Annotated in this window: 44 protein-coding genes and 3 tRNA genes (1 of these 47 running past the window's edge); 27 read left to right on the top strand and 20 right to left on the bottom strand. The window is 40.3% G+C overall.

Going from position 1 to position 57671, the window contains the following annotated elements; genetic code table 11:
- A protein-coding gene (gene hrpA / locus ABJV04_RS04265; protein WP_348490063.1) for an ATP-dependent RNA helicase HrpA crosses the window boundary here: on the top strand, positions 1-3921 show its 3' portion. It extends 9 nt beyond the left edge of the window; the window shows 3921 of its 3930 coding nt (coding positions 10-3930); its start codon lies off the left edge, out of view; it ends in the stop codon at positions 3919-3921.
- A gap of 74 nt (positions 3922-3995) precedes the next feature.
- On the top strand, positions 3996-4298 hold the full coding sequence (locus tag ABJV04_RS04260; RefSeq protein WP_348490062.1) for a PilZ domain-containing protein: 303 nt from the start codon (positions 3996-3998) through the stop codon (positions 4296-4298).
- Between the two features lie 68 nt (positions 4299-4366).
- On the opposite strand, the gene ABJV04_RS04255 is transcribed toward ABJV04_RS04260, so the two are convergent.
- Positions 4367-5554: a class I SAM-dependent methyltransferase gene (locus tag ABJV04_RS04255; RefSeq protein WP_348490061.1), complete on the bottom strand. Its 1188-nt coding sequence runs from the start codon at positions 5552-5554 to the stop codon at positions 4367-4369.
- 149 nt (positions 5555-5703) lie between these two features.
- Here ABJV04_RS04255 and ABJV04_RS04250 point away from each other — a divergent pair, with 149 nt between their 5' ends.
- Positions 5704-6678: an NAD(P)H-quinone oxidoreductase gene (locus tag ABJV04_RS04250; RefSeq protein WP_348490118.1), complete on the top strand. Its 975-nt coding sequence runs from the start codon at positions 5704-5706 to the stop codon at positions 6676-6678.
- A gap of 38 nt (positions 6679-6716) precedes the next feature.
- On the opposite strand, the gene rnhA is transcribed toward ABJV04_RS04250, so the two are convergent.
- On the bottom strand, positions 6717-7175 hold the full coding sequence (gene rnhA / locus ABJV04_RS04245) for a ribonuclease HI (RefSeq protein WP_348490060.1): 459 nt from the start codon (positions 7173-7175) through the stop codon (positions 6717-6719).
- Positions 7176-7248: 73 nt separating this feature from the next.
- Between rnhA and dnaQ the strand changes: the two genes are divergently transcribed.
- The 5 genes from dnaQ to ABJV04_RS04220 all read left to right on the top strand — a co-directional run bounded on the left by dnaQ (position 7249) and on the right by ABJV04_RS04220 (position 9908).
- Positions 7249-7965 (top strand): DNA polymerase III subunit epsilon, encoded by a 717-nt coding sequence (gene dnaQ / locus ABJV04_RS04240; protein WP_348490059.1) that lies wholly within the window; start codon positions 7249-7251, stop codon positions 7963-7965.
- Between the two features lie 46 nt (positions 7966-8011).
- Positions 8012-9421: a TIGR03503 family protein gene (locus ABJV04_RS04235; protein ID WP_348490117.1), complete on the top strand. Its 1410-nt coding sequence runs from the start codon at positions 8012-8014 to the stop codon at positions 9419-9421.
- Positions 9422-9628: 207 nt separating this feature from the next.
- Positions 9629-9705: transfer RNA gene (locus ABJV04_RS04230), tRNA-Asp, on the top strand.
- A 24-nt stretch (positions 9706-9729) separates the two neighbouring features.
- A tRNA-Asp gene (locus ABJV04_RS04225) sits at positions 9730-9806 on the top strand.
- A gap of 25 nt (positions 9807-9831) precedes the next feature.
- A tRNA-Asp gene (locus ABJV04_RS04220) sits at positions 9832-9908 on the top strand.
- A 165-nt stretch (positions 9909-10073) separates the two neighbouring features.
- Here ABJV04_RS04220 and ABJV04_RS04215 read toward each other — a convergent pair.
- On the bottom strand, positions 10074-10916 hold the full coding sequence (locus tag ABJV04_RS04215) for a D-hexose-6-phosphate mutarotase (protein ID WP_348490058.1): 843 nt from the start codon (positions 10914-10916) through the stop codon (positions 10074-10076).
- A gap of 144 nt (positions 10917-11060) precedes the next feature.
- Positions 11061-12056 (bottom strand): type I glyceraldehyde-3-phosphate dehydrogenase, encoded by a 996-nt coding sequence (gene gap / locus ABJV04_RS04210; RefSeq protein ID WP_348490057.1) that lies wholly within the window; start codon positions 12054-12056, stop codon positions 11061-11063.
- A gap of 451 nt (positions 12057-12507) precedes the next feature.
- On the opposite strand from gap, the gene malQ reads away from it, so the two are divergent.
- From malQ to ABJV04_RS04160, 10 genes are all read left to right on the top strand, one after another.
- Positions 12508-14703: a 4-alpha-glucanotransferase gene (gene malQ / locus ABJV04_RS04205; protein ID WP_348490056.1), complete on the top strand. Its 2196-nt coding sequence runs from the start codon at positions 12508-12510 to the stop codon at positions 14701-14703.
- A 73-nt stretch (positions 14704-14776) separates the two neighbouring features.
- Positions 14777-16960 (top strand): 1,4-alpha-glucan branching protein GlgB, encoded by a 2184-nt coding sequence (glgB, locus tag ABJV04_RS04200; RefSeq protein ID WP_348490055.1) that lies wholly within the window; start codon positions 14777-14779, stop codon positions 16958-16960.
- Positions 16961-16964: 4 nt separating this feature from the next.
- Entirely contained in the window at positions 16965-19049 is a 2085-nt protein-coding gene (gene glgX / locus ABJV04_RS04195; RefSeq protein WP_348490054.1) for a glycogen debranching protein GlgX, read from the top strand.
- Between the two features lie 30 nt (positions 19050-19079).
- Positions 19080-19466: a peptide-methionine (R)-S-oxide reductase MsrB gene (gene msrB, locus ABJV04_RS04190; RefSeq protein WP_348490053.1), complete on the top strand. Its 387-nt coding sequence runs from the start codon at positions 19080-19082 to the stop codon at positions 19464-19466.
- Positions 19467-19720: 254 nt separating this feature from the next.
- Positions 19721-21166 (top strand): glyceraldehyde-3-phosphate dehydrogenase, encoded by a 1446-nt coding sequence (locus tag ABJV04_RS04185; RefSeq protein WP_348490052.1) that lies wholly within the window; start codon positions 19721-19723, stop codon positions 21164-21166.
- 204 nt (positions 21167-21370) lie between these two features.
- On the top strand, positions 21371-22498 hold the full coding sequence (locus ABJV04_RS04180; protein WP_348490116.1) for a M14-type cytosolic carboxypeptidase: 1128 nt from the start codon (positions 21371-21373) through the stop codon (positions 22496-22498).
- Positions 22499-22562: 64 nt separating this feature from the next.
- Positions 22563-24236, top strand: a complete 1674-nt coding sequence (locus tag ABJV04_RS04175) for an AGCS family amino acid carrier protein (protein ID WP_348490051.1) — start codon at positions 22563-22565, stop codon at positions 24234-24236.
- A gap of 84 nt (positions 24237-24320) precedes the next feature.
- Complete coding sequence (locus tag ABJV04_RS04170) at positions 24321-24647, top strand: hypothetical protein (RefSeq protein ID WP_348490050.1); 327 nt, start codon at positions 24321-24323, stop codon at positions 24645-24647.
- Positions 24647-24928 carry a DUF1315 family protein gene (locus ABJV04_RS04165; RefSeq protein ID WP_348490049.1) on the top strand — a complete coding sequence of 94 codons (282 nt, stop codon included), beginning with the start codon at positions 24647-24649 and terminating at the stop codon, positions 24926-24928. Before ABJV04_RS04170 ends, ABJV04_RS04165 begins: the two co-directional genes overlap by 1 nt.
- Positions 24918-27737 (top strand): DUF349 domain-containing protein, encoded by a 2820-nt coding sequence (locus ABJV04_RS04160; protein ID WP_348490048.1) that lies wholly within the window; start codon positions 24918-24920, stop codon positions 27735-27737. The genes ABJV04_RS04165 and ABJV04_RS04160 overlap by 11 nt, the downstream gene beginning before the upstream one ends.
- Positions 27738-27765: 28 nt before the next feature.
- Here the strand turns inward: ABJV04_RS04160 and ansA are convergent, their stop codons facing one another.
- Positions 27766-28779: an asparaginase gene (gene ansA, locus ABJV04_RS04155; protein WP_348490115.1), complete on the bottom strand. Its 1014-nt coding sequence runs from the start codon at positions 28777-28779 to the stop codon at positions 27766-27768.
- A gap of 198 nt (positions 28780-28977) precedes the next feature.
- Here ansA and ABJV04_RS04150 point away from each other — a divergent pair, with 198 nt between their 5' ends.
- The 6 genes from ABJV04_RS04150 (at position 28978) to ABJV04_RS04125 (ending at position 37442) form a co-directional block, all read left to right on the top strand.
- Entirely contained in the window at positions 28978-30276 is a 1299-nt protein-coding gene (locus ABJV04_RS04150) for a M24 family metallopeptidase (protein WP_348490114.1), read from the top strand.
- A gap of 116 nt (positions 30277-30392) precedes the next feature.
- A complete protein-coding gene (locus ABJV04_RS04145; protein ID WP_348490047.1) occupies positions 30393-32237 on the top strand; it encodes a DUF885 domain-containing protein in 1845 nt (614 codons plus the stop codon).
- A 151-nt stretch (positions 32238-32388) separates the two neighbouring features.
- Positions 32389-33516 carry an exonuclease SbcCD subunit D gene (locus ABJV04_RS04140; RefSeq protein ID WP_348490046.1) on the top strand — a complete coding sequence of 376 codons (1128 nt, stop codon included), beginning with the start codon at positions 32389-32391 and terminating at the stop codon, positions 33514-33516.
- A gap of 10 nt (positions 33517-33526) precedes the next feature.
- Positions 33527-36589 (top strand): SMC family ATPase, encoded by a 3063-nt coding sequence (locus ABJV04_RS04135; protein WP_348490045.1) that lies wholly within the window; start codon positions 33527-33529, stop codon positions 36587-36589.
- Between the two features lie 112 nt (positions 36590-36701).
- A complete protein-coding gene (locus ABJV04_RS04130; RefSeq protein ID WP_348490044.1) occupies positions 36702-36986 on the top strand; it encodes a putative quinol monooxygenase in 285 nt (94 codons plus the stop codon).
- Between the two features lie 18 nt (positions 36987-37004).
- On the top strand, positions 37005-37442 hold the full coding sequence (locus ABJV04_RS04125) for a MarR family transcriptional regulator (RefSeq protein ID WP_348490043.1): 438 nt from the start codon (positions 37005-37007) through the stop codon (positions 37440-37442).
- Positions 37443-37451: 9 nt separating this feature from the next.
- On the opposite strand, the gene ABJV04_RS04120 is transcribed toward ABJV04_RS04125, so the two are convergent.
- The 14 genes from ABJV04_RS04120 to leuS form a co-directional block, all read right to left on the bottom strand.
- Complete coding sequence (locus ABJV04_RS04120) at positions 37452-38303, bottom strand: peptidylprolyl isomerase (RefSeq protein WP_348490042.1); 852 nt, start codon at positions 38301-38303, stop codon at positions 37452-37454.
- Positions 38304-38384: 81 nt separating this feature from the next.
- Complete coding sequence (gene lipA / locus ABJV04_RS04115) at positions 38385-39347, bottom strand: lipoyl synthase (RefSeq protein ID WP_348490041.1); 963 nt, start codon at positions 39345-39347, stop codon at positions 38385-38387.
- Positions 39340-39990 carry a lipoyl(octanoyl) transferase LipB gene (gene lipB / locus ABJV04_RS04110; RefSeq protein ID WP_348490040.1) on the bottom strand — a complete coding sequence of 217 codons (651 nt, stop codon included), beginning with the start codon at positions 39988-39990 and terminating at the stop codon, positions 39340-39342. The genes lipA and lipB overlap by 8 nt, the downstream gene beginning before the upstream one ends.
- Before the next feature lie 18 nt (positions 39991-40008).
- The gene (gene ybeD / locus ABJV04_RS04105; RefSeq protein ID WP_348490039.1) at positions 40009-40272 is read right to left on the bottom strand and encodes a DUF493 family protein YbeD; all 264 of its coding nucleotides are present in this window, start codon (positions 40270-40272) and stop codon (positions 40009-40011) included.
- A 45-nt stretch (positions 40273-40317) separates the two neighbouring features.
- On the bottom strand, positions 40318-41490 hold the full coding sequence (locus tag ABJV04_RS04100) for a serine hydrolase (protein WP_348490038.1): 1173 nt from the start codon (positions 41488-41490) through the stop codon (positions 40318-40320).
- 285 nt (positions 41491-41775) lie between these two features.
- On the bottom strand, positions 41776-42597 hold the full coding sequence (locus ABJV04_RS04095) for a septal ring lytic transglycosylase RlpA family protein (protein WP_348490037.1): 822 nt from the start codon (positions 42595-42597) through the stop codon (positions 41776-41778).
- 2 nt (positions 42598-42599) lie between these two features.
- The gene (gene mltB, locus ABJV04_RS04090; RefSeq protein WP_348490036.1) at positions 42600-43601 is read right to left on the bottom strand and encodes a lytic murein transglycosylase B; all 1002 of its coding nucleotides are present in this window, start codon (positions 43599-43601) and stop codon (positions 42600-42602) included.
- Positions 43602-43648: 47 nt separating this feature from the next.
- Positions 43649-44767: a rod shape-determining protein RodA gene (gene rodA, locus ABJV04_RS04085; RefSeq protein ID WP_348490035.1), complete on the bottom strand. Its 1119-nt coding sequence runs from the start codon at positions 44765-44767 to the stop codon at positions 43649-43651.
- A gap of 9 nt (positions 44768-44776) precedes the next feature.
- Positions 44777-46690 carry a penicillin-binding protein 2 gene (mrdA, locus tag ABJV04_RS04080; RefSeq protein WP_348490034.1) on the bottom strand — a complete coding sequence of 638 codons (1914 nt, stop codon included), beginning with the start codon at positions 46688-46690 and terminating at the stop codon, positions 44777-44779.
- Between the two features lie 2 nt (positions 46691-46692).
- Positions 46693-47163, bottom strand: coding sequence for a 23S rRNA (pseudouridine(1915)-N(3))-methyltransferase RlmH (rlmH, locus tag ABJV04_RS04075; RefSeq protein WP_348490033.1), 471 nt, complete (start codon positions 47161-47163; stop codon positions 46693-46695).
- Positions 47164-47195: 32 nt separating this feature from the next.
- Entirely contained in the window at positions 47196-47513 is a 318-nt protein-coding gene (gene rsfS / locus ABJV04_RS04070; protein WP_348490032.1) for a ribosome silencing factor, read from the bottom strand.
- 119 nt (positions 47514-47632) lie between these two features.
- On the bottom strand, positions 47633-48655 hold the full coding sequence (gene holA, locus ABJV04_RS04065; RefSeq protein ID WP_348490031.1) for a DNA polymerase III subunit delta: 1023 nt from the start codon (positions 48653-48655) through the stop codon (positions 47633-47635).
- Positions 48655-49170, bottom strand: a complete 516-nt coding sequence (gene lptE, locus ABJV04_RS04060; protein WP_348490030.1) for an LPS assembly lipoprotein LptE — start codon at positions 49168-49170, stop codon at positions 48655-48657. The genes holA and lptE overlap by 1 nt, the downstream gene beginning before the upstream one ends.
- 4 nt (positions 49171-49174) lie before the next feature.
- Positions 49175-51778, bottom strand: a complete 2604-nt coding sequence (gene leuS / locus ABJV04_RS04055) for a leucine--tRNA ligase (protein ID WP_348490029.1) — start codon at positions 51776-51778, stop codon at positions 49175-49177.
- A 246-nt stretch (positions 51779-52024) separates the two neighbouring features.
- On the opposite strand from leuS, the gene ABJV04_RS04050 reads away from it, so the two are divergent.
- From ABJV04_RS04050 to ABJV04_RS04040, 3 genes are all read left to right on the top strand, one after another.
- Positions 52025-54412, top strand: a complete 2388-nt coding sequence (locus ABJV04_RS04050; protein WP_348490028.1) for an ATP-binding protein — start codon at positions 52025-52027, stop codon at positions 54410-54412.
- 23 nt (positions 54413-54435) lie between these two features.
- Entirely contained in the window at positions 54436-54918 is a 483-nt protein-coding gene (locus ABJV04_RS04045; protein ID WP_348490027.1) for a peptidylprolyl isomerase, read from the top strand.
- Between the two features lie 202 nt (positions 54919-55120).
- A complete protein-coding gene (locus tag ABJV04_RS04040; protein WP_348490026.1) occupies positions 55121-55915 on the top strand; it encodes a peptidoglycan-binding protein in 795 nt (264 codons plus the stop codon).
- A gap of 17 nt (positions 55916-55932) precedes the next feature.
- On the opposite strand, the gene ABJV04_RS04035 is transcribed toward ABJV04_RS04040, so the two are convergent.
- The coding region (locus ABJV04_RS04035; protein WP_348490025.1) for a GGDEF domain-containing protein at positions 55933-57671 on the bottom strand (1739 nt) is incomplete at its 5' end.

Genomic DNA, 57671 nt, shown 5'->3' with positions numbered 1-57671 from the left:
ATTTTTGAGAATACATTGTCCAATAACCAAAATACAGCCATCCCAACTCGTGAAGATCTGCAAAAGCAGCTTTCAGAATGCCTAGGCAGCGATATTTTTAGACTGCAAAAGCGGTTGAATCGTCTAGTCAAAGGTAAATCTACTGATGCTCAGTGGTTATCTGTGGCAACTGCCATTGAAGAATCCATATTGCTTCGTCAGTTTAAACAGGAAAATATTCCGGATATTAAATATCCCGATTTACCTGTTAGTGAGCATAAAGACGCTATAGGCGAGGCAATCGCCAATCATCAAGTAGTGATCATCGCTGGTGAAACGGGATCAGGGAAAACCACCCAAATCCCGAAAATTTGTTTGGAGCTTGGGCGGGGTGTTGATGGGCTCATTGGTCATACTCAGCCTCGTCGATTAGCAGCAAGAACGGTTGCTGGGAGGATTGCCGAGGAGTTAGGTACATCCATTGGTGAAAAAGTTGGCTTTAAAGTTCGATTCTCAGATCATGTGGGTGATGATACTTATATAAAGTTAATGACCGATGGTATTTTGCTTGCAGAAATGCAAGCCGATAGGTTTTTAAGTAAATACGATACATTAATCATTGATGAAGCCCATGAACGTAGTTTAAATATCGACTTTATTTTAGGGTATTTAAAACAATTACTCCCTAAAAGACCTGAACTGAAATTAATCATTACCTCTGCCACCATAGATCCAGAGCGTTTCTCAAAACATTTTAACAATGCTCCTATCATTCAGGTTAGCGGTCGAAGTTATCCGGTGGAAATACGTTATAACCCGCTGCAAGACAATGATGAAGAAAGCGATCAAATTCAGGGGATTATTTCTGCCGTTGATGAGTTAAGTCGTGAAAAGCGTGGGGATATTTTGGTCTTTTTAAGTGGTGAGCGCGAGATTAGAGACACCGCTGATGCCTTAAACAAGCAGAATTATAAAGCCACAGAGGTGTTACCTCTTTATGCGCGTTTATCGGTGGCGGAACAAAACCGTATATTTCAATCTCACGGTAGTCGTCGAATCGTTTTAGCGACCAATGTGGCGGAAACGTCCCTTACGGTGCCAGGTATCAAATACGTAATTGATCCCGGGTTTGCAAGATTGTCTCGTTATAGTTATCGCAGTAAAGTTCAACGTTTACCTATCGAAGCCATATCTCAAGCCTCAGCAAATCAGCGAGCAGGCCGCTGTGGACGGGTTTCTGAAGGAATTTGTATACGTCTTTATTCTGAAGAAGACTTTAGCGGACGCCCAGAGTTTACTGATCCTGAAATTCTGCGTACCAACCTTGCCTCAGTCATTTTACAGATGTTGTCGCTAAAGCTTGGCAACATTCAAGACTTTCCCTTTGTTCAGCCCCCGGATAATCGATTTATTAACGATGGCTTTCGTTTGTTAGAAGAGCTTACCGCTGTGGAGAAGCGTCAGGGTCAATTGAGCTTAACACAGACCGGACGACAAATTGCTAAGTTACCTGTTGATCCTCGTTATGCCAGAATGGTGGTGGAAGCAGGGCACAATAACTGTGTTTCCGAATTAATTATTATTGCTGCCGGCTTGAGCATTCAAGATCCCAGAGAACGTCCTCAAGATAAACGGGCAGCGGCAGATCAGCAACATGAAAAGTACGCAGACAAACAATCCGACTTTGTGTCCTTATTAAACCTCTGGCAAGACTTTAAGTTACAACAACAGGAATTATCCGCGAATCAATTACGTAAATGGTGTCGAACCCACTTTATTAATTATCTGCGAATGCGTGAATGGCAAGATGTGGTTAGCCAACTGAAAAAATCCATTGTTGAGGTTGGATTTCGCTTAAATAAGCAAGAAGCTGATTTTGATACTGTGCATAAAGCCATCTTATCTGGATTGTTATCGCATATTGGTTTTAAAGATAAAGAGCGCGAATTTGAAGGGGCTAGGGGATCTAAATTTATGATATTCCCTGGTTCATACTTATCCAAAAAGCCACCAAAGTGGACCATGGTTGCAGAGCTTGTGGAAACCTCAAGGTTATTTGGGCGCTTGGCCGCCAAAATTGAACCTGAATGGATTGAGCCTCTGGCGAAACATTTAACTAAATATCAATATAGCGAGCCGGTTTGGTCGAAAAAGCGTGGAGCTGTACAAGCGCTGGAAAAAGTCCTGCTGTTTGGTCTGACAGTTGTCAACAACAGGCACGTGAATTTTAGTCAAATTGACCCTGTTGTTAGTCGTGAAATTTTTATTCGAGAAGCCTTAGTAAACGCACAAACTAAATTATCCTACGACTTTATTCACTACAACCAATCACTTATTGAAGATATACAATTGCTCGAAGAAAAGTCACGCCGTCGCGACGTATTAGTCGACGAGGAAGAGTTAGTGGCTTTTTATGAACAGAGCCTGCCTCAGCATGTATGCAGTGAAAGTGGCTTCAAAAAGTGGTGGAATAAAGCAGAGCCGAAAGTTAAGGAAAGTTTAAAGTATGATCCTGAGCAGCTGAAAAAACACCAAGCAGAGCAGGTCAATGAACTCAACTTCCCCGACACTTGGCAACAGAACAACCTGAATCTTCAATTAAGCTATTGTTTTGAGCCTAACCAGATAGATGATGGGGTGAGTTTAATCATTCCTCTACCTATTTTAAATCAACTTGAGGAAATCGGCTTCGACTGGTTGATACCTGGCTTTCGTCATGAATTAATAGTGACGTTAATTAAGTCTTTACCAAAAAGGTTAAGACGTAATTTTGTGCCCGCACCGAATTTTGCTGATGCCTGTATGTTAGATATGAAATCTACCGATAATAAAGGTCATCCTTTGACATTTTTAGCTGCCTTGAGTAAAAAGCTGCTACAAATGACCGGGGTTCAAGTAGCGGAAGAAGAATGGCAGTGGGAAGGGCTTCCCGAGCACTTAAAGTTCAATTTTAAAGTGGTAGATGGCAAAGGAAACTTGTTAAAACAAGGACGTGACTTACATGTACTCAAGTTTGGATTACAAGAAAAAATATCCACCACCCTAAAACAAGCGGCCTCTCCAGAGATAGAAAAAAGCGGACTTACCCAATGGGACTTCTCTGAACTTGAAGAAGAATATATAGACAATTCTCAGGGGTATGAAGTCAAAGCGTACCCTGCGTTGGTGGATGATAATAAGAGTGTCGCCATCAAGTTATTTGAAAGTCCAGAGAAAGCATTAAACATGCATCGACAGGGGCTGCGTCGTTTGATCATGTTAAACATTCCATCACCCTTAAGTTATTTAAAAGAAAAACTACCCAATAAAGCGAAATTAGGTTTGTATTTTAATCCATTTGGTCAAATACAAGCGCTTATCAATGACTGTATTGAAGCGGGTGTTGATCACTTAATAGACCGTTTTGAAAGTGAAAATAATGTTCGCATTCGTTCTCCAGAGCTATTTGAACAAGCACGAGACTTTGTTCGCAAAGACATAAACGAAGTGGTTCTTGATATTGCAAAAAAAGTTGAGGTTGGTTTAACCCAAGCACATCAAATACAAAAGAAATTAAAAGGTAATGTGCCGCTTAATATGATCAGTGCCCATGGTGATATTAAACAACACTTAAATTCTTTGGTTTTCCCAGGTTTTATTACCCAATTTGGTATCGTCAAAATTGACGATTGGAATCGCTATATCAAAGGTATTGCTCGACGGTTGGAAAAGTTACCCATTGATCCTAATAAAGACCGCCTGCATCAACTTAATATTGAAAAAGTGCAAGATCGGTATCAGGCGGCATTAAATAAAATACCTAAAGGTAAAGCCGTGCCAGAAGAGTTAGGATTCGTGCGTTGGATGATAGAAGAGTTGCGTATATCCTTCTTTGCGCAACAACTTGGAACACCTATGCCTATTTCCATGAAGCGAATTGAAAATCAATTGCTATCATTTTAAGCGATGTTCGTTGACTTTATTGCAGATGCACCCTATAAAAGTCATAGATGTTTATTGATAGGATGAGGTAAAAGATGTTGGGATACGATGACAAGCGAAACTTTTTTCGAATGATGTTGAATTCACCGTGTGAGTTGACTGTACACGATGATGAGTCGACTCGTTCCATCCCTGCAGTTTGTAAAGATATAAGTGCTACAGGTATGTCTTTTGAGGTGGAAGAAGAGTCGGTAGAGATAGGAACGCTTGTTGATGTGGCAATTGAATCCACAAGTAGCCAGATCCCCTCGCTAAGTGCCAAAGCCAAAGTAGTGCGCTGTGAACGTAGCTCTGATAGCAGTTGTATTATAGGCGTTGAAATTATTGAAATGAATTAGGGTTTGAATTTATTAAAGACCAAAGGCTGAAGAGCCCTTGGTCTGTTTAGCTGACAAAAATAAAAAGCCTAATTGACTCTACAAACCAGCCCTTTCAAATAAAACCCTTCAGGATAATTACTTGCCACAGGATGGTCAGCGGCTTGTCCTAAGCGCTGTAAAAAATGCACTGTTTTATTCGCATCTAATGCGGCATCGGCAACCACTTTTTGAAATAAATCTGACGATAATAAACCTGAACAGCTAAATGTCAGTAGTATTCCACCTGGATTAAGAATTTTCATCGCCAGCATATTAATATCTTTATATCCTCGACAGGCTCGCGTTAAAGATGCTTTTGAATCTACAAATTTAGGTGGATCCAGGACGATCATATCAAAGGTTGTACCCTTGTCCCGGTATTCTCTCAAAGCTTCGAATACGTCTTGCTTTACAAACTTCGCTTTACTGATATCTAGATTATTTATCTCGATGTTACGTTTTGCGGTTTCTAAAGCATTGTCTGATACATCCATATTGACCACGCTCTTTGCCCCTCCCTTGAGGGCATAACAGGCAAACGTACCTGTATAGCTAAAACAATTTAATACCTGTTTATCTTTGGCATAAGTGGCGGCAATTGCTCGGCTATCTCGCTGGTCAAGGTAGAAGCCTGTTTTATGGCCTTGTTTGAGGTCAACAATGATTTTGATCCCATTTTCCTCAATAATAACCTCATCGGGTACTTCGCCATGTAAGGTTTGCACAATTTCAGGTAACCCTTCTTTTGCTCGAACGGCCACATCACTGCGTTCCAAAATACTGCAATAAGGAAAGCGCTTGTTTAACGCCCAAACAATTTTCTTACGGTGTTTTTCTGCGCCAGCTGAAAGTAATTGACAGACAATAACATTGGCATATTTATCAATAGTGATCCCTGGCAGCCCATCTGACTCTCCAGCAACCAAACGATATCCAGTTAACCCATGTTGTAATATGATGGGCTCCCGTAATGCGATGGCGTTATCTAGTTTGCGTAGAAAGAATCCATTGTCTACGACCTCTTGACGATCAAAGGTCCAAACCCTGACTTGTATTTGAGATTCCGTTGACCAAGCACCTTTAGCTAGAAAATCTCCGTCATCAGAGAAAATATCAACAGTATCGCCATTACGCACAACCCCCTTATGTTCTTTGATAGCGCTTGCAAATATCCATGGATGTTTACGTAATAATGATTTTTCCCGACCGGGATGGAGAATGACAGATGCACTCATAAAAAATTCCAAAGTTGATTAAATTAGTCATAAGTGACTAATTTAACGAAAAGGTGACTAATTTTGAGATTGTACAGCAGTCACTATATGATAGCGAAATGCGATTTAATTTTTAACTTATGGAGTGATTTTTGAACAGTCAACAGAGCATGTCATTTGTGGATTTTGAAAAAGGCGGATCCGCTGAGTCTTTAACAATAAATAGCACTAGTATTCCTAGTATTGATGCAAATGAAGTATTGGTTAAGGTTAACGCATTTGGGGTGAATAGAGCGGATACTTTGCAAAGACAAGGTAAATACCCGCCTCCAAAAGGCGAAAGTGAAATTTTAGGGTTGGAAATTGCTGGTGTTGTAGTAGCTGTGGGAAGCGACGTTACTAATATCAAAGAAGGCGAGCGAGTGTTTGGGTTAGTCGCTGGGGGCGGCTATGCACAATACGCTAAAATTCTAAGTGATCATGTGTTTAAAACACCAGATAGCCTTAGCTGTGAACAAGCGGCTGGAATTGCAGAAGTTTTTTTAACCGCTTACCAAAGTTTATGTGAAATTGGTCAACTGCAACACGGACAGTCAACCTTAATACATGCTGGAGCTAGTGGAGTAGGGCTTGCCGCTATTCAGCTGGCTGATTTGATTGGTACCAAGATCGCAGTAACCGCTTCTTCAAGCAAAAAATTGCAAGTGTGCGCTGATTTGGGCGCCGATACTTTAGTTAATTACAAACAACAAGACTTTGCTGAAGCATTATATTCTGAACGTTTTAAAGCAGATGTGGTAATTGACTTTATTGGTGCTGAATATACCAATCGAAGTTTAAAAGTGCTGAATATGGATGGCTGTATTATTCAGTTAGCCCTGCTAAATGGTCGTTTTGGCGATAAATTAGATATGGCCTTATTGCTAGGTAAACGAGCAAGAATACAAGGTTCTACCCTGAGAAACAGAAGTGATGAGTATAAAACAAACTTAATCAATGGGTTCTGCCAACGCTTTTTGAGTGAGTTTGAAACGGGCAAGTTGAAGCCGATAATTGATACTGTCTACTCAGTTGAAGAGATTGCTAAAGCACACGCTAGAATGGAAGTTAATGACACCATTGGTAAATTAATTTGTAAATGGTAGCAGGGGAGCCCCCTGCAACCTAAACTGTGGGGTCAAGTCTATTGAAAACCGCTGTCTTCCAATAAATCTTTGGATTCGGCGGCGGTTCTTGCTAAATCATCGCACCGTTCATTTTCAGGGTGTCCTGAGTGGCCCTTCACCCATTCCCACTGAATCTTGTGCTTTTGAGCTTGTTCATCAAGTCTTTTCCATAAGTCAGCATTTTTAACCGGCTTTTTATCAGAAGTTCTCCAACCGTTCTTTTTCCAATTTTTAATCCATTGATTAATGCCGTTTTTAACGTATTGGCTATCTGTGGTGAGTGTTACCTGACATGGTTCTGTAAGAGTACTTAAAGCTTCGATTGCTGCTAGTAACTCCATACGATTATTCGTAGTATGTTTAAAACCTTGGCTTATTTCTTTGTTGTGTTGATTAAATTTAAGAACAGCACCATAACCACCTGGGCCAGGATTACCAAGACAAGAGCCATCTGTAAAAATTGTAATATGCTTCATGGAAATATTCGTGATTTAAAGTTGTAGGCAAGTATAATGATTGCTACTACTAATGCCAATTGAGTTGATATAAATGCGTCAAATTGTTTTAGATACGGAAACGACTGGAATTGATCCTAAACAGGGTCACAGAATTATTGAAATAGGTTGTGTGGAGTTGGTTAACCGCAAGCTTACCGGTAATCATTATCATGTTTATATAAATCCAGAACGTATTGTAGAAGCTGAAGCCATAGAAGTTCATGGTATCACCAATGAGTATTTGGCAGACAAACCAAAATTTAGAGACATAAGCCAAGGGTTTGTAGATTTTATTCGTGGGGCGCAGCTGGTGATCCACAATGCACCATTTGATATTGGCTTTATGGATCATGAATTTCAGTTAATGAATCCGGTCAGTCCGGTAAAAAGCCGGGAGATTTGTCGGGTTCTTGATACTCTAACCCTGGCGAGGGAATTACATCCGGGTCAAAAAAATAACTTGGATGCGTTGTGTAAACGTTACGGTATTGATAACTCCCATCGAGAGTTACACGGGGCTTTGCTGGATTCAGAAATTCTAGCAGACGTTTATTTGTTGATGACAGGTGGACAAACCGACTTAAACTTGAGCGGCAACAAAGCAAACGAAAACAGTAATCAAAACGCAAATGCCATTCAACGTTTAGATGCAAACCGAAAACCATTCAAGGTTATCCAAGCTTCTGCCGATGAATTAGAACAACATCAAGCACGATTAAAACTTGTAGAGGACAGCAGTGGTTCTTGTATCTGGCATCAGCCAAATTAGGTTAATGAGTCTATGGACAGCAATAATATTGCTGTCGTTTCTTGGCATGACTCACGTTCATGCCCAAAGCCCTGTTGAAGAAAACCTGCAACCATTGCATGAATTAGGGGATAAATATCACAACAGCATTAAGTTACTGCAAAATCGTTTTCGAATAGATTACCAAGTTGATGAAATTACAATGGTGTTTTTTCGAGAATTTGGCAGTGCCCCCGTTGTTCTGGTAAAACCTGATGGCTCTAAAATTTTCGAATCCGATGCCGATGGTGAAAATATCTTTTGGTATGATTCTGCAACTTATGACCTCGTCAATATTAAAAACCCCACGCCTGGGCCTTGGCAAGCTGTAGGGCAAATATTGCCAGAAAGCCGAGTCATGGTGATAACGGATATCGAACTTCATGCTAAACCTCTCCCTAGTGTTTTATTTTCAGGGGAAATCCTCAAACAGACCGCTCGATTAACTAATGGCGGCGAGCCCATCAGTGCGACAGAGTTTCGCGATGTTGTCTCATTAGAAATAAAGTTTGTGAGTACCAATAACCCGAATTATAACAATTTCGGTGCAGAAATCGCGACCATAGCAACCTTTGAAGATAATGGCCGCGGAATGGACGAAACACCATTAGATGGTGTGTTTACGGGGCAGTTTAACCTTTCTGTGGCCAATGGCGAGTGGACACCGGTATTTATGGTAAGCACCCCTATGCTTACCAGAGAGCAAGTTGATCCGCCGTTAATGCTTTATCCCAACCCGATTAAAATTAATATGATTGAGGACGGTGGAGGGGATGGATATCACAAGTTAATGATTGATGCAGAGCGCGAATATGTGGATATGAATTCGCTGTTAATAGATGGCAAAGTACGCTTTCCAAATGGCGATGTACAAAATTTTTCATTAACCGAACAAACCCCAAATGCACGAGAATATTTAATTGTGAATTATGAGTCTGGTGTCTATCGCATAAAGTTAACCGCATATGGAAATACTAAAAGCGGGCGAGATTTTATTTTGGATGTGCCGGAATATACCTATTTAGTTGAAGAGCCTGAGGTCGTTGTAGAACCACAAATGCAAACTACTAACGGAGATGGTAATAATCTTACTGATTCTAGCGCACTTTCAACCCAATCAATGCCAAATGACTCCATAGAGCCTGAGGATGAAAAAATGTCTCAAGGCCTATTTTGGGGGCTTATTATCGGGATTAACTTGATAATTATCGTTATTGGCAGTGTAACCCTGTGGTGGTATTTAAAACCTTCCCAAAAGCCCATGAAGGCGGAACCAAGTAACACCGTCAATGGGGATAGCCCGAAAATAAGTGTAATGAATAAAATTAAAAACCTTTTTTCTAAAAAAAAGGTTGAGCAACCAGAACCGTCTCCTGTTAAAAAGAATAAAGATGATTCAGGAATTATTGATTTAAGCATTCCTAAGAAAGACCAATAGATAAATAGTCTTTGGTTTCTTCTGTGTTTTCAACGTGTATTTATTGAGCGTTTTTGAGTCTTTTGCACAAAATTAAAACAAATAAACACATTAGCTTCGGATATACGAAAAAACTGGTTGACTCGCCAATAGTGAACCCTTATTATCTGCGCCGCGGTTGACTAGGGGGTTATACAAAACTAGTTAATAGCATTTCAATAGGTCAGCGGAGTGGTAGTTCAGTTGGTTAGAATACCGGCCTGTCACGCCGGGGGTCGCGGGTTCGAGTCCCGTCCACTCCGCCAACATATTGAAAAAAATTTGCGAATGGAGTGGTAGTTCAGTTGGTTAGAATACCGGCCTGTCACGCCGGGGGTCGCGGGTTCGAGTCCCGTCCACTCCGCCAGCAAATTTATTCTGTTTTAAAATGCGGAGTGGTAGTTCAGTTGGTTAGAATACCGGCCTGTCACGCCGGGGGTCGCGGGTTCGAGTCCCGTCCACTCCGCCATTTAAAACGACAGACTTGTCTATAAGTCGACAGCAATGTGTTTTTATACAATGCTGTATTTTCCGAAATTATCCATTCTTTAGTTAATTATATTCCCAGCAATTCTTTGTGTTAAAGCCGTTCATTTTTGTATCTAAAATTATTGTTTGTTGAAACAACAGATAATTAAATTATCTGCTGTTTAACTATTACTTCTTCTTTGCTTTTAATTAGCTTTCCTTGAGTGATTGCTGTTTCTACGCAAATCATGCTTTCAAAGCTATCTGAGTGCATATCTTTCATTCTTAAGCAGTTGTCTTTCCATGGGTTCCAAACAACGATACTGTCGTGTCCTGTTGAGCGTACGCTTATATGGTGACCATTGTTGATTTCGACCAATACCGCAGGATGCAAATGTACGCGGTCGGTTTCTTGCCTAATTCGATAGATTTCTGGGGTTTCAAATTCCTCATAACCTTTGGTTTTGTCCAAATAGGGACCTGACAAACCCACAAGGGAAACGTTATCAATATCGTCAATGCTAAAGTAGCTGTGAAGCGCACAGCCTAGATTTATATCTTCGGCGTCTAAATTGCGCGTTATCAACTCTACAACCAAGGTTTTACCCACAGTGACTCTCAGTTTTAATGTGCTTTTATATGCCCAGCCTGGGCCTTGAGTCGTTTTGGGACTCAATATTAATTGGGTACCTTGATTGCTTTCTTCTGCTGAGTCTAAAGACCAAATTTGAGTGCGGACAAAACCATGAGAGGGCAGGTCATCGCGATTTTGCTTATGCCCATCTCCAAACCAAGGCCAACAAATTGGAATTCCACCACGAATGGCTGTTTTGTTGTCAAATATCGCCGCATCGCTAACCCAAAGTCGGTCAATATTATCTGTTTTTGGTATGAAACTTAAAATATGCCCACCGAATAGAGAAATCGTAGCTTCTGCGAAATCGTTGTTAATTTCTAATATATCGTTCTCACCTCGTTTACCGGTGGAGATACTAGAGGGTGTGTTCATATTTAAATACCTATTTAAATGAGTGTTAATTAAGAATGCTGGAATGGCTAATATATGATCGAAACAAGGGTTTTACTAAACTTGTTCGGAATAATATAAAAAAAGCGACCCTAAGGTCGCTTTATGTATTTTTTAAATCTGTTTTTATTTGCTGATATGGGCAACTAAATCCAGAACCTTGTTAGAATAACCAATCTCGTTATCATACCAAGATACGACTTTTACAAAGGTGTCTGTTAGTGCGATACCCGCTTTGGCATCAAATATAGATGTTCTAACATCGCCAATAAAGTCTTGTGAAACGACAGCGTCTTCTGTGTAGCCTAAAATACCAGCTAAGTCACCTTCTGAAGCTTCTTTCATAGCCGCACAGATTTCATCGTAAGTGGCAGGCTTTTCTAAGTTAACCGTTAAATCAACTACAGATACATCTGCAACTGGCACTCTAAATGCCATTCCGGTTAATTTACCGTTTAATTCAGGGATAACTTTGCCGACCGCTTTTGCTGCGCCCGTAGAAGATGGGATAATATTCTGACTTGCACCGCGTCCTCCTCGCCAATCTTTATGAGAAGGGCCATCTACCGTTTTTTGCGTCGCTGTGGTGGCATGAACAGTAGTCATCAATCCGTCAACAATACCGAACTTATCATTCAGTACTTTAGCTAAAGGTGCTAAACAGTTGGTGGTACAAGACGCGTTTGAAACGATGTCCTGGCCTGCATATGATTCATGGTTAACACCCATAACAAACATAGGCGTAGTGTCTTTTGATGGAGCAGAAAAGACCACTTTTTTCGCGCCAGCTTGAATATGTTTACGTCCTGTTTCGTCAGTAAGAAATAAGCCGGTACATTCAACAACAACATCAACATCTACTTCGTCCCACTTTAGGTCAGCAGGATCACGTTCTGAAGTCACTCGTACTTGCTTGCCATTTACCACTAAATGACCGTCAACCACTTCAACAGTACCGTTAAATTTTCCATGAGTTGAATCATACTGAAGCATATAAGCCATATAATCAGTATCAAGAAGATCATTGATTGCTACAACTTCAACATCAGAGCGTTCGCACGCAGCTCTAAAAACAAATCGTCCAATTCGGCCAAAGCCATTAATTCCAATTTTGATTGCCATGAAGGTTCCTCAATTTTACATTTGGTTGTAAGATAATTACAAAAATTATGGATCATAATTGCCTATAAGGCAAAAAAAACCCGTATATTTGTTGTTTTATTACGATATATTCACTGCAAACGTATTCAATAACGATTTATTAACATTTTGAAGGATAATGTATTTGCCATCATATCAAAGTTTACGGGTAAAATTAGTACCTTATTAATCACTAATTTCAGTTAAACTTGAGAAACGAGGTGCTATTTATTAGCCTTAGTAGGTTTATAGATAATGTTTTGAGCACTCAAGATGGTGAGTCTTTAAATTCGCGACGCAGAGTCGTAGGTAATATCTACACAATATAGTGATAGATATTTTTACTACCTGCTAGGTAAAATTTCAGTTTCATATGAGACGATGTTTCTCTTAAAACTCGTCAAAGTACTATATTAATAGGACACAAAGCGACATGACTTCTCCTCTTATCGATAAGCTTGTAGATATAAAAGGTGTAGAATCAAATTACATTGATGCATGGGGTAAACCCGAAATCGTAAATGAACAAAGTAAATGTAAATTATTAAAGGCAATGGGGTACCAGGTTGATGACGAAGAGTTATTAATCAATCAGGTAGAAAATGAGTTTCAACAAGTCTGGATGTCGCCACTTAACCCTGTACAGGTTAATCGTGATAGCGATGAACTTTTTATTACTGTTCGCTTACCTATTGAATTGGTTAATGATGACTTTGTTATTGCCATTGATTGCGAAGATAAGAGCAGAGTCGAGCAGAAGTTTGTGCCTATAGATGGGGACTTAATTAACGCAACCATCATTGAAGATATCGAATTTCAAGAATACCTGATTAAAATCAACCATTCGTTGCCGCTAGGGTATCACCAGCTTTGTTTGTTAGCAGACGATGGTGATCAAATTGCAGTTATGCGAATGATAATGGCGCCGTCGGCTTGTTATCATCCTCAAACAATTTTAGAGGGGGACAAGGTGTGGGGCTTAAGCGTACAACTTTACTGTCTTCGCAGCGAAAATAATTGGGGAGTAGGTGACTTTTCAGATTTGGCTCAGTTGGTTGAGTCGGCAGCCAAAAATGGAGCTCAATTTATAGGTTTGAACCCTATTCATGCCCTTTATCCTGCCAACCCCGAAGCTTGCAGTCCTTATGGCCCTTCCTCCAGACGTTGGCTTAACTTTATCTATTTAGATGTTACTGCCATTGATGGTTATAACAGTAAAGACGTACAAGCGTTGGTAAACGATGCTGAGTTTAAATCTAGTTTAGAACACCTACGTAGTGTTGAATATGTAGATTATGAAGGTGTTACACGTTTAAAGTTACAAGCTCTTGAGCTAGTTTTCGAAAACCAAAACTCCCAGTTTTTAAGTAAAAATACTAAGCAAAATAAAGCCTTTAAAAAGTTCATAGATGACGGTGGCGAAAGCCTGCAAATGTTAGCGACTTATGATGCTTTACAGGAGCACTTGGCTATTGAAGGTAAACCTTCTTGGGGCTGGCCAGTTTTTCCAAAAGAATATGCAGACTTTCAATCACCAGCCGTTTCCAAGTTTGTTAAAAAGAATAAAAAGAGAATCAAATTTTATTTGTTCTTACAATGGCAGGCAGCATTGCAACTTGAAGCTGCAAATCAGGTTGCCAAACAAAATAGCATGTCCATCGGTATTTATCGTGATTTAGCTGTGGGTGTTAGCGAGGGAAGTGCGGAAATTTGGGGTAATAAAGATCTCTATTGCACCGATGCAAGTGTGGGAGCTCCGCCCGATGTGCTTGGTCCCTTAGGACAAAATTGGGGCTTGCCTCCCATGGATCCTGAAAAACTCTATCACCAACAATATCAACCAATTATCGATTTGTTTGATTCAAATATGAAGTCTGCCGGTGCATTACGAATTGATCATGTGATGGCATTGTTGCGGTTGTGGTGGGTAGCCAAAGGCGATGATGCTAAAGAGGGCGGCTATGTATATTACCCCGTAGACGATTTGTTAGGTATTTTAGCCCTTGAAAGCCAACGCCATAAGAGCTTAGTCATTGGTGAAGATCTGGGTACAGTGCCTGAAGAAATTCGCGATAAACTAGCTGAAAATGGCGTGTATTCCTATCGCGTTTTCTTTTTTGAGCAAGCCAAAGATGGTGGATTTTATTCGCCTTCTGATTATCCCATTCAATCTATGTCAACCTTAACGACTCACGATATGCCGACTCTTTCTGGTTATTGGCATTGCCATGACCTTGAGCTTGGCAAAGAATTAGGATTGTATCCAACTGATGAGATATTATCGGGCTTGTACGCTAGTCGGCATGATAATAAACAGCGAATATTAGATAGCTTACATGGTCACCATTCCATACCAGAATGGATGGATCGTAAAGTTGATCAACTTGGCATGAGCAAAGAATTAAACTATGACATGCAAATACATATGGCAACAGGTTCAAGCGCATTACTCAGTCTGCAACTTGAAGACTGGTTACAAATGAATAAACCTGTCAACATACCTGGTACGTTTAAAGAGTATCCAAACTGGAAGCGCAAATTAAATAAAGATTTAGAGCAAATATTCTCTGATCCGGAAATTGTGCTTTTAGCGAAAAAATTAACTGAGGCAAGAGACAACGCAAAGTAATTCTGTAATTATACTTTACTTAAACGGTTAAGGTTCTATATTTTGAACTGACGTTAACCCAAAAGGCGAATCAATGTTAATAGAAGAAGAATTAAAGCAAGCAAATTGTACGGAACCATTTGAGTTTTTAGGTAAAAAAACCATTGAAGATTTAACCCAATTTAATATTTGGTTACCAGGAGCAAAAAATGTCAGCGTGTTTGATTTAGATTCTGGAAAAAGCATTGGTAAGCTAAAACGAAAGAACAAAACAGACCTATTCTGTGGTCAGTTTAAGAAAGTAAAAGTTAACCTAGTATATGGTTTGAAAGTTGAGACCGAGGATACAACATACGAATTGATTGATCCTTATCAGTTTCAAGAGCAAGCATTTCACGCCGTGCATTATGTTGATCACGCTCCGGAAAATGTGTATCAGCAGTTAGGTGCACAGCTAGTTTCTCTAGATGTTGGTTTAGACAATAAAATAGACGGTACTCGGTTTGCGGTTTTTGCTCCTAATGCGAAGGCTGTATCGGTGATTGGTGACTTCAATTACTGGAATGGTAGTTGTCATCCGATGCAGAAAACGTCAATGGGCTACTGGGTGTTATTTATTCCAGGTTTAACGGCCGGACAGCGTTATAAATATCAAATTAAAGATATCGACGGCAACCAATTACCCCACAAAGCCGACCCAGTTGGTTTTAGTGCAGAACAATATCCATCCCATGCTTCTATCATATTTAATCAAAATGATTATCAATGGAATGATGCTGATTGGTTGGATAAAGCGAAAGCAGATAAATACTTGCAGCCAATGAGTATTTACGAAGTGCATTTAGGATCTTGGAAGCGACCAACTGACCCAAGCAAAACCTATTTGAGCTATCGCGAATTGGTAGATGACCTTATTCCTTATGTAAAAGACATGGGTTACACCCACCTAGAAGTTTTACCTATTTCTGAGTTTCCATTTGATGGATCTTGGGGGTATCAGCCGGTAGGGTTGTTTTCACCAACAAGCCGATTTGGCGATCCTGATGACTTTAAATTCTTCGTCGATCAATGTCATCAAAATGGCATTGGTATCATTATCGATTGGGTGCCTGCTCATTTTCCTGAAGATGGCCATGGCTTAGCACGTTTTGATGGTACCCATGTATATGAATATGAAGATCCCCGTAAAGGGTGGCATCCAGATTGGAACTCTTGTATCTACGACTTTGGTAAAGATACGGTGCGTCAATTTTTAGTAGCTAATGCGTTATTCTGGATTGAGCATTTTCACATTGATGGTTTGCGTGTTGATGCTGTTGCATCCATGTTATACCTAGATTACTCCCGTAAAGACGGTGAATGGATCCCAAATGTTGATGGCGGAAATGAAAATTACGAAGCCATTAGCTTTTTACAATGGATGAACAAAGCAGTTTACGAAAAGTATCCCCGAGCAATGACTATTGCCGAAGAGTCTACTTCGTTTCCAAAGGTGTCTAAACCTGTTTTCGAAGGCGGTTTAGGATTTGGCTTTAAATGGAACATGGGCTGGATGCATGACTCCTTGCATTACATTAGCAAAGATCCTTCTTATCGTCGCTATCACCACGGCGAAATCACTTTTAGTATGGTCTACTCATTTAGTGAGAGTTTCGTTTTACCTATCTCCCATGACGAAGTTGTTCATGGCAAAGGAGCATTATTAAGAAAAATGCCTGGCGATGAATGGCAACAAGCAGCAAACCTTCGTTGTTATGCTGGTTTTATGTATGCGCACCCTGGCAAGAAGCTAAACTTCATGGGCAACGAAATTGGACAAAGTTCTGAGTGGAATCATGATGCTTCCTTGCAATGGGATTTGCTCGATTTCGATAAGCACAAAGGTATTCAATCTTTGTATCGCGACTTAAACAATATATATCGTACTTACCCAGCGCTTTATGAAAGCGATCATGATCCTGACTGTTTCGCATGGATAGACCACGGAAATGCTGAGCAGTCTATGCTTTCCTTAATGCGTAAATCTAAGGATGGTAAGCAAACTGTAATTGCTGTTAGTAATTTTACGCCGGTGCCTAGGGATGAATTTAGAGTAGGAGTTCCTGAAGAAGGTGAGTACCATTTAATAATGAATTCCGATGATAAAAAATATTGGGGTAGTGATTACAAAGTACTTAAAAAAGTACAAACTGAAGCAGTAAAATGGAATAATCAACCTTATTCTATTCGCATTAATATGCCTCCTTTGGCGACATTGATGTTACAAATAACTGAGTGATAATTTGGCTAATTCAACACAAAATGACTTTTCAGTAACGGAAGGTAAGTGCCTTCCCTTAGGTGCAACGTTAACTAAAGCTGGCTGTAACTTTGCCGTTCACAGCCCAAACGCTCAACAAGTATTGCTATGTCTGTTTAAATCAGACACTGAAGAACCAATTGAAACTATTGAATTAAAAGCAAAAACCGGTGAAGTGTGGCACGGTCACATCGAAGGCATTAGCGCTGGCCAGTTATATGGTTACCGTACTCAAGGAGAGAACAAACCTTGTAATGGTAATCTTTTCCATCCGGAAAAATTACTAATTGATCCCTATGCCAAACAATTAAACCGTGCACTGCATTGGAATCGCAAAAAGTACGAGGGTGATAGCGCTCTGATGATGCCCAAGTGCGTTGTAGTGGAGGATAATAATCCACCATTAACCGACGATCATAAACGGCCGAACACACCTTTAAGTGAAACCATCTTATATGAGGCACATGTAAAAGGTTTAACCCAACTTCATCCTGATGTTCCTAAGAATATTAGAGGGACGTATTTGGGGGCTTGTCATCCTTCGATTATTCAACATTTAAAAGATTTGGGCGTTTCAGCCGTACAGTTTTTACCCGTTATGGCCTTTATGCCAGAGCCTTATATAACTGAGAAAGGTCTTACTAATTATTGGGGGTATAACCCCATTAATTATTTTTGCCCAGAGATGCGCTACGCCATTGATGATCCCATTACTGAGTTTAAAACCATGGTAGAAAAATACCATGAGGCAGGCTTAGAAGTTATCTTGGATGTGGTATTCAATCATACCGCTGAAGGGGGCCAGGATGGTCAGATATTATCTTTCAAAGGGTTTGATAATAGCGGTTTTTATCTGTTTGAAAAAGACCAGCATGGGCTAAGAAATTTCGAGAAATATGTCAACAATTCCGGTTGCGGCAATAGCGTAAACACAGCGTCCCCCTATGTTATGAAAATGGTGATGGATGCACTTCGCTACTGGGTAAGTTTTATGGGAGTGGATGGGTTTAGGTTTGATTTAGCTGCAGGCTTAGGTCGAGATCCTTATGAGTTTTCTAGTTCGTCTGGCTTTTTGACAACGCTTCGACAAGACCCCATTTTATCTGGCGTTAAATTAATCGCAGAGCCTTGGGATATCGGCTATGGCGGCTATCAATTAGGTCAATTTCCCGCCAATTGGCAAGAAGTTAATGATAAGTATCGAGATACCGTCAAAGGCTTTTGGCGTGGTGACGTTGGTTTGACTGGGGATTTTGCTACAAGGTTATTAGGTTCAAGAGATATATTCCCCAAAGGACGCCGTTCTATCCAGTCATCTGTTAATAATGTGACTTACCATGACGGTTTTACTTTGCATGATTTGATCTGTTATTCGAGTCGACACAATGAAGCAAATTTGGAAGATAATCGAGATGGCCATGGCCATAACTTATCTGCTAATTATGGTGTGGAAGGCCCAACTAAAGACGAAAGTATTAATATTTTACGTGAAAAACAGAAACGGAATTTATTTGCGAGCCTAATTCTTTCTCAAGGTATTCCTCATATTCTGGGCGGGGATGAGTTGAGCCGAACTCAATTGGGGAATAATAATGCATATTGCCAGGATAACGAAGTTAACTGGTCAAAGTGGACGTTAAACGAGTCACAACAAGACTTTCTAGGGTTTTGTAAGCAAGTTATCGCGTTGCGTAAAAACAGTATTATTTTGTCCGACTTATCACTTAAAGACGATGATTATAACCTTCACCACAATGTTGATGAGGTGAACTGGTATCGTCCCGATGGTGAAAGTAAATTGGACTCAGACTGGCAAGATCCCCATAAGCAGTCTTTCGCTGTTGAACTGAAGGGGTGTCCTAAACATACAGATGAACATTTATTAATGATATTTAATACATATGACCATGATGTTCGCTTTCATTTACCACAACTTCAAACCGGTCGCTGGTCGTTAGAATTAGATACTCGTTACAAAAAAACATCGTTACAACCTAAAACCGAAATAGCGAATGTATTTCTGCAGGCTTACCGAAGTGTTACTGTATTTAAGCGAACTTATGATTAAACATGTTTTTGTTCTATTTTGGAGATTGTTATGAAACTAACTGATGAGCAATGGCGTGAAAAGTTAACCGAAGAAGAGTATCGAGTATGCCGACAAAAGGGCACTGAAAGGCCATTTACGGGTGAGTTACTGCATAATAAAGAAACCGGAAACTACACTTGTACGTGTTGTGGCAGTATTCTTTTTTCATCTGAGGATAAGTATGATTCTGGCTGTGGTTGGCCTTCATTTTCTGCCCACACTAAACACGATAACGTCGCGTTTCATCAAGATAATACTTTGGGAATGCAGCGAATTGAAATCGTATGCAAAAACTGTGATGCACATCTTGGCCATGTTTTTCCAGACGGCCCAGCACCTACGGGTCAACGTTATTGTGTTAATTCCATTTCTGTTAGGTTTTCTCCCGAAAAATAACCTCTATTTGGACTATTTGAAAAATAGTTAAAAATATTTTTTGTAATATATTTACAAGAATTTCTATCAGAATGAGGCGATTAGCCATTGTTCCCCCTCAAAAGCCAAATTTATGAGGTAAAATTACATTCAATATCCGTGTTCATTACTATTATGTCTAAAAGCTGAAATTTTATACCAATTTGGTGATATGGGTAACTACCTTTAGAATAGCCGCGTTTTTTGATGCTATTAACAAATTAGGGTAGTAAAGAATGAATCAGCAGTTTGAACAGGAACTCATGGGCAGTTGGCAGGAGCGTCAAGAATACGCTGAATTGATGCAGCCGGTACTTGGTAAATTATATCGTGACAGCGCTGTTGAAATCTCGATTTTTGGCAGACCTATGTTAGGCGCCAGCGCAATTGATATTATTAAATCTCATCGTAAAGTTAGACGCCACACTGGTGATAAACTTAGATTAAGAGAAAGTTGGCCCATTCTTGAAGAAATGAGCAAACTTCAATTAGCACCCGCGCACATTGACTTAGGTAAGTTAGCTTACGCCTATCATCATGATGATAAATTCAAAGACATGGATATCAAAACTTATCTCGCTGAGCAACTTGCGACTATCGCAGGCAAGCAAGATAATCATCCTGTACAAGATGTGGTGTTATATGGTTTTGGTCGCATAGGAAGACTGTTAGCTCGTTTACTTATCGAGCGCCAAGGTAAAAATAACAAACTACGTCTTAAGGCCATTGTTGTTAGAGGCGGCAAAGACGGTGACTTAGAAAAGCGTGCTAGTTTGTTGCGCAGAGACTCTGTTCACGGGCCATTTAGCGGCAGTATTACCGTTGATCATGAACGTAATGCGATAAAAGCCAACGGATCATTTATTCAAGTTATCTACGCAGACTCCCCAGACAGTGTTGATTACACCCAATTTGGTATTCAAGATGCGATTGTTATTGATAACACTGGTATCTGGCGTGACCGCGATGGCTTGGGTTTGCACTTAAAAGCTAAAGGCACTAAAAAAGCAATTTTGACGGCACCTGGAAAAGGCGACGTTAAAAATATTGTATATGGTGTGAACCATAATGATATTACTAGCGAAGATACGATCCTTTCAGCTGCTAGTTGTACAACTAACGCCATAACACCGGTTCTTAAAGCGTTGGATGAACAGTTTGGTATTGAAAATGGACATGTTGAAACAGTTCATTCATTTACCAATGATCAAAACCTTATCGATAATTTCCACAAAGCTGAGCGACGTGGTCGCAGTGCAGCCTTGAACATGGTTATTACCGAAACAGGTGCAGCTAAAGCGGTATCAAAAGCTTACCCTCAGTTAGAAGGTAAGTTAACTGGTAATGCCATTCGTGTACCTACCCCGAATGTCTCTTTGGCTATTTTGAATCTAAACTTAAATAAGTCATCTGATAAAGAAGAAATGAACAATTTCTTAAGAGACCTATCTTTGTTCTCTTCATTGCAGCATCAGGTAGACTTTACCTCTTCAATTGAAATTGTGTCGACTGACTTAGTGGGTTCTCGTGCGGCTTCAGTGGTTGACTCTCAAGCGACAATTGTTGCTGGCAATCGTGCTACTTTATATGTTTGGTACGACAATGAGTTTGGTTATAGCTGTCAGGTTATGCGAGTTGTACAAGCCATGTCAGGTTTAGTTTATCCAACTATCCCAGCTTAAATAATAAACGAATAGGGTTGCCGTTTTTAGCACATAAAAGCGGCAAACTATTTTTCTTCATTTTGTTTCCATAAATCCTCCCATTAACTAAGTTATATTTATAAGCTAATTTGATTTTTTTATTTAAATTAGTGGTTCAGGCTAACCCATTTTTTATCAGATTATGGTAGATTGATGTCGGTTAAAATATCAGTGAGTCTGAATGTGAAAATAAGCAGCAATTTTGATTCTGGCAATATTGTCGTAATCAACGCAGAAAATCCGCAACAAATCGAATTACAAATACGCAATGACAACCAGTCTGATTTTTATCAATGGTTTCATTTCAAACTAGATTCCACTCCTTTTGTTGAACATAAAATTAATATTGGTGACCTAGCCAATTCGGCGTACCCAGAAGGGTGGGAAGGTTACCAAGCTGTTGCCTCCTATGATCGCCAAGAATGGTTTAGAGTCGAGAGTACTTTTGACGGCGACAACCTCTCTATTTCATTTACCCCAGAGCATAATCATACTTATTTTGCTTATTTTGCACCCTACAGTTACGAAAGACATTTAGATTTATTGGCCAGCGCACAAGTTAATGAGCATTGCCAATTGCACCATTTAGGTGAAACTTTAGATGGGCGTGATATGTCGGTGTTAGAAATAGGGCAGCGTGAAGAGAAAAAGCCTGTCATTTGGATCACCGCAAGGCAACATCCTGGTGAAACTATGGCCGAATGGTTGATTGAAGGCTTATTAATACGTCTTTTGGATGCGGATGACGGTGTGGCCAGAAGATTGCTTGATAAAGCAGTCTTTTATGTGGTTCCTAATATGAACCCAGACGGTTCGGTTCGCGGTCATTTGCGCACTAACGCCGTGGGGTCAAATTTAAATAGAGAATGGGAGTCACCTAGTTTAGACAAAAGCCCTGAAGTATTTTTAGTGATGCAGAAAATGCAAGAAACTGGGGTGGATTTATTTTTAGATATTCATGGAGATGAGTCTTTACCCTATAATTTTGTCGCTGGTTCAGAAGGAAATCCAGGCTACAGTGATAGAATAAAAGGGTTAGAAGATGCATTTAAATCGGCGTTTTTAACGGTTACACCAGAATTCCAAGATGAATTTGGCTACGATAAAGATGCACCAGGCAAGGCTAATATGACGGTGGCGACTAATGCCGTAGGTCAATTATACGATTGTTTAGCCTATACATTAGAAATGCCATTTAAAGATAATGCTCTTTTGCCTGATGAAGATTATGGTTGGTCACCAGAAAGATGCAAACAGTTAGGTGAAGATTTATTGGTAGCCGTTAACGCGGTGGTAAATGATTTACGTTAGTTTAGATAAACACAATTAGAAACTTGTATTAAACACGATATAACAATAAAAAAAGGGGAGTCGTTTGGAAGTTTTTCATGATTTTTTAAAGCTATTAGATAGCTATTTAGGGGGCAATGCGCTGTTTCCATTTATCTTACTGGGAACAGGTCTGTTTTTTACAATTTTTCTAGGTTTTCCACAAATACGCTACTTTAAACATGCGTGGAAAGTGGTAACAGGCAAGTTTGATAGCGATGATTCTCCTGGTGATACTAGTCATTTTAGGGCATTAACTACTGCTTTATCAGGTACGGTAGGAACAGGAAACATCAGTGGTGTGGCTTTCGCTATTTTCCTAGGTGGGCCTGCTGCTTTGTTTTGGATGTGGGCAACTGCGTTTTTCGGTATGACCACTAAATTTGTCGAAGTAACGCTTTCTCACAAATATCGTGAAAAAACAGAAGATGGCACCATGGCCGGTGGCCCCATGTATTACATGGATAAACGTCTAAATATGAAATGGCTAGCTGTGGCTTTTGCCATTGCCACTGTTATCAGTTCTTTTGGTACAGGTAATTTACCGCAAAGTAACGGTATCGCGACCAGTATTGAAGAGACATTTGGCTTCGAACCTTGGATTGTTGGTAGTGTCTTGGGTATTCTACTTGCCTTGGTAATCTTAGGTGGAATACAGCGTATTGCTGCTGTGACATCTAAAATTGTTCCTTTTATGGCCTTAATTTATCTAATTGGTGCTTTAGCGGTAATATTTGCTAATTTAGAGAATATCGGTCCTTCTTTCACTTCAATATTTGCAGATTTGTTTACCGGTTCAGCGGCAACTGGTGGATTCTTAGGGGCGTCTATTGCCTACGCGTTTAACCGTGGTGTGAACCGTGGTTTGTTCTCAAATGAAGCTGGTCAAGGTTCTGCTCCTATTGCCCATGCTGCAGCTAAGACCAAAGAGCCTGTGTCTGAAGGTATGGTGTCAATTTTAGAACCTTTTATCGATACAATTGTGATTTGTACCTTAACGGGCTTAGTGATTTTATCTTCCGGCGTCTGGAAAGATAAACACCTCAATGAATTTGAACGCTCTAGTCTCGAAATCGTGGCTGGTTCTTATTCAGAAGATGACCAACAAGACCGCGAAAACCTTTATCACTATTTAAACCATATCGGTAATTCAAATGTTGAGAAGTACAGTGGGGATATTCAAGTTGTTTCCGGTAAAGCCGTAAGCACTGGTTTTACTATTATCCACGCTCGTTCATTGGCTGAAGACGTGGTGTTTACTGTAGGTGGAAATGAAGATTTGTTCACCGGCACAGTTAACGTTGTTGATGGTAGCATCGAAAAAGAAAACTTAATTCTAACCGGTAAATCTTTGGTTCACTCAGCGCGTTTAACCACAATTGCGTTTACCAAAGGATTCTTCGGTGACTTTGGACAGTACATAGTCTCTATCGGCTTATTATTGTTTGCATTTTCAACGGCTATCGCTTGGTCTTACTATGGTGATAGAGCAATGACCTATCTATTAGGTTCCCGTTCGGTCATGCCATACCGTGTCGTGTATGTTGCTGGTTTTGTATGGGCATCATTTTCCGACACAGAATTAGTTTGGACCCTAGCAAGTGTTGCTATTGTGGTAATGACCTTACCAAACTTGTTTGGTATTTTGATGTTGAGCAAAGAGATGAAAAGCTCGGTGAAAGATTATTGGGAAAGATTTAATAAGGAAAATAAATCTTAATCCAGTACAATATTCTCAATAATTAATTTGTGTAACGTTGACGGTGGGAAACTTCCGTCAACGTTTTGTATTTGGAGTTTGAATATGGCACTAATAGAATGCCCAGCATGTAATAAGAAAATTTCTGATAAAGCAGATTCTTGTTCTCATTGTGGTTTTGCAGTGGGGGATGCTTCGGCTGAAGATCTGTTACGAAAAAAGAACCTTAACAAATTTAAAAAACAACACAGTATACAAAATCATTCCATGTTAGCGATGTTGATGTTTGTCGCTGGCTTTGGTTTTATGTATTGGGGTGGGGCACAGCCAGGTGATCTTCAACACACTATTGCTATTGCCGTCTCTGTTACTGGTTTTGTTTGGTATGTGGTCAATCGAATTCGACTAATCTTTTTAAAGCGAGCAAATTAGTGAGTATTGATGCGTTAGTGTCATCTATGACACAAGAAACCTATGAAAAGTTATTACAAGCCGTAGAGACCGGTAAGTGGCTTGATGGTCTACCCTTGACAGAAAGTCAACGAGAGAGCAGCATGCAAGCGGTCATGATGTACCAAGTGAAAGTTCTAAAGCTTGATCAGCACATGACCTTAAATGCCGATGGCCAGATTAATCATAAAAGTCGTCAACAACTAAAAGAGCAGTTTGCTCCACAAAGCAGTATAGCGCGGTTTAAACAGGATGATTTTTAAACACTTTTTTCGACCCAAATATCAGGATCCTAACCCTCAAGTTAGAATTCAAGCAATTGCAAACCTAGTCCCAGAAGAGTCACAACACAAATCTCAATTGCATGAACTTGCATTCAATGATGAAGATCCTAATGTCAGTCTAGCAGCATTAACCCGCCTTAATAGCTTTGCGTTATGGTGTAAAATGGCAGACACCGCTAAATCAGAACGTGTTAAAAAGCGTGCTCAAGCAATGGTTGAAAGTGCTTTGTTTGAGCAAGGTGATTTAGTCATAAGTGATCAAGAAAGAAAACGCTTTATTGCTGAATGTAAAAGTAATTCATTATTGGAAAAAATGCTGCAACTACCTGCGGTAAAAAACGATGAATCTGGTTTATTGCTCACGGTATTGAATAAGCTGAATAAACCTCATGTTCTTAAGCAGACGTTTATCAATAGCGATAATGAAAAAGTGCAATTGAGTTTATTGCCTTCAATAGATGACGAATCGACTCTTAACAAAGGGCTGAAAAGAACTACATCTTCTGCTGTAGCAGATGCCATCCGTAATAAACTAAATCAACTTGAACAAGCAAAACTCAAACCTAAAGAAATTGAGAAAGATGCTAAGTTAGTGCTGTCCCAATTGTTGGCCCTAAAAGACAAGTCTGATTTTGTACATATCAAACAGCAAAATGACGCTCTGGTTAGCTCTTTTTTGTCACTGCAACAAGAGTTTTCCTACCTTAAAGATGAAACCAAAACTCAATTAAATGCTCGCTTCGAAGAGATAAGTCAGAAGATTACTCACTTAATTCAACAGTTAGCGCCTAGTTTCGAAGCTGCTGAGCAAGCTAATGCCCTTAAAAAGCAACTTGATGAAATTAATGACAAAGTAACTTCAATACTCACTAGCGCTAACCAGGAACTGGCCCAAGACGTAGAAAAGGTAACCTTGGGTGCAGTGGAAGCTTATGAACATGCACTGCAAGCGTGTCAGCAACAATTAGTTAGTTTGTTACCAGAATTAAAACATTACAATGATTTAAAAAAATCTTGGGATTATATCTCTGCGCAAATAACGCAATGTCGCTCAACCTTGGAACGTTTGCCTGAATTTAAAAAAGCAGTGACCTTAGGTAAAGAGTTCCTTGAAAAGTTTTCACATTTAGCGCCGCCGTCAGACGTTAGTCAGATCAGTGCCTCAAAAGAATTTTTGTCTGAGCAAACGTTATATTGGAAAGCATTATCTGAACCTTATGGTTCAGGATGGCCAAAAGAGCTTGAAAAACAATGGCAAGACCGCCGTAAAGAATTTAACGCGGGTTTAGCTAAGCTACTAGCCGATGTAAAACAAAACGAGAATCGATGTAAAGCCAAACTCCGAGCCATAGACAGTTTGATTTCACAGGGTAAGTACAACGCTGCAATAAGTTTATATTCAAAAGTAACGAGTTGGTACGAGCAATTGCCCGAGCGAAATCAGCAATATATTAGTCGCCAGCTTGAAACCATTAAAGAGCAAGTAGAAAACCTTAAAGGTTGGCAACAATATATAGCTCAACCGCGCAAACCTGCAGTGTTAAAAGAAGCCGAAACCATTGCATTACATCCTCTCCCAATCGAGCAGCAAGTTGCAGAAGTAAAGCGTTTGAGAAGTGCATGGAATAGCCTAGGTAACACTGGCAATGAAGCTGATTCCATTCTTAATAAAGCGTTTGATATGGCCATAGAAAAAGCATTTGAACCTTGTAGGTTACATTTTGCAGAAATGGAGTCTCAACGCAAAGAGAATGAACAGCAAAAGTTAGAGTTAATAGAGCAATGCAAACAGTTACAAACTGAAGACAAAGGGATAAGTGACATTGCCGATGAGGTCTCTGTGATCCAACAACGCTGGAAGCAGGTTGGTAAAGTAGACTACAAAATTTTAGATAACATCAATGCCGCTTATGCAAATGCTTTAAAGCCCTTGAAAGAGCGGATTCAGCAATTTTACCAAGAAAATGCAGAGTCTAAGCAATCACTTGTTAAACAGGCTCAAAATTTAATCGAACTTGAAGATATTAATGAGGCAGTTGAACAAGCCAAAAAGTTACAACTTCAATGGAAGAATATTGGCAACGCCGGTCGTAAGCAGGACTCATTATTGTGGAAAGAGTTTAGAAGTATCAACGATCAGTTATTTGCCAAACGTAATGATATGCAAACGAGCTCAAAACAAGCCTTGCAAATAGAAACACAAGAAGCACAGACCAAACTGCAGGAAATTCAGGAATTGGCCAATAAGGCAGATAGTTTTTCTGCCATTGAACAGGTTACTGAGCAATTGGTGGGGTTTAATAGCGCACATGAAGACAACGTTTTAAAGACCCTTAGCCATAAAATAGCGAAAATTGAAAAACAGTTAATTAACAAAAAACAGTCAGTTCACAGTAACAAAAAACGTGGACTGTTAGTGAGTATGTTTGAATTACTGAATGGTACATTGGATGATGGAAATGGGGATGATGGAAATGGGGATGACGTGCTTGAGCAATTTCCACAAGCTTGGAAACAAGCTTATCTAAGCAACAATGCCACTGATTTTAATCGTAATGAGATAGCTGTGTTGCTAGATATTCTGGAGGCCGTTGAAAGCCCACAAGAAGATCTTCAATTGCGTAAAAAGCTGCAGTTACAAATGATGACTGACAAGCTTCAACACGGTGAACAGCTGGATAAAGACAGTTTACTATTACAGTTTATCCAAGCTGGAAAATTACCCATTGACGCTACAGCTAAAGATATTGAGGTCTTTGAACGTGTGAAGACCCACTTTATTAGTTAATTCTTGTTTCCGAAAACGCGCTGGTGAATTAACTTAATTCACCGCGCAAATTGGTGACTAATTGACGTTTAATTTCTTCTACAGAGAGCTCTTTACTGAGTAGATAATGTAGTTTTGCTAAAGCTGCTTCTGGTGTCATATCGTTACCAGAAACTACCCCAACTTCACGCAATACATGGCCATTGGCATAACCACTCATATTTACTTTACCACTAAAACATTGGGTGCAATTTAAAACAATAATATCGTTCTGTTGTGCGGCTTTAAGCTGCGCTAATAAGGCTGCATTTTGTGGTGCATTGCCTACGCCATAACTCAGTAGTACCAATGCTTTAACCGGTTGTTGTAAAGTATTTCTAATTACCTCAGCGCTGATCCCTGGATATAAGGTGACCACACCTATGGGTTGCGCATTAACAGGACTAACCTTCATAACCTTTTGTGTTGGCTGACTGATTGTTCCAGAAACCAGTTCGATATCAATCCCAGCTCTAAGTAGTTCTGGATAATTGGGCGAGCCAAAGGCAGCAAAACCATCAGCGTCAACTTTGCGACTGCGATTGCCACGAAATAGACGGTTATTGAAATACAGAGATACTTCTGAAATAGGGTAGTTAGCAGCGATATACAGAGCATTTAACAGGTTTACTTGCCCGTCTGAACGTAATTCAGCGAGAGGAATTTGTGAGCCTGTGACGATTACCGGTTTGCCCAAATCTTCTAACATAAAAGATAACGCAGAAGCAGTGTAGGCCATGGTATCTGTACCATGTAAAATTATGAAACCATCATAGTCGTCATAGTTATCGCTAATATCATCGGCGATATTTTGCCAATCTTGTGGGCTCATATCCGACGAATCAATTAAACTTTGATACTCATGTATCGTAAACTCGGGCATCTCTGGACGATGAAATTCTGGCATATTGTTCAGGGTTTCGGTTAAAAATCCTGAAACCGGTACATAACCTTGGGTTGAAGGCCGCATACCGATGGTGCCTCCGGTATAGGCTACATAAATGCGTTTCTTAGTGTGAGTCATCTTGTCCATTAACTATTTATTTAAAGTCGCGATTGTAACCCGAAATTTTCGCAAATTAACGATATATTGTTGTAATTAAGCTAAATATTCACAAAAATAGCTAAAACAGACTAGTGATGTATAGTCCCTAGTCGAGACGAAATTTAAGGACTTATTTTGATCAATTTAAAGGCACTGACTCCATTATTATTAATTCTTATGAGTACGTTGTATGTTGGCGCTAGCCACAGTGAAGTGATGAGCATGCGTGACCGTGCAGCGTTAATAGATGAGATATTGCAAGATCGTTTGGAGCACACACTTCCGCAGTTGATGGAGCGCGAAGGCATTGATATGTGGATTTTGATCTCGCGAGAGTATAACGAAGATCCAGTGTTAAAAACCATGTTGCCAGCGACTTGGTTATCAGCCCGGCGCAGGACCATTTTAGTTCTGTTTAATCCAGGAAATGGGCAAGCAATTGAGCGTCTTGCCGTGAGCCGATACGACGTTGATAGTATGTTTAGAAAAGGTTGGAATAAAGAAAAACAACCGAACCAATGGCAGCGACTTGTGGAGCTAATACAGCAAAAGAATCCGCAAAAAATTGCATTAAATAAATCCGCTCATTTTGCGTTGGCTGATGGCGTAAGCGCAACGGAATACGAAGAGCTAATGGACGCCTTGCCTGCTCAGTTGTCGAAAAAAGTGGTTTCATCACAAAATTTAGCCATCGCTTGGTTAGAAACCCGTAGCGACAAAGAAATGCAAGTGTACCCAGAATTAATTAAAATTGGCCATGGCTTAATTGCCGAGGCCTTTTCTAATCAAGTCATTACCCCAGGTAAAACCACCACTGAGGATGTTGTTTGGTGGTTGCGGGAGAAAAGTAGAGAGTTAAAGCTAATAAATTGGTTTCATCCCTCTGTCTCCATTCAACGCTCAAGTAGCGTAAAATTTGATCACCTAAAAGCATTTACTGGCACTAACCCTGAACAAGTGATCCAAGCTGGAGACCTTTTACATGTGGACTTTGGTTTGACCTATCTACGATTAAACTCAGATCAACAACAGCATGCTTACGTGTTAAAACCCGGCGAAACCGATGCGCCTATTTACCTTAAACAAGCATTTGCTAAGGCCAATCGTTTACAGGATATTTTCACGCAAAATTTCAAGGCGGGAAGAACCGGTAATCAAGTATTAAAAATGTCCCGCGAACAAGCTATTGCTGAAGGTATCAAACCCTCTATTTACACTCATCCCATTGGCTACCATGGCCACGCTGCAGGAACCACATTAGGGATGTGGGATTCACAGGGTGGGGTGCCTGTTAGAGGTGATTACCCGTTGCATCTGAACACGGCTTACTCCATCGAATTAAACGCAGCCACCTTTATTCCTGAGTGGAAAAAGGAAATACGCATTATGTTAGAGGAAAATGCGTTTTTTGATAAAAACGGGGTGCAATACCTAGATGGTCGGCAGAAAACTTTTCACTTGATACAGCCGCAATAAAGTCTGCGCCAGATTAAAAAGTGTTACAGAGTTTGTTTTAACAAGCCTAACTGAAAAGGCTTTGTTATTCTTAACCCTTATAAAAATAATAAACACGCACCAACACAGGAAAATATATGAAATTCACCATTAAGCCTATTGCCGTTAAGCAAGCACTTATCGCAATGTCTGTCACTATTGCTTTAGCAGGTTGCGCTAACACCAATGAGAGCGCCAATGCTAGCTCAGTGGCGGCTGAAAACATGTCCCAGTTAAGCGAGTCTCAAAAAATCCAAAGCTTAACCGAAAATTACTTTAATGAAAGTATGGCCTTAAATCCGGTTTACTCGACTTTTGTGGGTGAAACTAAGTATAACGATAAATTTAATGAGCCTTTGAGTGATGAGTTATTGGCTAAAAATTTGGCCTTTGAGAAAAAATATTTGGCCGCAGTGAAGCAAATAGACCCGAGTAAATTGAGCGGTCAAGATTTGCTTAGTTATGAAGTCTTTAAACGTGATCTTGAAGTTGGTATTCGTGGTTTTGAATTACCGGAACACTTAATGCCCATTAGTCAATTTGGCGGCGTTCATAGTTACTTTGCCATGCTAGGTTCAGGTAGCAGCGCACAGCCATTTAATAACGCAGAAGATTATCGCAACTTTATGCAGCGCGCTGCTGGTTTTGCGGTTTATATGGACAGTGTTATCAGCACAATGCGAGAAGGCATCAAACAGGGTGTAGTACACCCCAAACCTATTATCAATAAATTGATTCCACAACTGGAAGCCCACTTTGTTGACGATGTAACCCAAAGCGTATTTTATGGACCTGTTGCTGCGTTAGACCAAAATAACAATATTTCTGAGCAAGAAAAAGCTGATATAAAACGTGAATATATTACGGTTATCGAACAACAGATTATTCCTGCTTATGACAAGGTAGCAAAATTTGTTGCAGGGGAGTACTTAGAAAATGGCCGTGATACTGTGGGCTTATCAGCTCTTCCTGATGGTAAAAAATGGTACGAATATCGTATTGAAACTAACACTACTTTACCGCTAACCGCAGAAGAAATTCATGAGTTTGGTAAACAAGAAGTGGCGCGAATTTTATCAGAAATGATTAAAGTAAAAGAAACCGTGGGCTTCGATGGCGATTTACCGGCATTTTTTGAGTTTTTGCGCACAGATGACCAATTCTATTTTGATTCTAAGCAAGGCATTATTGATGGTTACACTGAAGTAAAAGAAAGAATTAATCAGAAGCTGCCATTATTGTTTGAAGTTTTCCCTAAAGCGGATTATGTGGTGAAACCAGTTGAAGCATACCGCGAAGCGTCAGAAGCGGGAGCGAGCTACATGCCGCCTTCGCCTGATGGTTCCAGACCTGGTGTTTTTTATATTAATACCCGGGATCTAAAGGGCCAACCTAAGTTTTCATTGGAAACCTTGAGTATCCATGAAGCTGCACCAGGACACCATTTTCAAATAGCCATTCAACAAGAAGTTGAGGGGTTACCTAAGTTTCGTAAATTTGGTGGTTACACTGTGTTTGCCGAAGGCTGGGCCTTATACGCCGAAAGTTTAGGTAAAGAGTTAGGGCTCTTCACAGACCCTTACATGTGGTATGGACGTTTAAGTGACGAACAACTTCGTGCAATGCGTTTAGTGGTGGATACTGGGTTACATGCGTTTGGTTGGAGCCGTGAACAAGCTATCGACTTTATGTTAGATAACTCTTCTATGGCTAAAAGCGACGTCGTGGCTGAAGTTGAGCGATATATTTCCATTGGTGGTCAAGCTCTTGCTTACAAAATAGGACAACGTCATATCCGTATGTTGCGCAATAAAGCCTCTGCCGCACTCGGAGATAAGTTCGACGTTCGCAAGTTCCACACTCAAGTGTTGATTGATGGCGCATTACCTATGCCCATTCTTGAAGCTAAAATTGACCGTTGGATCGAGAGTCAAAAAAGTTAAACAACCTGTGTTCAAGAGTAATGAATCAGGTTTACACCCTTAAGTGCGTTTTCAGCTCATGGCTGATGGGGTAGTATCATAGACGAGGCTTAGGTCTCGTCTTTTTTATTGTATTGAATTTATTTCCAGCAGCTTATTTTATAGGACTTTCGTGAAGTTTTTACATACCTCAGACTGGCATATTGGCCGTCAATTCCACAACGTTTCTTTACTTGAAGATCAAGACTTCGTTCTTAATCAGTTAATTGAATACATTAAACAAGAAAAGGTTGATGCACTGATTATTGCTGGCGATATATATGACCGTGCACTACCTCCAGCCAATGGGGTAGAGCTTTTAGATCGGGTGTTAAGTACGATTTGCATGGAGTTGAAAATACCGACTATTTTGATCCCAGGTAACCACGATAGTGCCGAAAGAATCCGATTTGGTGCCAACCAGATGAAACAATCGGGTTTACATATTATGGGTGAATTACAGCAAGTGACCCAACCAACGGTTATTGAAGTTGAAGGACTTGAAGTCGCTTTTTATGGCATTCCGTATTGTGAACCAGCGATGGTAAGAAATACCTTTGATGTGGAGGTTAGCAGTTATGATGAGGCCCATAGTTACCTAGTCGAAGAAATTAAAAAAGTGATGACAGACAAACAAAAAAATGTGTTGATCAGCCATTGTTTTATTGATGGTGCCAGCGAATCTGACTCTGAACGACCATTACAAATAGGCGGCGCAGACCGGGTGAGTTATCAACCTTGTATCGACTTTGATTACGTGGCCTTAGGGCACCTGCATAGTCCCCAATTTAAAGGAAAAGAACACATCCGTTACTCTGGTTCGATCATGAAATATAGTTTTTCAGAGCAGCACCAGAAAAAAGGTGTAACCCTTGTTGAATTCGAACCTGAAATGCCAGTCTCAATGACACACCTTGCGCTTAAGCCACTCAGAGACATGCGTATTATTGAAGGGGAATTAAGTACTATTTTAGAACAAGGTAAAGTCGACCCCAACAATGACGATTATCTTTTAGTTAGGCTAACAGATAAACACGCCATCTTAGATCCCATGGGTAAGTTAAGAGAGGTGTACCCCAATGTGTTGCACCTTGAAAAACCTGGCATGTTAGAAACCAACTCAACGCAATTAAATCAAGAGTCGTTAAAGCAAGGGGAGCTGGATATGTTTCGAGATTTCTATTCGCAAATTGCCGGCCAAGCCATGTCAGAGGATCAAGATAAATTGGTCTGTGAACTAATTAATCAATTAACCAAATAGGGAGATTAACATGAAGCCACTTAAACTGACTGTGCATGCTTTTGGCCCTTTTTCTGGAACTGAATGTATTGATTTTGCGGACTTGGGATCTAACCCCTTATTTTTGATAAATGGCCCCACAGGTGCGGGCAAAAGCTCCATACTCGATGCCATCTGTTTTGCCTTATATGGCCAAACAACAGGGGCTGAACGCTCAGCCTCGCAAATGCGCTGTGATTTCGCCGATATAAATTTACTAACCGAAGTAACCTTAGATTTTAGCTTGGGCAACAAAGCCTATCGCATTTCTCGGATCCCCATGCAAGAGAGGGCTAAGAGTGTTGGTGAAGGCACCACGTCGCAAAATTCCAAAGCCAGCCTTTGGGAACTTGATGGCAGCGAAAATAATCGGCTACTAGTTTCATCTAGCGTGAAAGAAGCTGACAACAAGATTAAAAGTCTTATTGGATTAGATGTTGAACAATTCCGTCAGGTTATGGTGTTACCTCAAGGTAAGTTTAGAGAGTTGTTGTTAGCGGACTCTAAAGATCGCGAAAAGATATTTAGCCAGTTATTTCAAACTTCCATCTATAAGAGGATTGAAGATGGTTTAAAACTCCAAGCTGCAGAGATTAAAAAAGCGGTGGAGCAACATCAGAACCAAATAAAAGGCATATTGCAAAGTGCTGACGTCAACTCAGAAGAGCAGGTTGCAACAAGCATTGAGCAGATAAAACCAGAACTTGCACTGGCATTTACTCAAAAACAAGATGCACATAACCAGGTTAAACAAACGGAAAAAGCCTTAGAAGCGGCCAATCAATTAGTTAAAAAGTTCACCGACTTTGAGTTGAAAAGTCATGAGTTAGAGCAACTAAAAGAATCCATTCCCGCGTTCGACCAACAAAAACAACAGTTGAGGCTTGCCCAAGTTGCACAAAAGTTAGCGCCTCTTTTTAAAGCCAAAAACAGCGCGGCATCAAAACTAGCTCAAGGGCAGGAAAAATTAGCTAACAGCCAAACGGCATTAAACCAATATGACGCCCAGTTAAAACGTGCAGTGGAAAAGTTTAGCGCCGCGCAAGTTGAGCAGCAACAAGTTGAGTCTGTGCAAAAACAACTCAATCAACTGGAACAGTTTTTAAAAGTGGCGCAAAGCTTAAACGCCGCCACAGTGTTAAAAGAAAAGGCCCAATCACAGGCTACGGAGAGTAAAAGTAAACTTGATAAGCAACAAGGTCAGATAGACACTATCAGTTCACAAATAATGGGCTTAGAACAACAATGGCAGCAACTTTCAGAGCAAGTAAGCGCCATCGCAGCACAACAACTATTACTTGAAAAGTTAAGTCAAAACTTGACTAAGGGTAAAAATTTACAGAAGTTACGGGACGAATTAAAGCAACTGCAACAACAAAGTGCTCTGGCCAGACGTGATTATGATTCGGCCCAAAATAGCTTATTAGACAGTTCACGCTTAGTTAAAAAAACCGAGTTTTCTTGGCATGCTAGTCAAGCGGCTATTTTGGCCCAAGAGTTAGAAGACGGAGAGGCATGTCCTGTGTGTGGTAGTGTACAGCACCCTAATATTGCCACGACACAAGGTGATATTGAGTTCACCAGCAAAGAAAAAGTCGATGAGGTTAGAGCTCTAGAACAACAGGCAACTAACACGCGAGATAAGGCAAAAGCACTATTAGATACTGCTGTCAGTAAGGAAACCGTTAAACAGAGCTTAATTGACTCCCTAAACCAAGAGCTAGGTGATATTGCATCTAAAAGCATAGTAGAGATGCAAACTGAGCACGACACTCAGCAGCACAAAGTCAGTGAGTTGTTAAGGGTTCAAAAAAACCTGACAACGGTAACTGAAAACCTAGAAAACAATAAAAACACACTCAAAGAGTACCAAACTAAACTCTCTGGTTTGCAAGACCAAGCAGCGATAGATGAGAAAGGTTTGATCACTGCTGAAGCGAATGTTGCGCAACTTGAAAAACAAGTCCCCCTTCAGCAACGTAATATTTCTGAGCTAGAATCCAGTATTGATGGCTTAAAACTTAAGATTAGCAAACTGGATCAAGCTTTAGTGTCTGCTCGACAAGACAAAGAAGTCGCCCAATCTCAATTCGACCAAGGTCATGCCAACAACCAGGCATTACAGGCAAATTTAACTGAACTGCAAACCGAAAGTCGAGAGGCAGAAAAAACCTGGGAAACCGCTTTAGGGGCAAGTGAGTTTATTAATGAAGACGCTTTTTTAGCCGCGCAACTAAATGATCAACAACAACTTGAGTTACAAACCAATATTGAAGAGTTTAAAACTAGGCTGGACAATTTAACCGGGGCGGTTTCCCAACTTAAATCTGAATTAACCGCCCAAAGCAAACCTAACCTTGTTGAGATCCAAGACGAACTTGCCTTGGCTAATTCAGTGCTTAATGAAAAAGATCGCATATGGCGGGAATTAGAAGAGCGCAAAAATCAGCTTCTTTCGGTGCAAACCAAGTTAATTTCTGCCCATAAAAAGAACCAAGCACTTGAAGCGAAATATCAAACCGTAGGAACCTTATACGAGGTATCCAATGGACTCACCGGTGATAAAGTTAGCTTGCAGCGATTTGTCCTCAGTGTCTTGTTAGATGATGTATTGATACAGGCTTCACAGCGATTGTCGTTAATGAGTAAAGGCCGATATCAACTTATTCGCAAGGAAGAGCGTGCGAAAGGCAACAAAGCATCTGGACTTGAACTTGAAGTAGATGATGCCTACACCGGTAAATCGCGTCCTGTTGCCACTCTGTCAGGGGGAGAGTCCTTTATGGCAGCCTTATCATTAGCCTTGGGTTTGTCTGATGTGGTGCAGTCCTATTCAGGTGGTATTCGACTGGATACATTATTTATAGATGAAGGCTTTGGTAGTTTAGACTCTGAGTCGTTAGATTTAGCCATCCGCACTTTAATCGATTTGCAATCCACTGGCCGCATGATTGGGATCATTTCCCATGTTAGTGAGTTAAAAAGTCAAATGGCCCTGCGAGTTGATGTGAAATCAGGCAGAGCGGGTAGCCAAATTGAGGTGTTAACTGCATAACGAGTCTGAATATAAAAAGCCATGGCATAAATAGACAAAAAACATATCTGCTTGACAATATAGCGCATATAGTTACCATGGTAACTATATTGTTTTGATTAAGGACTGCTCTGTGCATTGTATCTTTGCCACCATTACACCAAAGGCCCAATATTTTAAATCTGCAAAAAAAGCTATTCTTGGAATATTAGGGGCTACTCGAAAAGAAGAAGGTTGCTTGCAATTTGACGTCCACACAAATCAAAGTGAAACACAGCTATTTTTATATGAACAATGGCAGGATGAAAGTGCCCTTGAACAACATTATGAGCAAGATTATACAAAACAGGTGTTTGCTGCTTATCAAGAGTGGTTAGCTGAGCCTGTTGAGATAAAAACCATGGCTTTGCTTAAATAAAGGTAGAAGTTTAAAAATATGTTTTTTCTAAAAGAGCTACCGACTCAAGCAATGATAAACCGCTACAGTGAAGATTACTTTCCTGAGCGAAGTGAAGATGTCGCTAAAAAATTGCAAGGACTGCGAGAATACAGCACTTTGATTCGAAAATTAGAGGACTATTTTGCTAGCCACAACCTTTCTCAATTACGATTTTTAGTCATGATGGTGATTGATCGGGAGCCGGATCGTGATCATCTCTTTGCCCATGAAATAACAGAGAGGTTAGATGTATCGAAGCCGGTATTGAGTCGAGCCATAAAGAAGCTTATTGCAGCCTCGTTATTGTCTTCCAAAAAGGATAAGCAAGATGCAAGGGCTGTTTTGCTATCTTTAACTCCAACAAGTAAAGAATTACTGAGGTCAATATTGCCCGGCTATTTTGACATTCTGAGTGCTCAAAGCCACTCGGTGTAGATAAAACCGTTATCCGTTTATGTAAGTTTTGGGCTTGTAGTAGCACATGTCCAAGTTACCGTTACCCTTAAAGTGAAAGAATTCACTTTCTAAACCACGAGCGCTTTGTAAACGCTTTTGGAAGGCATCAGAGTCCTGTTTTTGTATTTCAATGTTAATGCGTTCTTCAGGGGCAATATTTTCTGCTATTTTAATCCAATGTATTTTACTACGCTGCTCAGCTTGTTCGATAACGCCACTCGCTTCATTGACACTTGCCCGTTTTAAGGATTGCAAGGCAGGCATGCCATAGATAACCTGACCAAAGGAGCTCATGTTTCGATCTAGGTGTCGAGTAGCTTGGCCAATGACTATATAAAAATGGGTAGTGGCTGAGTCTTTATTTACATCCCTGGCCATGGCTACATTGCCTGGGCAGTGAAGAAGCCACTCTTCTTTACTTTGTAAATCTCGACCGGCAGGAAATTCATGTAAATAGCCAGTTTCAGGTGCCATAAAATCATTTTTTTGTTCCAGTTGAAAGGCACTCATGGGGGGAATAGGGCGGGTAAACTCTGCCTTTAGTGGACTATTAAATTGAGTTGGTTTTTTATCCTCAAGATCACCTGCTTGGGCAACAAAGCCGTCTATCACCCGATAAAAGTCTAAGCCGTCGTAATAACCTTGGTTCACTAAGTTTTTAAACCGTGTAACATGATTAGGCGCAATAAATGGTGCAAGCTCTATGATCACTAATCCTTCGTCAGTTTGCATATAAACTTGGTTTGCTAATGCAGGTGCTCGCCATTCCGTTTGAATTTTACTTAACGCCGAATCACTAAAAAAGGTAAGTAAGACTAACAGAGCGCTAAATGATTTCATTGAAATTCCTTAATACGAAAAAGCCCGTTAATGATTACATTAACGGGCTTTGATTCATTCGTAAACTTTATTGTGTTTTACTTATTTAACTTCCACACCTGCCGCTTGTTTATCAGCGTGATAACTAGAGCGAACCATAGGGCCGCAGGCTGCATGGGTAAAACCGATGCTATGAGCGTAATCACCTAATTCGTCAAATTCATTAGGGTGTACATAGCGCTTTAATGGGTAATGGTGTTTACTAGGTTGCAGATATTGTCCCAACGTAAGCATATCAACGTTGTGGGCACGCAGATCATCAAGCACCACACTTATTTCCTGCTTGTCTTCACCCATTCCCATCATCAAACCAGACTTGGTGGGGATTTCAGGATGCTGTTGCTTAAACTTCTTAAGCAGATCTAAAGACCACTGGTAATTCGCACCTGGACGACATTCACGATAAAGGCGAGGAATGGTTTCCAAATTATGGTTAAACACATCTGGCACGCCTTGTTTAAATATCTCTAGTGCGCGATCCATTCGTCCACGGAAGTCTGGAACCAGAACTTCAATTTTAGTCGTAGGGCTGTGCTCACGAATGGCATTGATACAGTCAACAAAATGTTGTGCACCACCATCACGGAGGTCATCACGGTCAACTGAAGTAATAACCACATATTTTAATCCCATTTCGGCAATGGTTTTTGCCAATTTAATTGGCTCTTCAGCACTTGGAGGCAAAGGTTTCCCGTGGGCAACGTCACAAAATGGACAACGTCGGGTACAGATGTCGCCTAAAATCATAAAGGTCGCTGTACCATGGTTGAAACATTCTGCCAGGTTAGGGCAGCTTGCTTCTTCACACACCGAATACAGATTATTTTTGCGCAACGTTTGTTTGATGTGATCAATTTTTTCCGTTGTACGGGGTAATTTAATTTTGATCCACTCAGGCTTACGCAACATTTGTTCTTTTTCAGTTGGAACAATAGTAATGGGAATGTGCTTTACTTTCTCATCGTCGCGGAGTTTTACTCCAGCTTGTGGTCGTGCGTTACTCATCAAAACCTTCTTTATATTCTTTGTGATCAATATTTAACAAATTGCAAAAGTGCTCAACTAATTTAGTTCCAGCGTCGTTTACAGATTGTGGTCCACCAATAGTTGCGCAATTTATCATCTCAAGGCCTGCATAGCCACAAGGATTAATACGATTAAATGGAGACAAGTCCATATTTACATTTAATGCTAAGCCGTGAAACGAGCAGCCTTTGCGTATGCGAAGCCCAACAGAACAGACTTTTTTATCATCAACATACACTCCAGGAGCATCCGCTTTAGGGTAGGCGTTAATGGAGTAGTCTTGTAATGTGTTCACAACACAACTTTCAAGGGCCGTAACCAAGTTTCTTACGCCGAGCTTACGTTGTTTAATGTTCAACAGCACATACATGGTTTGTTGGCCAGGTCCGTGATAGGTCACCTGACCGCCACGGTCTACTTTAACCACGGGTATATCCCCTGGTGCCAACAGATGTTCCTCTTTGCCAGCTTGACCTTGAGTAAATACAGGTAAGTGTTCAACTAACCATATTTCATCTGCAACTGTAGCGTCTCGTGTATCAGTAAAGTCTTGCATTGCCTGCCATATTGGCTGATAAGCTTGTTTACCTAGTTGACGAACAATTAAAGACATATTATTCAACGGGTACTGACAAATTCATTAAAGCACAACTCGCACTAACTCTAGGCTAGATAACTCAGTGTAAATAGTTTCCATATGTTCTTTACTCGTCACCTTTACGCTAATAGATAACGAATGATAAGTGCCTTTAGAGCTAGGTTTTATGGTTGGACTATAATCACCTGGTGCGTGATTTTGTAAACAAGAAACCACGTCAATTGGAAGTTGCTCATGGGCAACTCCCATTACTTTAAATGTTTGTAAACAAGGAAAATCCAATAATTGATCGAATTTAGTATCCACTTTTTTCTCTTAACTAATTTGGGGATTTGAATGTTAGTAAATAGACTAGTCACCAAATCCAAGTTGTAATTTTATGTAATCGTAGGCTCGGTCAAACAAGCCACCTTCTTGCACTTCTTGTAGTGCAACTAACGGATATTCTGCAATATCTTCGCCTTCAAGTTGTAAAAACAACTTACCAACCACTTCACCTTTAGCGATAGGGGCTTCTAAGCTTTTTTCCAGTTCGAAGTTTGCTTTTAGGTTTTTGACCTGACCTCTAGGTATAGTTATGGGGGTGTCTTGGTTAATTCCCAAGTCTACAGTTTCTTTGTCACCCATATAAATGCGATGAGAAACGAAGCTGTCTCCAGCTTTATAAGGGGTAATAGTTTCAAAGAAACGGAAACCATATTTTAATAATTTTTTATTTTCGTTTTTACGGGCTCTTTCACTATCCGCGCCCATAACCACTGCAACTAAGCGCATATCACCTTGGGTCGCTGAAGTCACCAAACTGTAACCAGCATCTGATGTATGACCGGTTTTAATTCCGTCTACATTTAAACTTTTGTCCCAAAGCAAACTGTTGCGGTTGTATTGTTTAATGTCATTATAGGTGAACTCTTTTTCTTCATATAAAGCATATTCTTCTGGAACATCATTAATCAAAGCACTGGCTAGAATAGCCATATCACGCGGTGTGGTATAGTGATCAGCATCATGCAGACCATGGCTATTTACGAAATGCGTTGAGGTCATTCCTAATTTTTCAGCATGGGCGTTCATTAAACTAACGAATGCACCCTCTGTTCCTGCAATATGTTCAGCCATGGCAACACAAGCATCGTTACCAGATTGAATAATAATGCCTCGGTTTAAATCATGAACTGAAACTTGTTTACCGACTTCAATAAACATCTTAGATGAGTCAGGAAAGTTTTTGGCCCAGGCGTTTTCAGATACTGTGACCATATCGGATTCGGAAATATTACCCAATTTAAGTTCATTCCCAATCACATAACTGGTCATCATTTTTGTTAAGCTTGCAGGAGCTAATTGAATATCCGCGTTTAGTTCCGCTATTACATGACCTGTATTATGATCGATCAACAAGAAGCCTTTTGCGGCGACAGTCGGAGGAGGGGGAATAACCACGGCTGAGAAGGCACTAACCGAGAATACAGCTGTGCTAACTGAGCAAAATAACCCGAAAAAAATAGACTTAATATTGTTCATTGACCTACCATTTTTATTAATCTTTTAAAAAGTGTTTCGTGAGCGCTGCGTAATATATCATTTCTGTCATTTACTTTCGTGAAAAATATCTGCAAGTTCGTTTAATCGCTCACATTTTATGTCGGACGACATGCTTAATTTCAACTCTAAATGAATAAGCGCCAGCGTAAATCAGTACAGGCGTATATTTCAACTCATAATATGACCGCTAAAAACCTAAAAAAGTTTAGTTAGCGGTTAATTTTAAGTTTTCAGGACTAAAAGCAGCAGAGTCTTGATTGAAGGTTAGGGTATTAATGTTGATTGACTATAAATACGAAATGCACTGCTGTAGCCATCTTGTTTTAATTGTTGCAAAAGTTGTTCTGCATGATTTTCATCATTTAGGGGGCCTAAGTGCAATCTAAATAACCCATTTTCGTTAGGCGTGTTGACGGATACTTGATATTGGCTTTGTAAACCTTGTGCTAAGGCTTGCACTTTTGTTTCGTCTTGAAGTGCTGCAACTTGAATGAATAACTGCTCACTTTTATTCGCTGCCACTAAAGTCGTCGGTACTGGAGCGGGTGTGTTACCTACCGTTAGAGTGCCATCTTTATCCAAGTGTAAAACTTCTACTTTTACCTTGGCGGTTCCCGTATCTAACACACCGATCTTCATTGCTGCTGCATAGGATAAATCAATGATTCGATTATCATGGAAAGGACCGCGGTCGTTCACTCGCACTACTGCAATTTTGCCATTTTCAATATTGGTCACTTTTACAATTGATGGCAGGGGTAAGGTTTTGTGAGCGGCACTCATGGCAAACATATTATAAACTTCGCCATTTGCAGTTAAATGGCCATGAAATTTTTGTCCATACCAAGATGCAATACCTTGTTTAGCATAACCTTTTCCGGTTTTAAGGGGTTTATAGTATTTTCCTAACACAGTATAGGGTCGCATGGATGCGGCTAGATATGGCTCGTAGCTGGGTTTGACATCTCGAAAGTCAATATCATTGCTAATTGATTTTGGCTTTGAATCCGAATGTTGACTGTAACGGCCTGTATTGCTGCATGAAGCAATTAAAATACAAAATATCAAACAACCAAGTCTTTTCATTTTTATTCCATTGCTTGTTTTAGTTGTTGGCTGAATTGAAATACTGCCATGGCATACAAAGGACTATGATTATAACGGGTTATCGTATAAAAATTAGGTAGACCAACCCAATACTCAGTGTTGTCAGTTTGTTGAAACGCCAATAATTTTACACTTTGCTGTGGAGTTAATGAAACCTCGTCACTAAGACTCACTCCTGCGGCCTCTAGATCTTGCCATGTGTGTTTGTACTTTAAACTTTTACTAATCAGTTTATCAATCTTGTCATTGGACACTGGCACACTCGCTTTAAATGCTACGGGTTCACCGTCCTTCCAACCGTGACGTTTGAAGTAGTTTGCCACACTGCCAATGGCATCCGTTGGGTTGTTCAACAAGTCACGTACACCATCGCCATCAAAATCTACCGCATAATGACGATAACTCGATGAGATAAACTGCCCCCAACCCATAGCACCAGCATAAGAGCCTTTCACTTCATCTAAGTCAAATCCTTCTTCTCGGGTAAGAAGAAAATACTCAGCTAACTCACTTCTAAAAAATTTCGAGCGGGGAGCGTAATGAAAACCTAAAGTATAAAGCGCATCTAAAACCGAGTACTTACCTTTATATGTGCCGTAAAATGTTTCTACACCAATGATGGAAACAATAATTTGTGCCGGAACGCCAGTTTCTTGTTCCGCTCGTTGTAAGTCGTCTTTGTGTTGTTGCCAGAATTCCACGCCTTTTACTAAGCGTTTGTCGGTTAGAAAAATAGGGTAGTATTGATGCCAAGGTTTCGCTTCCCAAGGTTTGGCAATTGCATCTAAAATAGTTTGATTTTTTTCAGCATTGCTCAGAGTTTGTCTAATGAAGTCTGCTTCAAATTGATGCTTTTCAGTCATCATAGTAATGAACGCTTCAACCTGATCGTTAACTTCTGGCTTAGTCGACTGTTCAGCTGCAACCTTCGTCAAATTAAGACATAAAGCGGAACATAATAGTATTTTTGCTAGCGCTCGCATTTTCTCTCCATGGCTAAATCTGTCTGATTTAACCCGATACTTAGTTATTATTGTCTGGACAGTAGACGTTTTTGAGTACTGATTGCCATTAGAATGCCAAATCCGGCTAATAAAGTCACCATTGAGGTGCCACCATAACTGACTAAAGGCAAAGGCACACCAACAACAGGTAACAAACCAGATACCATCCCCATATTAACAAATACATAAACGAAGAAGGTTAAGGTGATACTGCCAGCCAATAACTTTGCAAAAGCATCTTGAGCGCGCATTGCTATCATTAAACCTACTACTATGATGTAACAATATATGGCTAACAGGGCTAAAATTCCAAACAGTCCAAACTCTTCGCTAAATACAGCAAAAATGAAGTCAGTGTGTCTTTCAGGTAAAAACTCTAATTGTGATTGAGTACCTTGAAGCCAACCCTTGCCACTTACTCCACCAGAGCCAATAGCAATTTTTGATTGAATAATATGATAACCAGAGCCCAAGGGATCACTCTCGGGGTTCAGGAACGTTAGTACCCGTTGTTTTTGGTACTCTTTCATTAAAAAGAACCACATTACAGGGGCAAAAGCCGATACTAAACAGGTGACCATTAAAATTAGACTCCAGCTCATCCCTGCTAGAAATAATACAAACACGCCTGAACTGGCAATCAATAGTGATGTTCCAAGGTCAGGTTGTTTAGCGATAAGTAATGTTGGAACAGCAACAAATAAAAAGCCGATGCAAATGTTCCATATTTTGGGGGGAAGATTAAAGCGGCTTATATACCAGGCGATCATCATAGGTACGGCTAATTTCATGATTTCAGATGGTTGAAACCTGACAACACCCAAATCTAACCAGCGTTGAGCGCCTTTTCCTGACACCCCAAATAGTAGAACCGCGACTAACATTAAAACGCCAGCGATATAAAAATATACTGAAACTCGTTGATAGGCTAATACCGGAACTTGCGCCAACATAAACATCACAAATAATGCTACACCAAGACGAATAACTTGGCGCTGGATCAGTGCCATGTCCTGGCCACCTGCGGAGTATATGGTAACTAGACCCACTGCCATCAAAACTAAAAGACCAATCAACAAGGTCACGTCTATGTGTATTTTTGTGAAAATAGATTGTTTATTAGGTTCTAATTTCGTTCTTAACATGGGCAAGGCTTATTGTTGTGTCTGAGAAACGGATTCAGTTTCTTCGACATTAGTCTGAACCAATTGAGGCGGCTTGTCTTTAAAGTAATAGTCCATCACCCTGCGAGCAATAGGCGCGGCCTGTGAACTACCGCCACCCGCATTTTCGAGGGCTACGGCGATACTTATTTGCGGATCTTGATAGGGTGCAAAACCTACATACATAGCGTTGTCTCGGTGTTTTTCAGCCAGTTTTTCGGCGTCGTATTTGGCATCTTGGGCAATGGACACTACCTGTGCTGTACCAGTTTTTCCTGCTGGCTCATAGTTAACATCAACAAAAGCGCCACGTGCCGTACCATGAGGTTCATGAATAACTCCATACATGGAAGACAGTACTAGATCCCAATTTTCGCTATTTTTAACTGGGATAGGCTGTAATTCTTTTAAAGGATCCAACACCATTTCGTTTTTGACAATGCGTCCTCGTAAAATTTGCGGAACAATTCTTTTGCCTCTATTTACAAGTGTATTTACTGATTTGACTAATTGTAATGGGGTGGCTGTCCAATAACTTTGGCCAATTCCGACCGAAATGGTGTCACCGATATACCAAGGTTCGTTATAACGGGCTTTTTTCCAACCGCGACTTGGCATATTTCCATCGGACTCTTCATAAATATCGACTCCAGTGTAATCACCAAAGCCAAATTCGGTCATGCTCTCGTTTATACGATCAATACCTAAATGATAAGCTAAATCGTAAAAGAAAAAATCGCAGGAGACCTCTACGGATTTTTTAACATCTACCCAGCCGTGTCCCCAGGGGATCCAATCTCGCCAAACATGACTCACATTCTTGAGCTTGTATCGGCCATTATCGAATAAGCGAGTTTCACTATCGATAACGCCTTCTTCCAAGCCGGCAAGGGCCAAATGAGGTTTAACGGTGGATGCTGGAGGGTATTGACCTTGAGTCGCTCGGTTTATTAAAGGACGGTCAGTAGATTGCAGTAATTTAGCATAGTTTTTACTGCTAATGCCGTGAACGAACAAATTGGGATCATAACTTGGGTTACTGTACAGTGCTAAAACGCCACCGGTTTTTGCATCCAGTGCAACTACCGAACCGCGAGTATCACCTAATACTTTTTGTATTTCTAATTGCATTTTAACGTCAATATTTAAGATCAAATCTTGACCGGGTTCTGGAGGTTGAAAATTTAAAGTACGGATAATACGTCCTTTGCTATTTACCTCTACTTCTTGATAACCCACTGAACCATGTAGTAGTTCTTCGTGATATTTTTCAATGCCAAGTTTGCCGATATCATGGGTAGCAGCATAATTATCTTCTTGGCCGGCTTCATTGAGTTTTTGCAGGTCTTTTTTATTGATCCTTGCCACGTATCCCAGTGCGTGGGTAAGTGCGCTGCCAAAAGGGTAATGGCGAGTTAATCGAGCTTCAATTGAAACCCCAGGGAATTTATGTTGCTTGGCTGAGAACAATGCCAACTCTTTATTACTAAGCCGGTTACGTAACGATACAGGTTTAAATCGTCTAACCCGTTTCATACTTGCTTTGAAATCAGAGATTTCGTCTTCGCTCAAATCTAGCAGGCTGGTGAGTTGTGCTAAAGTATCATCTAAGTCATCAATTTCTTCGGGGATAACCTCCAACGAAAACACCGGTCTGTTTTCCGCCAATAGAATGCCATTTCTATCATAAATGAGGCCGCGATTTGGGGCCACGGGCAATACCTTTATGCGGTTGCCATTAGAACGCGTTTGATAATCTGAATGTTTGGATACTTGCAGGTAATATAAGTTGCTGATGATAAGAATCATTGCCAAGCATACCAACACCATTGCAATAAAGCTGCGTCTTGCAAAAAGGTTGGCTTCGGCCGAATGATCTTTAATCGTAACGCGGTTAACTGGCAAAACTACTCTCGGTGGTAAGGGTGATTAGCATTCACCGACCAAGCTCGATACAGGCTTTCTGCAACGATTATCCTAACTAACGGGTGCGGTAAGGTGAGGGCAGACAAAGACCACTTTTGTTCACTCGCTTGAATACATTCTGGTGCAAGCCCTTCAGGACCGCCAATTAGTAGGCTAACGTCTCGGCCATCCATCTGCCAGGCTGCAAGGTTCTTTGCCAAATCAGTTGTGGTCAAGGCTTTTCCTGTTACTTCAAGGGTGACTATTTTATTACCTTTGGGTATAGAATTTAGGGTAAGTTCCCCTTCCTTTTGCAAAATGCGCTTAATGTCTGCATTTTTGCCTCGTTTACCAGCGGGTATTTCGGTAAGTGTTAATTGTAAGTCGCCGTTAAAACGGCGCTCATATTCTCGATAACCGGATTCTACCCAAGAGGGCATTTTTGTGCCTACTGCTATCAGTTGAATGCGCATTCGAGCTAATTTCCTAGATTGATTTTAGTTTATTATGCCCAAAGCTTCTCTAACTGATAAAAGTCACGAGTTTGATCTTGCATGACATGCACAACAATTTCACCTAGGTCAACTAATACCCATTCACCTTCTTCTTGTCCTTCAACACTCAGAGGCGGGTGACCAGCTTGTTTGGTTTCATAAACCACATTTTGTGCAATTGATGCCACATGTCGTTTTGAATTTCCTGAGCAAACTAACATAGTATCAGTCACAGTTGATTTGCCTTTCACATCGATATCAACAATGTCTCTGGCTTTTAAATCTTCGATTTTCTCGATTACAAATTTTTTGAATTCGTCGCTTTCCAATTGTGTTCCTCTTAAAACAAGTTTTCGCTGTAAATTGTATCAGAAATAAAGACAAACTAGCATAGCTATCTATTACTTCAGTTTTATTGGGTTTGCCGTGTTATGCGTAACCTATTCTGCTATTCAAACGGAATAGAGGTTAGGTCATAGGGGACAAATAACAAACACAAGTGGCAAAGCTCAACGTAAGGACGCATAACTTGAGATTGTTTAATACGCTGATCTAGTACTTGTAGTTTTTGTTGAATATTGTCTAAAGTTGCAAAGCTCATACGTTGCATTGCGCTTAAATAAAAAGCTTGTCTGTTTTTCCAAATACGATGTTGATTCCAGTTAATGCTTTTACCGGCCTGTTTGTCGGCCAGCAACGTATTTAATATTTGCCACTCTCGAGTTAAAGCCCAGCATACTATAGTTGGCTCTACACCCTCAGCCTCTAATCGATACAACATTTTAACCATTCTAACTGCATCACCGGATAACATAACGTCGACCAATTGAAATACATTGTATCTAGATTGGTCTACAACAGATTCAATTATTTGTTGTTCAGTGACAAGGCCATTAGGAAATAACAACAGTAATTTATCAATTTCCTGTTTGGCTGCTAATAAATTGCCTTCACAATAATCGCTGAGCAGCTTTATCGATTCTGGTCCGGTTTTTAACCCCGTTTCATTCATGTAACCAGCAACCCACTGATGCAAGTTGTTACCTTCCAGTGGGTAACAAGGGACGTAAATGCCTTGCTTATCCAAGGCTTTGAACCATTTAGCATTTTGCACATCACGGCCTATCTTTTGGCCGTGAATAAGTACAATAGTGTCTGGATTAGCGTTAGCTGCAAGTTCACAAAGTGTCTTGCTGCCTTCGGTGCCGGGTTTGCCTGTTGGCAGTTCTAATTCAATAAATTGTTTAGAACTGAACAGTGACAAAGTCTGGGTTGCTTCAATTAAACGAGACCATTGAAATTGATTATCTACACTTAATTGCTGACGTTCATCAAAACCCTGTTGTAAAGCTTGTTTACGTATGGCTTCAATACTCAGCATTTTTTGCAGTGGCTCATCGCCAAAGATCATATAAAAACTATGATTATTTTGTTTAACATGCTGCGCCAAGCGACTTGGGTAAACCTGCATTAACGTTCTCGGCTATCTAAACTCGGTAACATTCTAACGATTCGATCTGCCGCCTGGTTTCGCATCTCTTTTAAAATCAAATCCAACTCTCGAGATTTAGCAAGAATTGCGTCAGGGTCATCCTGATATTCTCTGGTGACGTCAAATTCAACTATTTGGGGTTCTTTGTCAGGGAAGATAACTTGTAGTTTAATGGTTAAAACCAGTTCATATTCTGCAACTTGCCCAGTACTAAAAAGAGAAAGTAATCTTCTATCTAGAGAGTCTGGGTATAAATAAATAGCGATAGTTTGGTCTTTTTGTTCTACCGGAATATTAGCTACATAAGCTATCTGGTAAAAATCAAAATGTTCTTTCAGGGCGCGTTTTAATGGGGAGTACTCTTTGGGACCCGTTAAATAGACCTGCTGAATACCCTCCGGCAACGGTTGAGAACCTCGAAACTTGAAGCCACAACCATGCAAAGTTACCAGCACTGCAATTAATAAAAAAACACGACCTGAAAATAGTTTCATCAACTTAATTAGCCACAATATTAACAAGTTTACCGGGTACATAGATGACTTTTCTAAGGGTTTTACCCTCGGTAAATTGTGTAACGTTGGGTTGCACAACAGCCAGCTCTTTAACGTCATCCGCAGCCATATCAGCCGCTACTGTCATTTTTGCGCGAACCTTGCCGTTTACCTGCACGATGATTAATTTTTCATCTTCAACCAAGGCGGCTTTATCAGCTTGAGGCCAGGCTTCAAAGGCTATTTCAGTTGTGTGTCCAAACTGTGCCCACAATTCATGACAAATATGGGGAGTAATTGGGTTCAACATTAACACCATAGATTGTAACCCTTCATCTAAAAGAGCACGATCTTGAGGCGAATCTTGAGACGCTTTTTGTAAGTGATTCAAAAGCTCCATAATTGCGGCTATTGCAGTATTGAAAGTCTGACGGCGACCAATATCATCACTCACTTTATCTATGGTTTTATGTATATGACGACGTAATGCTTTTTGCTCAGAAGTAAGAGTAGAAAGATCCAAACTATCAACTGGGCCCAATGCTAAATGCTCTTGAACTAGTTTCCAGAAGCGTCTTAAGAAGCGATTAGAACCGTCAACACCAGAGTCAATCCACTCTAAGGTTTGTTCTGGTGGCGCGGCAAACATAGTGAACAGACGAATTGTATCTGCACCATAAATATCAATAACTTGTTGAGGATCAATTCCGTTATTTTTAGATTTTGACATTTTAGTCATGCCACCAAATTCAACTTCTTGTTCGTCACTGATTAACTTGGCGCTAATAATGCGACCTTTTTCGTCTTTTTGGGTTTCCACATCTGCAGGTGAATACCAATGTTTTTTACCTTTTTCATCTTCACGATAAAAAGAGTCAGCTAAAACCATTCCTTGGCAAAGCAACTTCTTATACGGCTCACTAGACTCTACTAAACCTTCGTCTCGAAGTAGTTTATGGAAAAATCGAGAATAAAGTAGATGTAGGATTGCATGTTCAATTCCACCTACATATTGATCAACCGGCAGCCAATAATTAGCTTGAGTTGGATCTAGCATGGCTTGATCATTTTGTGCACTGGTATAGCGTGCATAATACCATGACGATTCCATGAACGTATCGAAGGTGTCAGTTTCACGTAAGGCTGGTTGGCCTTGATATTCAGTTTTAGCCCATTCTGGATCGGCTTTTATTGGCGAAACCACGCCATTCATTACCACATCTTCCGGTAAAACCACGGGTAAATCTTGTTCTGGAACTGGTACTGATTCACCATTTTCAAGGTTTAGCATCGGAATAGGTGAACCCCAGTAACGTTGACGGGAAACGCCCCAATCACGTAAACGGTAATTCACTTTGCGCTGACCTTTACCTTGGTTCTCTAATTCTTCGCTTATCTTTTCGAATGCCTGTTCTGAGGTTAACCCGTCAAACTGTCCAGAATTGATTAATTTACCTTTTTCAGTAAACGCCGCTTCGCTTAGATCACAAGCTTGTGAGTTACCATCAAGGGGTTCAATGACTTGGGTGATGTTCAATTTGTATTTAGTTGCAAACTCATAATCTCGTTGGTCATGACCAGGAACAGCCATAACCGCACCTGAACCATAATCCATCAATACAAAATTAGCAGCCCAAACGGGTACTTTAAGGCCAGAGATAGGGTGGATTGCATACAAACCAGTGGCACAGCCTTTTTTCTCCATGGTTGCCATTTCAGCTTCTGCAACTTTGGTGTTTTTACATTCTTCAACAAATGCTGCTAATTCTGGATTGCTATTAGCTGCTGCTAAAGCAATTGGATGGGTGGCGGCAATACCCACATAGGTCACACCTAAAAGGGTATCTGGACGAGTGGTATAGACCTCGAACTCTTCTATGTTGTCAATTGGCTGAGCTAGCTCAAACTTAATGTCGACCCCTTCAGAGCGGCCAATCCAATTTTTTTGCATGGTGCGAACTTGTTCTGGCCATTCTTCCAACTGCTCTAAATCTTGTAACAGTTCCTCAGCATAATCGGTAATCTTAATAAACCATTGGGGAATTTCTTTTTGTTCAACCAATGCTCCTGAGCGCCAACCGCGTCCATCAATAACCTGTTCGTTGGCCAGTACAGTGTGATCCACTGGATCCCAGTTTACCGTTGCGTTTTTCTTATAAACTAAGCCTTTTTCGTACAAACGAGTAAAAAACCACTGTTCCCAACGGTAATAATCTTGCTTGCAGGTGGCCAATTCACGGTTCCAATCATAACCAAATCCAAGGGACTTCAGTTGCTGCTTCATATAGTCGATATTGGAGTAGGTCCATTTCGCAGGAGCTGTGTTATTATTGATAGCGGCATTTTCAGCTGGCAACCCAAATGCATCCCATCCCATAGGCTGTAAAACATTTTTACCTTGCATGCGATGAAAGCGACTGATTACGTCGCCAATGGTGTAGTTTCTGACATGGCCCATGTGTAAACGACCACTAGGGTAGGGAAACATAGACAAACAATAAAACTTCTCCTTACTGGCATCTTCTTCAGCGCGGAATATGTCATTTTCTTCCCAATGGGATTGTACCTTTGATTCGATTTGTTGCGGGTCGTATTGTTTGTCAGCCATTAACACGGAATTCCAAAAAAATAGTATAATTATCTGTTACAAGAAGCGAAAAGAGCTTCTTAATGTTATTCCTGCAAGAATACCTTAGCTAGCCGTGTGCAAACAACCTGAAATGCTGTTTAGAGCAATTAAAAACCTCTGTAGTGGTTATAATTTAGTCGAAACCTAAATTAGTTAGGGGTTTGACAGTTGACACAATTCAACATAAAGGTTTCACTGTGGCCAAATTAACTTCGAAAAACTTATATGCTGCAACATAAATCACTGAGTGTTGAACAACTAACTGCAATCCCCAGCCGTGATTTGATAAACCAGGCGTTACGGGACGATAACGCTCTTATGGCGTCATTTATTGGCCAACAAAGGGCCAGAGAAGCGCTATCTTTTGGTTTGGGTATTCAAGCCACAGGTTATAATTTGTATGTTATGGGGGAGCATGCGACCGGGCGCTTTACATTGGTTCAGGAATATATTGCTAAATCAGTGGATAAAATTCCGACTCCTGATGAATGGTGTTACATCAATAACTTTGAAGAAGAACGGGAACCCTTTGTTCTGCGCCTTAAAGCCGGCGAAAGCAAAATGTTGCACAAAGACATGGAAGGGTTGATTGATGTTCTATTAGATACTTTTCCCGCAGCATACGACAATCCAGGTTATCAACGTAAAAAAGCAGCCATTGCTAGAGAGTTTGATCAACGCTACGACAAAGCGATTGATAAAGTTGAGCAGTATGCGCAATCTAAAAACGTCGCACTATTTGAAGAAAGTGGCACCATTAGTTTTTCGCCAATTCTAAATGATAAGCCCATTACGGATGCGGACTTTGCAAAATTGGATGATCAACAGCGTCAGCATTATTATCAATTAATCGACCACTTAGAAGACTATTTAAGTGAAGCGCTACTAGAGTTACCTAAATGGAAGCGTCATTCCTCTGAACAATTACGCAAATTAAAGCGCGATACTGCTGAACAAGGAATTAAACCACTACTTAAAGATTTAGAGCACAAATATGCCAACGAGTTAGCGGTACTAAAATTCTTAAGACAGCTAAAATCTCATTTAGTGGATACCATTGTTGAATTGCTGGCAGGTGATTTAAAAGATGATAAACAAGATGAGTACGACAAACGTGATGTATTAGAAGAGCAATATTTACCGAATATTTTGGTTTCCCATAATATACACGATGGGGCACCAGTGGTTTACGAACCCAATCCTACCCATCAAAATCTGTTTGGTAAAATTGAATACACTAATGTGCAAGGCTCAATGTATACCAGTTTTCGTATGATTCGAAGTGGGGCGTTGCACAAAGCTAACGGTGGTTATCTGCTTTTAGATGCGGATAAAATGATCGATCAGCCCTTTGTGTGGGAATCCTTGAAGTTAGCCTTGAAATTCGGTCAACTTAAAATGGAGTTGCCGCAACTTGATGTGGGTATGGTGAATTCCATGACACTGATCCCTCAGCAAATTCCGTTGAACGTAAAAGTGGTACTTTTAGGTTCGAGAGACTTATATTATTTGTTGCAAGATTACGATGAAGAGTTCGATGAATTATTCCGTGTTTTAGTGGATTTTGACCATGAAATTCCCCTTAATCAGCAAACCTTGTACGATTTTGTGGGCAGAGTGCGCAATCATATTATGTCTCTTGGCTTGAACAGCATTTCCGATAAAGCTATGTATCGACTAGTGGAATACAGTTTGCGTTTAGCAGAGCATCAAGAGAACCTGTCTGCACGTTTTTCAGATGTTATTGAATTAATTAATGAAGCCCATTATTTCTGTGGTTTAGAACAGTCGACTGAAATTCAAACTGAGCATATTGAAACCGCGTTAAAAGCGAAAATAGAAAGAACAGGACGGGTAAGCCAAGCGCTACTAGAGGACATTAAACAAGGTCAAATATTGATTGCCACACAAGGGACATCAATTGGTCAAGTTAATGGTTTAACTGTGCTTGAAATTGGCGATAGTGTGTTTGGGACACCAGCAAGAATTACTTCCACAGTTTATGCCGGTGCAAACGGTGTGGTGGATATAGAGCGTGAAGTAGAACTCGGCCAACCGATTCATTCTAAGGGAGTCATGTTGCTGACGGGCTATTTGGGAAACAAATATGCTCAGTATTTCCCGTTGACCTTATCGGCAAATATTGCCCTAGAACAATCTTATGGTCATATTGATGGAGATAGTGCGTCACTAGGTGAACTAGTGGCACTGATATCCGCATTAACCGAAGTGCCCGCTCGACAAGATTTAGCGATTACCGGCTCAATCAACCAATATGGTGAAGTACAATCCATTGGTGGCGTAAATGAAAAAATAGAAGGCTTTTTCACACTTTGCCAGCATCGTGGTTTAACGGGTACCCAAGGCGTGATTATTCCCCATTCAAATAAGATCAACTTAATGCTTAACAGTGAAGTAATCGAAGCTGTTAGTAAGGGCGTATTTCACATATATACAGTGGCAACCGTTGATCAGGCATTGTCTTTGTTAACCGGTAAAGAAGCGGGTGAATTAAACTCTAGAGGTCGTTACCCTAAAGGTTCGATGAATTATTTGGCGGTAAATCGTTTGTATAATATTGCGTCTATCGTGAATGGCGCTGATGACGATTAACAAATCAGTAAAAAGAGAGAATTATGCCGATTAGTAAAAATAAAGTAGTCCAGTTTCATTATAGAATCAAAGACTTAGAAGATAACGAGTTAGAATCAAGTTTTTCCAATGATCCTGCGGCTTATCTCCACGGCCACAATAATATGATGATTGGAATTGAAAAATCATTGGAAGGTAAAAGCACAGGTGAGGAGTTTAGCGTTGAACTTCCACCGGAGGAAACTTTTGGTGAAGTGATTAAAAATGCAGAACAACGAGTTTCGGTGAAACATCTGCAAGGGGCTAAAAAGTGGAAACCAGGGATGTCCGCGGTGTTGCAAACAGACAAGGGAGCTAGAGAAGTGACCATTGTTAAAGTGGGTAAGTTTATGGCTACCGTGGATATTAATCATCCTTTGGCGGGTAAAACCCTTAAGTTTGAGTTAAAAGTCGAGGATGTTCGTGATGCCACTGATGAGGAGTTGTCCCACGGCCACGCTCATGGTGTAGGAGGACATCATCACTAACCTTAGTTAGTTATTCTTTTTTAAGCCATCAATAAAAAGCGTAAAGATTAAAATTTGCGCTATTTATTTACGCATTTTCCGATATATAGACTATCTTCAATATGACCCTTTTACTTCAAACGATTCCAATTTCGTAAAGATGGGGGATGTTGCATCGCAGTTAGAATGCACTTATGTTTTTTATAACTTAAGGATATCTAACATGATTCCAGTGGATGGTGATTTCATTTTATCTGTTGCTCCGCGCTTTTCTGGCGCAAAAGCCGAAGCTCAAATGCGCATAGTCGGTCAAATTTCGGCGATATTCGCACCAACCTTAGCTAGCTATCAAATTAACACCAGGTTACGAATAGCTCATTTTATGGGGCAGGTTACCCACGAGTGTGCTGGTTTTCGGACCACCGAAGAGTTCGCATCGGGTGCCGCTTACGAAGGGCGGAGTGATTTAGGAAACGATCAAGTGGGTGATGGTAAGCGTTTTAAAGGTCGGGGATTAATTCAATTAACTGGCAGAGCCAATTACCGTCAATATGGCAAAAAACTCAATTTACCTTTGGAAGATGACCCTAATATTGCGGCAGATCCCGCGATTTCATTAAAAATAGCTTGTGAGTATTGGCGCACTAGGAAAATTAACGCGGTTGCGGATTTAGACGATCTAATCAGAGCAACAAAACTGGTTAATGGTGGTACCAATGGTCTAGACGACAGGCGTAAATATTTGCAAAAAGCCAAACGTGCATTGGCTGCAATTGAAGGTATCCGAATCGCGTTTAACGAGGGCGAAAAAGCGGTGATTGTTCGCCGCGGCTCATTTGGAGAAAAAGTCGGAGAATTGCAGAGAATGTTGGTTGATAAAGGCTACGCAATAGGAATAGATAATGACTTTGGTGCTGGCACTGAAGGAGCTGTGATTGATTTTCAAAAGCGTAATGGTTTAAAGGTCGATGGTATTGTGGGAAAAGCCACTTGGGACAAATTAGGCGCTAAATCTTAGCACCTAATTTATCTTTGTTAGGTTGCCGTAAACCCTGGACTTTCGCTATTAAATTGATACACACGGTTTCGGCCATTTTCTTTAGATTCATATAATGCAGTATCAGCACCTGCAAACAGCTTTTCTAAACCATATCCACAGCGCAACGCATCCGCGACACCAAAGCTGGCGGTGATTTTAAATTGATGTTCGGTTTCTTGCGTATCGATGTTTTCAATAGCTGCGCGGCAAATTTCAGCGACCTTACTTGCTTCATCAATATTACAGCCAGGCAATACAATACCAAACTCCTCACCGCCCATTCGGCCAATAAGATCGATAGAACGGCATACTCGTTTTGCTTGTTTAACAGATTCTCTAAGGGCCCAATCTCCAGTTTGATGACCATAGGTATCATTTACTTTTTTAAAGTGATCTAAGTCAAATAATACAAAACTAACTGGTTGTTGTTGGTTTTCCGCATTCTCAATAATGCTTTTTGCACGATGATTGAAATAGTGACGGTTACTGATCCCTGTTAACTCATCGGTTTCGGCCATTTTTCTTAGTTTTAATTGGACTTTTCTGTTCCTGTATAAAACAACGAATAATAAGATGAGTAGCGAAACTGCCAGGGTTAACGCCAATTTATTGTTGCGGGACTGTTCTGCTGCAAGGGCCGCTTGTGTGCGTAATAGAGCATTTTGTTTATCTAAAATAACGATAGTGTTGTCTTGCTCTAGTTTTTCGTATTTGGCTTGTTGAAACGCAAGGCCTCTTGCAATGGTGTCATCTAAGTAGGCTTTTTCAGCTTGATTGTAACGTTTTAAGTAATCGATTGTTTGCGGGTAATCGCCTTGTGCTTCAGCGGCTTTATATAAAACTTCAAGAGACCTTACTAGAGCTTTTGTTAAACCAAAATTCTGAATACTGTCATACGCTTTAAGACCATAGTTTTTCGCCAAATCAGGTTGATCTAAAAGTAGATAATTATTAGCCAATAAACTAAAAAACACACCAATCAAAGGAGGGTATTTGCTTGCAAGTGTCTGTTTTTCAGCATCTTGCAACAATTTGAGGGATTCACTGATACGACTTTCTTTGGTCAATGACTCTGCCACTGTCATGATAATGATATTAGCAACCAAAAATTCATTATGACTTTTGCAAAAGTCTATACTCTGCTGTGCATATTGGTAATCCGTTAAGGTCTTTGCTAACTCAAATTCAGCTTCAACTTTAATTTGGCGCGCAAAACACTGAGTTCGATTGGTTGTTGTTCTTTTTAATAATTGATTCGCTACTTGTAAAGCTAGCTCAAATTGATGTGCTTGGTTATAAAATATTGCTACCACCCCAAAACTGCTGTTTAAGGCTTCCTCGTCTTGGACTTTTTCTCTTTGGTCAAATAACCGGTTAATAGCTTTTGCACCAAGATAAAAATCGCGTTTGACTGCATAGTTGTTTACTAATGAACTTAAGGCTCGCAACTTAAGCGTTTCTGAAGCATTACTGCTTTCAATATTTCTATATAGGGCGATAGCTTCATCAACTTTGCCGTTAAATGTAAGTTGATAGCCTTTTAGTAGTTTGTAAAACTGTTTTTGTTGCTCGCTAAATGAGCCTTTATTTTCCTCTAGCTCAGTCATCAACGCTTCAAAAGTGTTAAAGTCTGAACTTCGAATTTTATCTGCCTTGTGTAATAAAGTCGTTACGTCTGCTTGTGACGAAAGAGGAGTTAATAAACACAGTAAACAACTTATACAAATGACAAAAC

The sequence above is a fragment of the Aliiglaciecola sp. genome (assembly GCF_039982535.1).
In the GTDB taxonomy this organism is placed as follows: domain Bacteria; phylum Pseudomonadota; class Gammaproteobacteria; order Enterobacterales; family Alteromonadaceae; genus Aliiglaciecola.
Note: the sequence above shows the minus strand (reverse complement) of the source record. Positions and strands in the feature narration are given on the sequence as shown.

Coding starts and splice junctions, on each gene's coding strand:
- ABJV04_RS04260 (WP_348490062.1), top strand. CDS start 3,996: ATGTTGGGATACGATGACAAGCGAAACTTTTTTCGAATGATGTTGAAT.
- ABJV04_RS04255 (WP_348490061.1), bottom strand. CDS start 5,554: ATGAGTGCATCTGTCATTCTCCATCCCGGTCGGGAAAAATCATTATTA.
- ABJV04_RS04250 (WP_348490118.1), top strand. CDS start 5,704: ATGTCATTTGTGGATTTTGAAAAAGGCGGATCCGCTGAGTCTTTAACA.
- rnhA (WP_348490060.1), bottom strand. CDS start 7,175: ATGAAGCATATTACAATTTTTACAGATGGCTCTTGTCTTGGTAATCCT.
- dnaQ (WP_348490059.1), top strand. CDS start 7,249: ATGCGTCAAATTGTTTTAGATACGGAAACGACTGGAATTGATCCTAAA.
- ABJV04_RS04235 (WP_348490117.1), top strand. CDS start 8,012: ATGACTCACGTTCATGCCCAAAGCCCTGTTGAAGAAAACCTGCAACCA.
- ABJV04_RS04215 (WP_348490058.1), bottom strand. CDS start 10,916: ATGAACACACCCTCTAGTATCTCCACCGGTAAACGAGGTGAGAACGAT.
- gap (WP_348490057.1), bottom strand. CDS start 12,056: ATGGCAATCAAAATTGGAATTAATGGCTTTGGCCGAATTGGACGATTT.
- malQ (WP_348490056.1), top strand. CDS start 12,508: ATGACTTCTCCTCTTATCGATAAGCTTGTAGATATAAAAGGTGTAGAA.
- glgB (WP_348490055.1), top strand. CDS start 14,777: ATGTTAATAGAAGAAGAATTAAAGCAAGCAAATTGTACGGAACCATTT.
- msrB (WP_348490053.1), top strand. CDS start 19,080: ATGAAACTAACTGATGAGCAATGGCGTGAAAAGTTAACCGAAGAAGAG.
- ABJV04_RS04185 (WP_348490052.1), top strand. CDS start 19,721: ATGAATCAGCAGTTTGAACAGGAACTCATGGGCAGTTGGCAGGAGCGT.
- ABJV04_RS04170 (WP_348490050.1), top strand. CDS start 24,321: ATGGCACTAATAGAATGCCCAGCATGTAATAAGAAAATTTCTGATAAA.
- ABJV04_RS04160 (WP_348490048.1), top strand. CDS start 24,918: ATGATTTTTAAACACTTTTTTCGACCCAAATATCAGGATCCTAACCCT.
- ansA (WP_348490115.1), bottom strand. CDS start 28,779: ATGACTCACACTAAGAAACGCATTTATGTAGCCTATACCGGAGGCACC.
- ABJV04_RS04150 (WP_348490114.1), top strand. CDS start 28,978: ATGAGTACGTTGTATGTTGGCGCTAGCCACAGTGAAGTGATGAGCATG.
- ABJV04_RS04145 (WP_348490047.1), top strand. CDS start 30,393: ATGAAATTCACCATTAAGCCTATTGCCGTTAAGCAAGCACTTATCGCA.
- ABJV04_RS04135 (WP_348490045.1), top strand. CDS start 33,527: ATGAAGCCACTTAAACTGACTGTGCATGCTTTTGGCCCTTTTTCTGGA.
- ABJV04_RS04125 (WP_348490043.1), top strand. CDS start 37,005: ATGTTTTTTCTAAAAGAGCTACCGACTCAAGCAATGATAAACCGCTAC.
- ABJV04_RS04120 (WP_348490042.1), bottom strand. CDS start 38,303: ATGAAATCATTTAGCGCTCTGTTAGTCTTACTTACCTTTTTTAGTGAT.
- lipA (WP_348490041.1), bottom strand. CDS start 39,347: ATGAGTAACGCACGACCACAAGCTGGAGTAAAACTCCGCGACGATGAG.
- ABJV04_RS04100 (WP_348490038.1), bottom strand. CDS start 41,490: ATGAACAATATTAAGTCTATTTTTTTCGGGTTATTTTGCTCAGTTAGC.
- ABJV04_RS04095 (WP_348490037.1), bottom strand. CDS start 42,597: ATGAAAAGACTTGGTTGTTTGATATTTTGTATTTTAATTGCTTCATGC.
- mltB (WP_348490036.1), bottom strand. CDS start 43,601: ATGCGAGCGCTAGCAAAAATACTATTATGTTCCGCTTTATGTCTTAAT.
- rodA (WP_348490035.1), bottom strand. CDS start 44,767: ATGTTAAGAACGAAATTAGAACCTAATAAACAATCTATTTTCACAAAA.
- rlmH (WP_348490033.1), bottom strand. CDS start 47,163: ATGCGCATTCAACTGATAGCAGTAGGCACAAAAATGCCCTCTTGGGTA.
- holA (WP_348490031.1), bottom strand. CDS start 48,655: ATGCAGGTTTACCCAAGTCGCTTGGCGCAGCATGTTAAACAAAATAAT.
- lptE (WP_348490030.1), bottom strand. CDS start 49,170: ATGAAACTATTTTCAGGTCGTGTTTTTTTATTAATTGCAGTGCTGGTA.
- leuS (WP_348490029.1), bottom strand. CDS start 51,778: ATGGCTGACAAACAATACGACCCGCAACAAATCGAATCAAAGGTACAA.
- ABJV04_RS04050 (WP_348490028.1), top strand. CDS start 52,025: ATGCTGCAACATAAATCACTGAGTGTTGAACAACTAACTGCAATCCCC.
- ABJV04_RS04045 (WP_348490027.1), top strand. CDS start 54,436: ATGCCGATTAGTAAAAATAAAGTAGTCCAGTTTCATTATAGAATCAAA.
- ABJV04_RS04040 (WP_348490026.1), top strand. CDS start 55,121: ATGATTCCAGTGGATGGTGATTTCATTTTATCTGTTGCTCCGCGCTTT.